General features: G+C 64.7%; 59 protein-coding genes and 1 pseudogene (1 of these 60 running past the window's edge). 37 read left to right on the forward strand and 23 right to left on the reverse strand.

Annotated features, from left to right (window positions below; translation table 11 throughout):
- Positions 1–287: 287 nt before the first annotated feature.
- The 3 genes from P9228_RS24815 (at position 288) to P9228_RS24825 (ending at position 3,651) form a co-directional block, all read left to right on the forward strand.
- The gene (locus P9228_RS24815; RefSeq protein ID WP_278056032.1) at positions 288–917 is read left to right on the forward strand and encodes a glutathione S-transferase family protein; all 630 of its coding nucleotides are present in this window, start codon (positions 288–290) and stop codon (positions 915–917) included.
- Positions 918–1,060: 143 nt separating this feature from the next.
- Entirely contained in the window at positions 1,061–2,104 is a 1,044-nt protein-coding gene (locus P9228_RS24820) for a hypothetical protein (RefSeq protein ID WP_278056033.1), read from the forward strand.
- On the forward strand, positions 2,095–3,651 hold the full coding sequence (locus P9228_RS24825) for a hypothetical protein (protein WP_278056035.1): 1,557 nt from the start codon (positions 2,095–2,097) through the stop codon (positions 3,649–3,651). Before P9228_RS24820 ends, P9228_RS24825 begins: the two co-directional genes overlap by 10 nt.
- A gap of 131 nt (positions 3,652–3,782) precedes the next feature.
- Here the strand turns inward: P9228_RS24825 and P9228_RS24830 are convergent, their stop codons facing one another.
- Positions 3,783–4,739 (reverse strand): arginine deiminase family protein, encoded by a 957-nt coding sequence (locus tag P9228_RS24830; protein ID WP_278056036.1) that lies wholly within the window; start codon positions 4,737–4,739, stop codon positions 3,783–3,785.
- Positions 4,740–4,957: 218 nt separating this feature from the next.
- Here P9228_RS24830 and P9228_RS24835 point away from each other — a divergent pair, with 218 nt between their 5' ends.
- On the forward strand, positions 4,958–5,185 hold the full coding sequence (locus tag P9228_RS24835; RefSeq protein ID WP_067322490.1) for a hypothetical protein: 228 nt from the start codon (positions 4,958–4,960) through the stop codon (positions 5,183–5,185).
- Positions 5,186–5,244: 59 nt separating this feature from the next.
- On the opposite strand, the gene P9228_RS24840 is transcribed toward P9228_RS24835, so the two are convergent.
- Both P9228_RS24840 and P9228_RS24845 read right to left on the reverse strand, forming a co-directional pair.
- Positions 5,245–6,252 carry an aldo/keto reductase gene (locus tag P9228_RS24840; protein WP_278056038.1) on the reverse strand — a complete coding sequence of 336 codons (1,008 nt, stop codon included), beginning with the start codon at positions 6,250–6,252 and terminating at the stop codon, positions 5,245–5,247.
- 71 nt (positions 6,253–6,323) lie between these two features.
- A complete protein-coding gene (locus P9228_RS24845) occupies positions 6,324–6,821 on the reverse strand; it encodes an N-acetyltransferase (RefSeq protein ID WP_278056039.1) in 498 nt (165 codons plus the stop codon).
- Positions 6,822–7,146: 325 nt separating this feature from the next.
- Between P9228_RS24845 and P9228_RS24850 the strand changes: the two genes are divergently transcribed.
- The 7 genes from P9228_RS24850 (at position 7,147) to P9228_RS24880 (ending at position 15,428) form a co-directional block, all read left to right on the forward strand.
- A complete protein-coding gene (locus P9228_RS24850; protein ID WP_067322499.1) occupies positions 7,147–7,371 on the forward strand; it encodes a hypothetical protein in 225 nt (74 codons plus the stop codon).
- 239 nt (positions 7,372–7,610) lie between these two features.
- Positions 7,611–10,094 (forward strand): DNA ligase D, encoded by a 2,484-nt coding sequence (ligD, locus tag P9228_RS24855; protein WP_278056041.1) that lies wholly within the window; start codon positions 7,611–7,613, stop codon positions 10,092–10,094.
- 291 nt (positions 10,095–10,385) lie between these two features.
- Entirely contained in the window at positions 10,386–11,297 is a 912-nt protein-coding gene (locus tag P9228_RS24860) for a Ku protein (protein WP_095778244.1), read from the forward strand.
- Between the two features lie 11 nt (positions 11,298–11,308).
- Positions 11,309–12,421: a tetratricopeptide repeat protein gene (locus tag P9228_RS24865; RefSeq protein ID WP_278056044.1), complete on the forward strand. Its 1,113-nt coding sequence runs from the start codon at positions 11,309–11,311 to the stop codon at positions 12,419–12,421.
- A 33-nt stretch (positions 12,422–12,454) separates the two neighbouring features.
- Positions 12,455–13,105, forward strand: coding sequence for an alpha/beta family hydrolase (locus P9228_RS24870; RefSeq protein WP_278056045.1), 651 nt, complete (start codon positions 12,455–12,457; stop codon positions 13,103–13,105).
- A gap of 170 nt (positions 13,106–13,275) precedes the next feature.
- Entirely contained in the window at positions 13,276–14,052 is a 777-nt protein-coding gene (locus P9228_RS24875) for an exodeoxyribonuclease III (RefSeq protein WP_278056253.1), read from the forward strand.
- 185 nt (positions 14,053–14,237) lie between these two features.
- Positions 14,238–15,428 carry a hypothetical protein gene (locus P9228_RS24880; RefSeq protein ID WP_278056046.1) on the forward strand — a complete coding sequence of 397 codons (1,191 nt, stop codon included), beginning with the start codon at positions 14,238–14,240 and terminating at the stop codon, positions 15,426–15,428.
- A 151-nt stretch (positions 15,429–15,579) separates the two neighbouring features.
- On the opposite strand, the gene P9228_RS24885 is transcribed toward P9228_RS24880, so the two are convergent.
- Both P9228_RS24885 and P9228_RS24890 read right to left on the reverse strand, forming a co-directional pair.
- Entirely contained in the window at positions 15,580–15,669 is a 90-nt protein-coding gene (locus P9228_RS24885; RefSeq protein ID WP_164746769.1) for a lasso RiPP family leader peptide-containing protein, read from the reverse strand.
- 76 nt (positions 15,670–15,745) lie between these two features.
- Entirely contained in the window at positions 15,746–15,853 is a 108-nt protein-coding gene (locus tag P9228_RS24890; protein WP_141245906.1) for a putative RiPP precursor, read from the reverse strand.
- 552 nt (positions 15,854–16,405) lie between these two features.
- Between P9228_RS24890 and P9228_RS24895 the strand changes: the two genes are divergently transcribed.
- The 8 genes from P9228_RS24895 to P9228_RS24930 all read left to right on the forward strand — a co-directional run bounded on the left by P9228_RS24895 (position 16,406) and on the right by P9228_RS24930 (position 25,037).
- Complete coding sequence (locus tag P9228_RS24895) at positions 16,406–17,971, forward strand: WD40 repeat domain-containing protein (RefSeq protein ID WP_278056049.1); 1,566 nt, start codon at positions 16,406–16,408, stop codon at positions 17,969–17,971.
- A 58-nt stretch (positions 17,972–18,029) separates the two neighbouring features.
- Entirely contained in the window at positions 18,030–18,794 is a 765-nt protein-coding gene (locus P9228_RS24900; RefSeq protein WP_278056050.1) for a hypothetical protein, read from the forward strand.
- A 249-nt stretch (positions 18,795–19,043) separates the two neighbouring features.
- Positions 19,044–21,056, forward strand: a complete 2,013-nt coding sequence (locus tag P9228_RS24905) for an amidase (RefSeq protein WP_278056051.1) — start codon at positions 19,044–19,046, stop codon at positions 21,054–21,056.
- Positions 21,057–21,217: 161 nt separating this feature from the next.
- On the forward strand, positions 21,218–21,658 hold the full coding sequence (locus P9228_RS24910; protein WP_278056053.1) for a hypothetical protein: 441 nt from the start codon (positions 21,218–21,220) through the stop codon (positions 21,656–21,658).
- Positions 21,659–21,787: 129 nt separating this feature from the next.
- Positions 21,788–22,339, forward strand: a complete 552-nt coding sequence (locus P9228_RS24915; RefSeq protein WP_127240619.1) for an isochorismatase family protein — start codon at positions 21,788–21,790, stop codon at positions 22,337–22,339.
- Between the two features lie 86 nt (positions 22,340–22,425).
- Complete coding sequence (locus P9228_RS24920; protein WP_278056056.1) at positions 22,426–22,881, forward strand: GFA family protein; 456 nt, start codon at positions 22,426–22,428, stop codon at positions 22,879–22,881.
- A gap of 355 nt (positions 22,882–23,236) precedes the next feature.
- Positions 23,237–24,484, forward strand: coding sequence for an amidohydrolase family protein (locus P9228_RS24925; RefSeq protein ID WP_278056057.1), 1,248 nt, complete (start codon positions 23,237–23,239; stop codon positions 24,482–24,484).
- A gap of 397 nt (positions 24,485–24,881) precedes the next feature.
- A complete protein-coding gene (locus P9228_RS24930; protein WP_082953795.1) occupies positions 24,882–25,037 on the forward strand; it encodes a DUF1127 domain-containing protein in 156 nt (51 codons plus the stop codon).
- Between the two features lie 128 nt (positions 25,038–25,165).
- On the opposite strand, the gene P9228_RS24935 is transcribed toward P9228_RS24930, so the two are convergent.
- The gene (locus tag P9228_RS24935) at positions 25,166–25,480 is read right to left on the reverse strand and encodes a GYD domain-containing protein (RefSeq protein ID WP_067322535.1); all 315 of its coding nucleotides are present in this window, start codon (positions 25,478–25,480) and stop codon (positions 25,166–25,168) included.
- 402 nt (positions 25,481–25,882) lie between these two features.
- Here P9228_RS24935 and P9228_RS24940 point away from each other — a divergent pair, with 402 nt between their 5' ends.
- The gene (locus tag P9228_RS24940; protein ID WP_278056255.1) at positions 25,883–27,049 is read left to right on the forward strand and encodes a PLP-dependent aminotransferase family protein; all 1,167 of its coding nucleotides are present in this window, start codon (positions 25,883–25,885) and stop codon (positions 27,047–27,049) included.
- 241 nt (positions 27,050–27,290) lie between these two features.
- Here P9228_RS24940 and P9228_RS24945 read toward each other — a convergent pair whose 3' ends face one another.
- Positions 27,291–27,644 (reverse strand): hypothetical protein, encoded by a 354-nt coding sequence (locus P9228_RS24945; protein WP_095824669.1) that lies wholly within the window; start codon positions 27,642–27,644, stop codon positions 27,291–27,293.
- 363 nt (positions 27,645–28,007) lie between these two features.
- On the opposite strand from P9228_RS24945, the gene P9228_RS24950 reads away from it, so the two are divergent.
- Positions 28,008–28,553: a YbhB/YbcL family Raf kinase inhibitor-like protein gene (locus P9228_RS24950; RefSeq protein ID WP_127240615.1), complete on the forward strand. Its 546-nt coding sequence runs from the start codon at positions 28,008–28,010 to the stop codon at positions 28,551–28,553.
- A gap of 164 nt (positions 28,554–28,717) precedes the next feature.
- Here P9228_RS24950 and yghU read toward each other — a convergent pair whose 3' ends face one another.
- A complete protein-coding gene (yghU, locus tag P9228_RS24955; RefSeq protein WP_066998468.1) occupies positions 28,718–29,587 on the reverse strand; it encodes a glutathione-dependent disulfide-bond oxidoreductase in 870 nt (289 codons plus the stop codon).
- Positions 29,588–29,798: 211 nt separating this feature from the next.
- Here yghU and P9228_RS24960 point away from each other — a divergent pair, with 211 nt between their 5' ends.
- Positions 29,799–30,701 carry a S1C family serine protease gene (locus P9228_RS24960; protein WP_095778255.1) on the forward strand — a complete coding sequence of 301 codons (903 nt, stop codon included), beginning with the start codon at positions 29,799–29,801 and terminating at the stop codon, positions 30,699–30,701.
- Position 30,702: 1 nt separating this feature from the next.
- Positions 30,703–31,644, forward strand: a complete 942-nt coding sequence (locus P9228_RS24965) for a LysR family transcriptional regulator (RefSeq protein ID WP_095801379.1) — start codon at positions 30,703–30,705, stop codon at positions 31,642–31,644.
- Here the strand turns inward: P9228_RS24965 and P9228_RS24970 are convergent.
- Positions 31,595–32,323 carry an SDR family oxidoreductase gene (locus P9228_RS24970; protein ID WP_278056063.1) on the reverse strand — a complete coding sequence of 243 codons (729 nt, stop codon included), beginning with the start codon at positions 32,321–32,323 and terminating at the stop codon, positions 31,595–31,597. The two genes, P9228_RS24965 and P9228_RS24970, sit on opposite strands and share 50 nt — an antisense overlap.
- Before the next feature lie 286 nt (positions 32,324–32,609).
- On the opposite strand from P9228_RS24970, the gene P9228_RS24975 reads away from it, so the two are divergent.
- A complete protein-coding gene (locus P9228_RS24975) occupies positions 32,610–33,206 on the forward strand; it encodes a YdeI/OmpD-associated family protein (protein ID WP_278056064.1) in 597 nt (198 codons plus the stop codon).
- 172 nt (positions 33,207–33,378) lie between these two features.
- On the opposite strand, the gene P9228_RS24980 is transcribed toward P9228_RS24975, so the two are convergent.
- Positions 33,379–33,699 carry a hypothetical protein gene (locus tag P9228_RS24980; RefSeq protein WP_095778258.1) on the reverse strand — a complete coding sequence of 107 codons (321 nt, stop codon included), beginning with the start codon at positions 33,697–33,699 and terminating at the stop codon, positions 33,379–33,381.
- A 553-nt stretch (positions 33,700–34,252) separates the two neighbouring features.
- Here P9228_RS24980 and P9228_RS24985 point away from each other — a divergent pair.
- Genes P9228_RS24985 through P9228_RS25005 form a run of 5 tightly spaced genes read left to right on the forward strand, consistent with a single transcriptional unit; the run spans position 34,253 to position 38,829 of the window.
- Positions 34,253–35,461: an ABC transporter substrate-binding protein gene (locus P9228_RS24985; protein ID WP_066998453.1), complete on the forward strand. Its 1,209-nt coding sequence runs from the start codon at positions 34,253–34,255 to the stop codon at positions 35,459–35,461.
- Positions 35,458–36,258 carry an ABC transporter ATP-binding protein gene (locus tag P9228_RS24990; protein ID WP_245418863.1) on the forward strand — a complete coding sequence of 267 codons (801 nt, stop codon included), beginning with the start codon at positions 35,458–35,460 and terminating at the stop codon, positions 36,256–36,258. The genes P9228_RS24985 and P9228_RS24990 overlap by 4 nt, the downstream gene beginning before the upstream one ends.
- Positions 36,251–36,955, forward strand: coding sequence for an ABC transporter ATP-binding protein (locus P9228_RS24995; protein ID WP_066998451.1), 705 nt, complete (start codon positions 36,251–36,253; stop codon positions 36,953–36,955). The genes P9228_RS24990 and P9228_RS24995 overlap by 8 nt, the downstream gene beginning before the upstream one ends.
- Before the next feature lie 7 nt (positions 36,956–36,962).
- The gene (locus tag P9228_RS25000; protein WP_066998448.1) at positions 36,963–37,850 is read left to right on the forward strand and encodes a branched-chain amino acid ABC transporter permease; all 888 of its coding nucleotides are present in this window, start codon (positions 36,963–36,965) and stop codon (positions 37,848–37,850) included.
- A gap of 1 nt (position 37,851) precedes the next feature.
- Positions 37,852–38,829: a branched-chain amino acid ABC transporter permease gene (locus tag P9228_RS25005; protein ID WP_278056069.1), complete on the forward strand. Its 978-nt coding sequence runs from the start codon at positions 37,852–37,854 to the stop codon at positions 38,827–38,829.
- Here the strand turns inward: P9228_RS25005 and P9228_RS25010 are convergent.
- The 3 genes and pseudogenes from P9228_RS25010 to P9228_RS25020 form a co-directional block, all read right to left on the reverse strand.
- Complete coding sequence (locus P9228_RS25010) at positions 38,826–39,125, reverse strand: HigA family addiction module antitoxin (RefSeq protein ID WP_067322571.1); 300 nt, start codon at positions 39,123–39,125, stop codon at positions 38,826–38,828. The genes P9228_RS25005 and P9228_RS25010 overlap by 4 nt on opposite strands.
- A gap of 37 nt (positions 39,126–39,162) precedes the next feature.
- Positions 39,163–39,403: pseudogene (locus P9228_RS25015) on the reverse strand (type II toxin-antitoxin system RelE/ParE family toxin).
- Between the two features lie 124 nt (positions 39,404–39,527).
- Entirely contained in the window at positions 39,528–40,016 is a 489-nt protein-coding gene (locus P9228_RS25020; protein ID WP_066998440.1) for an Lrp/AsnC family transcriptional regulator, read from the reverse strand.
- Positions 40,017–40,122: 106 nt separating this feature from the next.
- On the opposite strand from P9228_RS25020, the gene P9228_RS25025 reads away from it, so the two are divergent.
- From P9228_RS25025 to P9228_RS25045, 5 genes are all read left to right on the forward strand, one after another.
- Entirely contained in the window at positions 40,123–41,325 is a 1,203-nt protein-coding gene (locus P9228_RS25025; protein ID WP_278056072.1) for a diaminopropionate ammonia-lyase, read from the forward strand.
- Positions 41,322–42,557: a Zn-dependent hydrolase gene (locus tag P9228_RS25030; RefSeq protein ID WP_278056074.1), complete on the forward strand. Its 1,236-nt coding sequence runs from the start codon at positions 41,322–41,324 to the stop codon at positions 42,555–42,557. The genes P9228_RS25025 and P9228_RS25030 overlap by 4 nt, the downstream gene beginning before the upstream one ends.
- Positions 42,558–42,759: 202 nt before the next feature.
- Positions 42,760–43,956 (forward strand): diaminopropionate ammonia-lyase, encoded by a 1,197-nt coding sequence (locus P9228_RS25035; RefSeq protein WP_127214963.1) that lies wholly within the window; start codon positions 42,760–42,762, stop codon positions 43,954–43,956.
- Positions 43,957–44,051: 95 nt separating this feature from the next.
- Positions 44,052–45,209: a M20 aminoacylase family protein gene (locus P9228_RS25040; RefSeq protein ID WP_278056077.1), complete on the forward strand. Its 1,158-nt coding sequence runs from the start codon at positions 44,052–44,054 to the stop codon at positions 45,207–45,209.
- A 342-nt stretch (positions 45,210–45,551) separates the two neighbouring features.
- On the forward strand, positions 45,552–47,654 hold the full coding sequence (locus tag P9228_RS25045) for an EAL domain-containing protein (RefSeq protein WP_278056078.1): 2,103 nt from the start codon (positions 45,552–45,554) through the stop codon (positions 47,652–47,654).
- A gap of 269 nt (positions 47,655–47,923) precedes the next feature.
- Here P9228_RS25045 and P9228_RS25050 read toward each other — a convergent pair whose 3' ends face one another.
- Together P9228_RS25050 and P9228_RS25055 are read right to left on the reverse strand one after the other, a co-directional pair.
- Positions 47,924–48,223, reverse strand: a complete 300-nt coding sequence (locus P9228_RS25050; RefSeq protein ID WP_095801370.1) for an AzlD family protein — start codon at positions 48,221–48,223, stop codon at positions 47,924–47,926.
- Complete coding sequence (locus tag P9228_RS25055) at positions 48,220–48,960, reverse strand: AzlC family ABC transporter permease (protein WP_127240859.1); 741 nt, start codon at positions 48,958–48,960, stop codon at positions 48,220–48,222. The genes P9228_RS25050 and P9228_RS25055 overlap by 4 nt, the downstream gene beginning before the upstream one ends.
- A gap of 170 nt (positions 48,961–49,130) precedes the next feature.
- On the opposite strand from P9228_RS25055, the gene P9228_RS25060 reads away from it, so the two are divergent.
- Entirely contained in the window at positions 49,131–49,589 is a 459-nt protein-coding gene (locus tag P9228_RS25060) for an Lrp/AsnC family transcriptional regulator (protein ID WP_095778267.1), read from the forward strand.
- Positions 49,590–49,757: 168 nt separating this feature from the next.
- Here the strand turns inward: P9228_RS25060 and P9228_RS25065 are convergent, their stop codons facing one another.
- From P9228_RS25065 to P9228_RS31000, 5 genes are all read right to left on the reverse strand, one after another.
- Positions 49,758–50,078, reverse strand: coding sequence for a plasmid stabilization protein (locus P9228_RS25065; RefSeq protein ID WP_095801367.1), 321 nt, complete (start codon positions 50,076–50,078; stop codon positions 49,758–49,760).
- Between the two features lie 34 nt (positions 50,079–50,112).
- Positions 50,113–50,313 carry a hypothetical protein gene (locus tag P9228_RS25070; protein ID WP_067322603.1) on the reverse strand — a complete coding sequence of 67 codons (201 nt, stop codon included), beginning with the start codon at positions 50,311–50,313 and terminating at the stop codon, positions 50,113–50,115.
- A 25-nt stretch (positions 50,314–50,338) separates the two neighbouring features.
- A complete protein-coding gene (locus P9228_RS25075) occupies positions 50,339–50,551 on the reverse strand; it encodes a hypothetical protein (protein ID WP_066998409.1) in 213 nt (70 codons plus the stop codon).
- 116 nt (positions 50,552–50,667) lie between these two features.
- Positions 50,668–51,165 (reverse strand): hypothetical protein, encoded by a 498-nt coding sequence (locus tag P9228_RS25080; protein ID WP_095778269.1) that lies wholly within the window; start codon positions 51,163–51,165, stop codon positions 50,668–50,670.
- A 136-nt stretch (positions 51,166–51,301) separates the two neighbouring features.
- Positions 51,302–51,511 (reverse strand): KGG domain-containing protein, encoded by a 210-nt coding sequence (locus tag P9228_RS31000; RefSeq protein ID WP_347404322.1) that lies wholly within the window; start codon positions 51,509–51,511, stop codon positions 51,302–51,304.
- Between the two features lie 415 nt (positions 51,512–51,926).
- Between P9228_RS31000 and P9228_RS25090 the strand changes: the two genes are divergently transcribed.
- Positions 51,927–52,160 (forward strand): hypothetical protein, encoded by a 234-nt coding sequence (locus tag P9228_RS25090; RefSeq protein WP_067322613.1) that lies wholly within the window; start codon positions 51,927–51,929, stop codon positions 52,158–52,160.
- Here the strand turns inward: P9228_RS25090 and P9228_RS25095 are convergent.
- Complete coding sequence (locus tag P9228_RS25095) at positions 52,148–53,059, reverse strand: alpha/beta hydrolase (protein WP_278056083.1); 912 nt, start codon at positions 53,057–53,059, stop codon at positions 52,148–52,150. The two genes, P9228_RS25090 and P9228_RS25095, sit on opposite strands and share 13 nt — an antisense overlap.
- A gap of 81 nt (positions 53,060–53,140) precedes the next feature.
- Complete coding sequence (locus P9228_RS25100) at positions 53,141–53,374, reverse strand: hypothetical protein (protein WP_067322619.1); 234 nt, start codon at positions 53,372–53,374, stop codon at positions 53,141–53,143.
- A gap of 174 nt (positions 53,375–53,548) precedes the next feature.
- On the opposite strand from P9228_RS25100, the gene P9228_RS25105 reads away from it, so the two are divergent.
- Entirely contained in the window at positions 53,549–54,268 is a 720-nt protein-coding gene (locus tag P9228_RS25105; RefSeq protein WP_066998395.1) for a Crp/Fnr family transcriptional regulator, read from the forward strand.
- 7 nt (positions 54,269–54,275) lie between these two features.
- Here P9228_RS25105 and P9228_RS25110 read toward each other — a convergent pair whose 3' ends face one another.
- Positions 54,276–54,323, reverse strand: the 3' end of a protein-coding gene (locus P9228_RS25110) for a DUF982 domain-containing protein (protein ID WP_095824503.1). The gene runs 255 nt beyond the window's last position; the window shows 48 of its 303 coding nt (coding positions 256–303); the start codon falls outside the window, past its right edge; its stop codon occupies positions 54,276–54,278.

Raw genomic sequence — 54,323 nt, forward strand, 5'->3', positions numbered from 1 at the left:
TCGCCAGCAAGATGCGCAGGGCCAATTGGAGCAAAGACTTCTTCTATGAACTCTTTACTCATATGCGATAGCCCTGCCCTTGAGGGGGAGATGGTCGGAAGACCAGAGGGGGTCGCAGCGCCTTACGCGGTCCGCCACGAACACGACGCTGACGATTTACGGGAGACGACCCCCTCTGTCGCCTTCGGCGACATCTCCCCCTCAAGGGAGGAAATCAAGGCGCATAAATCGGGTGGCGCCCGCGCGCGCCCCATGCGAAGCCAGCCTGGCCAAGGAGGGACGCACCCATGCTCACGCTCTACGATTATCTGCCCTCGCAAAATGCCTGGAAGGTTCGTGTCCTGCTTGGCCTGCTCGGCATCGCTTATGAAACCCGGATCGTCTCGATCTTCGAGGGCGAGAGCCGTACGGAGGCCTTCCTGAAGCTCAATCCGGCCGGCGCCGTTCCCGTGCTCGCCGTGGAGAATGGGGCGGCGATCGCCGAATCCAACGCCATCCTCGCTTGCGTCGCGGAGGGGACGCCCTACCTGCCGGCGGACCGGCTCGCGCGCGCCAAGGCCATGCAGTGGCTGTTCTTCGAGCAGTACTATGTCGAGCCGGTCATCGGCTCGCTGCGCTTCTGGTCTCTGACCGGGCGGCTGGAGCGCAATCAGGCGATGGTGGCCGGCAAGCGTGAGGCGGGCGCCCGCGCGCTTGGCGCTCTCGAGCGCGGCCTGCAGGACACGCCGTTCCTCGTCGGCGGCTCGCTCACCATCGCCGACATCGCCGTCTATGCCTACGGCCATCGCGCCGAGGATTGCGGCTTTTCGCTTGCCGACTATCCGGCGGTCAGCGCCTGGATCGATCGGGTGAGCGGGACGATCGGCTCAGGCTATCCCGTGCATCCCTACAGCATCGACCCGCATTCGGGCGGTTGATGGGCACGAAACGGGGTGCCGCTTGTCAGGCGCTGCCCCGGAATGATGTAGGGTGTTTCAAAAGTATTCATTAGCCATTTGAACTTACCGTCTCGTATTGTTTGTTTGCTATTGCCTGGTCGAAATTGGCGGAGCGCAATAGCGTGCAGGAACACGACGCGAAGTCATCGGAACAATGGCGGAAGATTGCCCGCTATGCGGTGAGCTGCCCCAGCCCGCACAACACGCAGCCTTTCCGGCTCCGTATCCTAAACGATCGCGAGGCGGAGATCGTGTTCCTGCCGCGGCGTGGACTTTATGTGGCCGACCCGGAGGGCCGCTTCACTTGGCTCACCGCTGGCATCTTTGCCGAGATATGTTCAATCGCAGCGCATGGCCTGGGCTTCGAGCTCGACTGCGCAACCGACTTCTCTCCGATATACAAGGGTGGCGACACCCAGACGCCCCAGGTCATATCGAGGCTGACGCTGCGCCCGGCGATCGCGCCGATTGCGGATTTCGATCCCCGGCTGATCCTCGACCGCCACACCTCCCGGCTTCCCTATGACGGTCGCGCGATCCCGCAGACGCTGCTTGGCGAGATGCAGGCCGAAGCCCTTCGAACCGGCCATCGCTTCGAGGCGCGCAACGACGCCGAGGCGATCGACTGGGTGATCGAGCTCAATCGCCAGGCGCTTTTCCACGACATGGAGAACGTGCCCATCCGCAAGGAGCTGGTGCGGTGGCTGCGTTTCGGCACGCGCGAGGAAGACATCACCGGCGACGGCCTTTCGGCGCGCTGCCTCGGCTTCTCGGCGTTTCTGCTCAAAAGCTTCTTCACCAGGCCTGGCTTCTGGACCCTGCCCGGCATCAAGAGCCTCGTGGGCCTCATCTACGGCCGCAGCATGAAGGGCGTCGGCACCATCGGGTGGCTGCGCGGTCCTTACGTCACCATGGAGGACTGGTTTCGTGCCGGCACGACCATGTTCCGGCTGTGGCTCATCGTTACTCGCCATGGCTATTACTGGCAGCCTTATGGCTCGGTCATCACCTCAGACGAGGCGCGCACCAACATGATCGGCTATTTCAGGATGCCGGACGAAAAAGGAGGCGCCGACATGGTCTGGCTGCTGCTCCGGCTGGGCAAGAGCCAGCCGCCGCCGCTGAGCTACCGGCTCCCCTACGAGGACATCATCCTATGCGGCTGATCAAGCGGGCGGTACGGCCCTTCTTCCTTGCGCTTGTCGCGCTGGTCAACGTCGTCGAGCGGGCATTCGCGTCTTCGCGGCATGCTTACAAGATATTGCTCATTCCCGGCTTCGAGCGGCTGCGCTGGGGCATCGGCGCGTGGCGCGCCTGGGCGAATTTCTATCATGCCTACAGGCGGGTTCCGGCCTATCGAGACTATATCGACCGGCTCGGCGGCAAGCCCGAGATCATGCTCGATCATGTGACGAAGCCCGACCTCAGTTCGATTCCGGAGATGGACAAGGAATCCTACGTCAAGAAATATCCGCAGGAGGAACGTCTGCTGGATGGCAAGCTGCCGTCGATGGGCGTGATGGTCGACGAGTCCTCCGGCAGCAGTGGCATGCCGACCAGCTGGGTGCGCGGCAAGACCGAGCGGATGATCACCAAGCAGATGATGCAGATGACGTTCCTGCGCATCACCGGCGAGGACGAGACCCTGTTCATCCTCAATGCGTTCGCGCTCGGCGCGTGGGCGACAGGCATGAATGTGGCGATCTCGCTGACCGACACGACAATCCTGAAATCGACGGGGCCGAACCTCGATAAGATCGTCAACACCATAAACGAGTTCGGGCCGCGCTTCCGCTATGTTGTGATGGGCTATCCGCCGTTCCTGAAGACGCTGGTGGACGACCCGCGTTTGGACTGGTCGAAATATACCATCGATGCGGCCTTCGGCGGCGAAGGCGTCTCGGAGAGCCTCCGTGGCTATCTCTTGAAGAAATTCCGGCGTGTGATCGGCAGCTACGGCGCCTCCGATCTTGAGGTCAACCTGGCGCTCGAAAGCGAACTCACCATCAACCTGCGCCGCGCGCTGCTCGGCGACGAGCGGCTGCGCAAGGCCATCGTGCGGACGGAATACGGCGTCACGCCGATGATCTTCCAGTACAATCCGCTGGCCTACTACCTGGAGGAGAACGCCAGGGGCGAATTGGTGGCAACCATTTCTCGGCCTTACAACATCTCGCCCAAGATCCGCTATAACATCCACGATCGCGGCCACGTGCTGCGCTTCAGCGAGTTGAAGCGCATCCTGCGCGAAGCCGGGCATAGCAACATTTTGAAGAACAGCGGCCGTATCCTCGACCTGCCGCTTTTGTTCATCTACGGCCGCTCCGATATGTCGATCGAGTATTACGGAGCCAAGGTCACGCCGGACAGCCTGCGAGAGATCCTGTTCGGCCTCGACGTGCTGGCGCCGATACTGTCGACCTTTCGCCTCATTTCCTACGAAGACGCCGCGCACAACAAGCGCATGGAGGTGGCGGTCGAACTGGTGGAGGGCGCGACGCTGCCGTTTCCCGCCGAGATGTTGCAGGAGACGGTGTTCGAGAAGCTGGCCGCCATGAACGGCGATTTTCTCAACGCCTGGAAGCGGACGGCCACTGCCGACAACATGCCCGAGCTCAGGGTGTTCGCCTTCAACACCGGACCGTTCGAAGGCGGCCAACGCCGACTCAAGAACGAGTACGTCGCCTCGAACATCAAATACGACAAGCTTTGAGAGCCTGGCAGTCGTCGCCGGGCAGCTGTCTCGGCTGCCGGGTTCGTCGAAGCCGCACAGCGGTTTCATCGGCAAAGGACAAAACGACGTTGCGAGCCGCGCGATGATTCAAGGTCCGAGCCGCACCGGCGTCAGCAGTAAAGCGGCCTCGTCAGGCAGTGCACACCGCCGGTGGCCTTGGCGATCTCGGTCCCCTTGACTCGCTCGATGGTCACGCCTGCCGCCTGCTCCAGCGTTGCCTTGAGTTCTGCCGGCATGTCGAACGCGAGGTAGCGGCGGTTGCCCAGCGGCAGGAGGTTGCAGCGTTCATGGGCGATGGCGTCGGCCTTGTCGCAGCGCACGATTGAGCAACCGAGCGCTTCGGCATAGGCGAGCGGATTGACGGGGTTGAGCCGCCGATTCTCATCGATCAGGAAGCCGCCGCCGAACATGCCCGCGGCGGCCAGGATCACCTTGTTGGGCAGCACGGTGAAGCCGGTGTCGAGATGCAGCAACGCCGGATCGTGCGAGAGGCCGATGATGTAGTCGACATGGTCGGGGATGAGATCGAGCGCAAGTTTGATAGCTGCCGCCTTGGTCGTCCTGACGCCGAAGCCGACGAGCAGCACGCGGCGCCCGTCGAAGGTCACCGGAAGGACGTCGCCGCCTTCAAGATATTCGTCGTTCTCCAGATGCGTGAGCGGGGCCATGCCGAGCCGCTTCAGCGCATGGCTGACGATCCCGGCCTCGGCAGCCCGGCTGGGCAGAGCAGGGCGTGTGGGTATGAATTTCGTCGGCGCCCAAGGCAGGGTCACTGAACTGTCGCGCATGAAGATCAGATTGGGGTTGACGGATGACTCGGATCGGTACGGCACGTGATCGCCGAGCACGTCCTCGAGGTAGAGCGTCTCGACATGGTTTGCGACCAACGCGGCGAAGGCATCGTACTCGGCATAGAATTCCTCGACATGCGGCAGGTCGAGGAAGTTCAATTCGACCAGCCGCTCCTGCGATAGTGCCCTCAGCGATGAGCCATGCCGCGGATGGTGCATCAGGATGCGTCGCGGCGGGACATGGTACTCGGAAAAATCGTCGACGAGGGCGTGCACGTGAAACCTCTGGTTGCCTCGCGCGGAGGTTAGGGCCGATATCCTCACAAAAAGTTAGATTGGACGCCAGCATGCGGGCGTGTGACTCCCGAGATCACGGCTGAGCCGGAACAGAAGGCCCGGGGAGGGCGTTTGCCCAAGGCAGTGTGCTGGCTTCGTCGACGAACGGCGCCGGCAACTCCGGCCTGCTTTCCAGCAACTGACAATGGAGGCCAGGAATGGTTCGCACCGTCGCTATCGCCATCCTCGCTACCGGCATTGCCAGCCTGCCTGCTGTCGCGGCCGAGGAATGGTGGGTCGCCAGGGACGCCGTTTCGAAACAGTGCGAGATCGTGCCGAAGAAGCCGGACGGAACGCTGGTCGTCGATCTGGGCAAGAAGAGATACGCCAGCGAGGCCGAGGCCAAGAAGGCGATGGCGGCGCTGGCGGATTGCAATAAGCAGTAGGATTGACCGAGCTGATCTCCCCGCGTGAGGGACCGTCGAGCGGGGAGATTGGCTGACTACTACCGATCCACCATCGACATCGTCCGCTCGTTATAGCGCGGCCCCGATACCTTCTCAGGCGTCAGCGCCATGTCGAGCCCGAGCATCTCGGTGGCGTCGAGGTTGATGTCGGCGGCGGCGACATTCTCCTCCAGATAGGTCCGTCGCTTCGTGCCGGGGATCGGCACGATGTCGATGCCGAATTCCGGCCCCTTGGCCAGCAGCCAGGCGATCGCCACCTGCCCGGGCTTGACCCCCTTGGCGACGGCAATCTCGCGGACCGTGGAGGCCGCGGCGACATTGGCGTCGAAATTTTCGCCCTGATAGCGCGGGTCGCCGCGCCGGAAATCGCCTTCGGGATAGTCTTCCGCCCGCTTGACGTCGCCGGCGAGGAAACCGCGGCCGAGCGGCGCGAACGGCACCAGGCCGATGCCCAATTCCGCAAGCGCCGGGATGATCTCGGGCTCGAGATTGCGCTCCCACAGCGAATATTCGCTCTGCAGCGCCGAGACCGGGTGCACGGCATGGGCGCGGCGGATGTTGGAAATCCCCGCCTCCGACAGGCCGAAGAAGCGCACCTTGCCCTCCGCCACCAGCTCGCCGACCGCGCCCGCGACATCCTCCATCGGCACATCAGGATCGACGCGGTGCTGGTAGAGCAGGTCGATGCGGTCGGTCGCGAGCCGCATGAGCGAAGCCTCGACCACGTCGCGGATATGCTCCGGCCGGCTGTCACGCCCGGTGCCATCCTGCTTGCCGTCGACGATGCGGAAGCCGAATTTTGTCGCGATCGTCACCTCGTCGCGCCGGCCCTTCAGCGCGCGTCCAAGCAGCTCCTCGTTGATGAAAGGCCCGTAGACCTCGGCCGTGTCGAGGAAGGTGCAGCCAAGCTCGATCGCCCGGTGGATCGTCGCGATCGACTCCGCTTCGTCGGCCGGGCCGTAGGATTGGCTCATGCCCATGCAGCCGAGGCCGATGGCCGACACGACGAGCCCCTGGCTGCCGAGTTTCTGCTTGCCGAGGCTCATTCATCTGTCTCCGGTAAGAAATTAGCGCCCGCGAAATTATAATGCCGGGACGCGATGCGTCCAGCGCGGCCTCAAGCCATCGGCAGCATTCGGCGCATGATCAGCGAGGCATGGCCACCGACGGCATGTGCGGCCGGCCGGCGCTCGACCACCTCGAAGCCGTGCTTGCGGTAGAAGGCGATCGCCCGCTCATTGCCCTCGATCACCTCCAGGGCGATGCTTGGAATGCCGGCATGGGCCGCAAGCACCGCGTGCAAGAGGTCGACGGCGAGGCCGCTGCCGAACTCTTCCGGCTCGATATGCAGCCGGTCGAGCATGACATCGCCCCTCTCGTCCATCGCTGCCATCGCATAGCCGGCGATCGATCCGTCGGTCCGCTCGGCCACGAGCGACATCTTGTTGTCGTCGGCGAGCTCTTCGGCGAGCTTGTCGGGCGCATGTTTTTCGTCGGAGAGCCGGGCCACGGTTTCCTCACCCATGATCGGCGAATAGGTCCGCCGCCAGGATCCTCCCAGCAGCCGCGAGACGGCTGGCAGATCGTTCTTCGTCATCGCCCGGATGTGAGACATGTGCTTCCCTCGTTGCACTCCAAGATAGGGCGCGGCGCTGGCGACAGCCAATCTTCCCCTTGTTGTGGCGGAGATGCTGGCAGAGCAGAGGGGGCGCTGTCCCGCCGACGCATCGTAGTTTCTTGTTGGGAGATCGATAGCAACAAAGCGGCGGCCCTTATTGGCTCAAACGCCTCGGTCCTTCCGGTGCCTCTCTGGTCTGGCCTGCCGGCCGTCTCGCCCGCTTGACGGGAGCTTGGCGCTCCGTCGCCCCGCCAAATTGACTCGCCCCCCGCTCTCATTCATCCTTAGAGACTGTTCAGCGCCAGCGTCTACAGAGTGAGCCATGGCCAGTCCCGTCGCCAGAGAAAAGTCCCGCCGCGCCGCGGTGAAGAAGGCGCTCGACCGCCACAAGGTCTACGTCACCGCGCAGAGCTTTTCCGGCGGCACCTACAGCGCCCGCGTGCTGGTCGACGGCGAGGCCTATTGGGTCGACGAATTCCGGCTGAGCCAGCTGCGGCAGGGTCTGACGCCGGCCGAGCTGGAATTGACGCCGGCGACCGACGATTGAGTGGAGTGCCTTCGTCATCCCAGGGCGGAGCAGGAGAGAAGCGACGTCGCGGAGACCCTGGGATCCACGCCGTGACCTGGACGCGTCACGACGGTCCAAGTTCTGCTCGGCTGCACTCGGCGGTAAAGGTCACTGCATGGATCCTCGGGTCAACCCCGAGGATGACGATCGCGCGGGCTCGGGGGCGCGAAGGATCGCGGCCCTTGCCACTGTCGGCTACGCGCTTCGGCACTTAACCCATGCCAGCTCCCCAACTCAAAACCTACCGCGCCAAGCGCGAATTCTCCCGCACCCCTGAACCCGCGGGCGGGCCGGAGGTCGGCGGCGGCAATCGCTTCGTCATCCACAAGCACCACGCCACCGCCGATCACTACGATCTGCGCCTCGAAGTCGGCGGCGTGCTGAAGAGCTGGGCGGTGCCGCGCGGGCCCTCGCTCAATCCGGCCGACAAGCGCCTCGCGGTCGAGACCGAGGATCATCCGATCGAATATATCGACTTCGAGGGCGTCATCCCCGAGGGCGAGTATGGCGGCGGGCCGATGATCGTCTGGGACACCGGCACCTGGGCGCCGATGGAGGATGTCGAAAAGAGCCTGCGCACCGGCGCCTTCAAGTTCCGCCTCGCCGGCCAGAAGCTCAATGGCGGCTGGATGCTGACCCGGCTGAAGCCCAAGCCCGGCGAGGACGAGAACAAGAAGAACTGGCTGCTTTTCAAGGAGCGCGATCTCGCCTCCGACTCCGAGCTCGACATTCTCGAAGCGCGGCCGGAAAGCGTCAAGTCCGGCCGGCGCATCGAGGAACTGGCAGCGCCGAGAAAGCCGCAGCGCCTGCCGCCGAAACCTGGCTCGCTGAAACCCGGCGCGCTGCCCGGCGCGGTCAAGGCAGACCCGCCAAGCCGCATCGAGCCGCAGCTCGCCGCGCAGGTGAGCGAGCCGCCCGGCGGCGAGGACACCGGCACGCTCTGGCTGCACGAGATCAAATTCGACGGCTACCGCACCATGGCGCATGTCGTGGACGGGAATGTGCGGCTGATCACCCGCGGCGGCCTCGACTGGACCAAGCGCTACGGCGACCTCCCGCAAGCCTTTTCGCGCCTGCCGGTCAGCCGGGCGATCATCGACGGCGAGATCATGGTGCTGGACGACAAGGGCATCTCGCGCTTCGCGCTGCTGCAGGACGCGCTGGCCCAGGGCGCCGGCTCGAAGCTGCATTTCTACGCCTTCGATCTCCTGCATCTCGATGGCTGGGACCTGCGCAGGGCGCCGCTGCAGAAGCGTAAGGCGCTGCTTGCCGAACTGCTCGCCGGCCAGGCGGCAAACTCCGCCATCCAGTACAGCGACCACGTCGAGGGCGATGGCCGCGGGCTTTACGACCAGGCCTCGGACCTTGGGCTGGAAGGCGTCGTCTCCAAGCGCGCCGATGCCATCTACATGAGCGGCCGAACCAAGAGCTGGACCAAGGTCAAGGCGCAAAAGACGGATGATTTCGTCATCGCCGGCTACACCGTTTCCGACCGCGCGGAAGGGCTTGCGGCGCTGGGCATGGCCGAGTTCGTCGACGGCGAATTGCACTATCGCGGCAAGGTCGGCACCGGCTTCGACCGCGGCATGGCGACCGACCTGCTGACCCGGCTGGAGCGGCTGACCGTCGGCGCCACGCCGCCCGAAGGGGTGCCGCGCGAGATCATGCGCGAGATGCATTGGGTGAAGCCGCTGCTGTCGGCACGCGTGCGTTATTCGAACCGTACCGCCGACAATGCGATCCGCCACGGCGTCTTCCGCGGCCTGCGCGATGTCGGCGGCCTGACCACGCCGGTTGCGGTCAAGCGCAAGCGGCTGATCGCCGAGTCCGACCTCGCCACCATCTGGGTCACCAATCCGGAGCGGCGGTTGTTCGGCAAGACTGGGCCGACCAAGCTCGACATTGCCGTCTATTACGCGCTGGTAGGCGATTTCATGCTGCCGCACATCATCGGCCGCCCGGTGTCGCTGGTGCGCTGCCCGACGGGGCGGCCGCAGGACTGCTTCTTCCAGCGCCACGCCTTCACCGGCATGCCGCCTTCGGTGGCGGTGTTCGAGAGCATCAGTTCGGAAGGCGAGCCCAAGACCTACCTCTCGGTCGAGGACGCCAAGGGCTATCTGGCACTGGCGCAGTTTGGCGTCGTCGAGTTCCACACTTGGGGCACGCACCGCACCAAGCTCGACAAGCCCGACCAGATCGTCTTCGACCTCGACCCGGGCGAGGGGATTTCCTGGCGCGAGGTGGTCGAGGCGGCCGTCCACATCAAGGGCGGGCTGGAGAGCCTCGGCCTGGTGCCGTTTGCAAAGACCTCCGGCGGCAAGGGCATCCACATCACCGTGCCGGTGACACGCAAGCAGAACTGGAAGAAACTGCACCAGGCCTCGAGCACCATTTCCACTTTGCTCGCGGCAAGCGCGCCCGACACTTTCGTCACCGTCATGGGCAAGGAAAACCGCAAGAAGCGCATTTTCATCGACTTCCACCGCAACGCCCGCGGCCACACCTCCGCCGCTCCCTATTCGCTGCGCGCCCGCACCAACCTGCCGGCATCGACCCCGATGAGTTGGACCGATCTGGAGGCTATCGACGCGCCCGAGGATCTGAACTACGCCTCGCTGCCGGGACTGTTGGAGACCTCGGGCGATCCCTGGGCGGAGATCGACGAGGCCGCCAGGGATTTGCCGGTGGTTGAGGGAAAGTAAACCGCAGGCGTTGGCGATCCGTCACACCCCCCTCTGTCCTGCCAGCGTTCGGTTTCCATCTCCATCGACGCTTCCTACAATTTGAATTATCCTCCGCGCCAACCGGCCCAAGAACACTTCGTCAGCAATTTGCATGTACCATCAAGGGTCGGTGTAGCATTTCCGGAGCGCCAACCGTCCTTCGGACGAAGCGCCGGAGCATGATCCCGAAAAGTGGGAAACCGGTTTTCGGCAAAGATCAGGCTTCCAAAAAAGTAAAACTGTCAGTGCATGGCCGCGTAGGAGTTCATCATGGCGCCCAGGGCAAGTTGGAAAGGTTACCTCAAGCTCAGCCTCGTCAGCTGTCCGGTCCGGCTTTATCCGGCCACCAGCGCGAGCGAGCGCATCTCGTTCAACCAGCTGCATAAGAAGACCCACAACCGCATCAACATGAAGCCGGTCGACCCCGAACTCGGCCTGGTCGAACGCTCGGACCTGGTCCGGGGCTACGAATATGAGGACAAGCAGTACATCATCATCGATGATGCCGATCTCGACGCGGTCCGGATCGAATCCAACCACACGATGAACATCGAGGCCTTCGTCGACGAGAATGAGGTCGACGTCATCTACCAGGACTCGCCCTATTACCTTGCCCCGGACGGCGCCATGGCCGAGGAGACCTTCGCGGTGCTGCGCGAAGCGATGCGCAAATCCGGCAAGCTGGCGATCGCCCGCCTGGTCCTTTCCAGCCGCGAGCGCGTGGTGACGATCGGCCCGCGCGAGAATGGCATGTTCGTCTGCACCTTGAGGAACCCCAACGAAGTGCGCGGCACGGCTGAATATTTCGGCAATATCCCGGCCGGCAAGCCGGATCCGGAAATGCTCGATCTCGCCCAGGCGCTGATCAAGCAGAAGGAAACTCATTTCGATCCGAAGAATTACGAGGATCGCTACGAAGTGGCGCTGATGGGGATGATCCGCGAGAAGCTCAAAGGCCACAAGCCGATCATCGCGGCGGCGCCCGAACGCGGCAATGTCATCAACCTGATGGATGCGCTGAAAGCGAGCCTGTCGCAGTCGGCCAAGCCGCCGGCCAAGTCGAAGAGCAAGGCCGAGGAGGCGCCGGCCAAGCCCGCCAAGAAGGCGGCCGCCGGCGGCGGCGCGCCTGAGAACCCGCTGAAAGCGAACCTGTTGAAAGCCGTCGGCAAGAGCAAGAAGTGACGGGAGGGCCGGTGATCCTTCCCGGCGCCGTCTTCGGCGCCGTCGGCCCGCTGGCCGCGTTTCCGCTCAGGCTCGCCGCGCGCGAGGTCGAGCGCCGCCATGCCGAGTTGAGGCGCGGCGTCACCCGTCGCACCACCCATGTCGTGTTCGGCCGCACGCTGCTGGCCAAGGCGGCCACGGCAAGAACGGGCGATGGCGACATCGAGCGCCGCGTGCAGGCCGAGCGCGAAGCCGGGCGCGAATTGGTCAGCGAAAACGGCTTCCTGCGCTTGCTCGGCTTGTTGAAGGCGCCTCAGGCGTCGTCGCTGTCCCGGCAGTCGCTGATCGACCAGTCGCGGCTTGCCGCCAGCGATCTCGACATGCTGTCGCTGTTCGACGCCTTCGAACATGACGGCGAACCCTATTCCTTCCGCGACCTGATCCTGGCCAGAAAATATGCCGGGTTGATCGCCAGCGGCGCGACATGGGGCGCGATCGCGCGCTCGGTGCATCGCTCCGGTCCGGTCGCCTCGCTCACCGCCAAGTCGCTCAATCTCGGTTCGCAGCATGGCCGGCCGGACGCGATCTATCTCGACGAGGGCCGCAGCGAGCTCGACGGCCAGCTTCTCTTCGACCTCGGCTCACCGGAAGACGACACGCTCGAGGAGCTGTTCGCCGAGGCGGAAGCCGCGGAAGAGGAGGGGCGGCACGACGAGGCCGCAGCGCTCTACCAGCGCTGCATGGCGATCGATCCAAAAGATGCCATCGCCGCCTTCAACCGCGCCAACTGCCTGCGCGGCGTCGGCCGCGCAGCGGAAGCCGCGCATGATTATGCCCGCGCGATAAAGCTCGATCCCGGCTTCGTCGAAGCCTGGTTCAACCTCGCCGGCTTGGTGGGCGACGAAGGCAAGGTCGCGTCGGCGCGGCGGCACCTGCAGAAGGCGATGGCGCTCGACAAGGCCTATGCCGACCCGGTGTTCAACCTGGCCCGGCTTGAGTTCGACGCCGGCAATCTGGCCGAAGCCCGCCGGCTTTGGGCACGCTATCTGGAGCTCGACGCGGAGTCCGAATGGGCAAGACTGGCGCAGAAGGGGATCCAGTTCGTGGATTTGCACATGGCCGGTGAGCGAGATGCTCGCGCTTGAGACGGAGTGCGGCCTTGCCAGGAAGCCCGCCCGATGACCTACTTCCTCTTCGACGGCCCCGACTCCGCCCCCGTCACCATTCTGCTCGCGCACGGCGCGGGTGCGGCGATGGACTCTCCCTCGATGACCGCCACCGCCAAGGCTCTCGCCACCGCCGGCTTCCGCGTCGCGCGCTTCGAGTTCCACTACATGGCTGCGCGCCGTTTTGGCCATCGCAAGCCGCCGCCGCGCGCCGAGACGGTGAATCCGGAATATGTCAAGGCGATCGCCGATCTGCGCGCCAAAGGCTTGACCGGCAAGCTCATCATCGGCGGCAAGTCGATGGGCGGGCGCGTCGCCTCGATGGTCGCCGACGAGATGTTTGCCAAGGGCGAGATCGCTGGCCTGGTTTGTCTGGGCTACCCCTTCCATCCGCCCGGAAAGCCGGAGCAACTGCGGACAAAACATCTTGCCGACCTGAAGACGCCGACGCTGATCTTCCAGGGCACGCGCGACGAGTTCGGCACCAAGCACGAGGTCGCGACTTACGGCCTGCCAGCGGCAATAGAGGTGGTCTGGCTGGAGGACGGCGACCACGATCTCAAGCCCCGCAAGGCGGTGTCGGGTTTTTCGGTGGCGGATCACCTGAAGACGGTGGCGGAGACGATAGAAGCTCGGATGGCGCCTCTCGCTTCATCATCCTAGGGCGAAGCAAGGAGCGAAGCGACACGGCGCAGACCCCTAGGATCCATGCCGTGCCGTTAAGGCATTGCAACGGCTAAGAATTTTGCCCCCGCAGGGTTCCACGGCGATGGTCACGGCATGGATCCTCGGGTCAAGCCCGAGGATGACGAATGAAGAGGCGTCTTCGGCAAATGAAACTCGCCACCTTCAACATCAACAACATCAACAGCCGGCTGGAAAACCTCTTGGCTTGGCTCGTCAAAGCCAAGCCCGACGTCGTCTGTCTGCAGGAACTGAAATCCCGCGACACGCAGTTTCCGCTGACCCGGCTGGCGAAGGCCGGTTATGGCGCGGTGTGGAAGGGCGAGCCGACCTGGAACGGCGTCGCCATCCTGGCTCGCGGCGCCGAGCCGGTTCTGACACGCGACGCGCTGCCCGGCGACGATGCCGACCGCCAGGCGCGCTACCTCGAGGCGGCGGTCAACGGCATCGTGATTGCCTGCCTCTACGCGCCGAACGGCAACCCGCAGCCCGGGCCTAAGTTCACCTACAAGCTCGCCTGGCACCAGCGCTTCGCGGCGCATGCGAGCGAATTGTTCGACACCGGCCTGCCGGTGGTGCTTGCCGGCGACTTCAACGTTGTGCCCGAGCCGCGCGACATCTACGCCACCCGCTCCTATGACGACAACGCGCTGGTGCAGCCTGAAAGCCGCGCCGCCTTTGCGGCGCTGATCGATCAGGGCTGGACGGATGCGCTGCGCAAGGTCTTTCCGAAGCAGGAGAAGCTCTACACTTTCTGGGACTACCGCCGGAACCGCTGGCCGCGCGACGCCGGCCTACGGCTCGACCACATTCTGTTGTCGAAGAAGCTGGTGCGGAAGCTGAAAGGAGCGGGCATCGATCGGGAGGTGCGTGCCGAGGAAAACGCCAGCGACCATGCGCCGGTGTGGGTGGAACTGGCGACCTGAGCTTCTAGACGGGAGAAGGGAAAGGGGGCGCTGTCCCGCCGGCGTCTCTACGTTTTGATGCCAGCCTCTCGCAAATATGTCTGTGCAGCAACGTCGGCTCGCGTTAGCTTTTGCAGGACTACGAGGGGGCGCGGACCTTATGCTTTTCAGCTTGAGTATTTTTCTCCAGCCAACGCTTCCCCGCCGTGGCTGACAACGCCCTCGTTCTCTTCATCTCCGTCCTTGTCATCGCCGGCGCCACTGCCCTCATGGCGCTCGCTTTGCGCTGGCGGCGCAAGCGCCGCAGGGCGCGCGGCAATCCCAATCCGGCCGGCGATTATGCGTCGCGCACCGCCTGGGGTCCGACATCCGGCAAGCTGAACTTCTCATCCTTCGTCTTCATGGATGTCGACGGCGACGGAACCTATGGTCAGGCCGACCGCCCGATGGCCGGCATCGTGGTGCGGCTGTTCGACCAGTCCGGCCGCTTCATCGTCGCGGCGCGAAGCAACGCTGCCGGTTTTGCCAATTTCCCGATGTCGTCGACGCGGCGCAGCGCCGTGATCCGCTCGCCTGGAACGTTTCGCTTTTCGGTCTCCGTGCCGCCCGGCTGGCGCGCCAGCGGCGCCAACGAGAACCAGCCTGTGCGCGTGACGGATGCGCCCGGCTCGCTTGTCGGTTTGGCCGGAGAGGGCCTGCCAAGGCCCGTCGGCCTTACCCCTGCGCGCATGGTGAGCGGCAGGACGCCGGCCGCGGCCACCGCAACCCTATCCGTGATGGGCAAGGGCCAGCTGCTCGAAAGCCACCCGCTCGGCGCGGCCACCACCTTCGGCTTCCCGCTCGCCGCCGAGGCCGATCAGGTCGTGATCGCCGGCGGCGGGTTCGACCGGCGCCTCGCGCTGTCGGCCTATCCGGCCGACCTCGGCTTGCTTGCGTCCGGGGCGCTTCAGCCCGATGCGGCGCTCAGCACCATCGGCTTCGACGACATCACCACGCGCGGCCTGAGCAAGATTCCTTCCGGGTACGCCGGGCTCGACTGGTACAATCTCAACGCCATGTCGCGTGACCACACCAGGAACAGCGAAGGCTACGTCAACGGCAACGTCTCGGGCGCCTATATCGCCTATACCAGCAGCGGCCATCCGGCAGAGTTCGGCCGTGCGGCGCCTTTCGGCTTCCATTCGGTGATGCTGAGCGCCGCATGGCTCCGCTCGGAAGGGGAGAGCGCGCTGGTCGAAAGCTGGCTGGGGGACGAGTTGATCGCGCGCGACGAGGTCACGCTGTCGGCGCTGGCGCCGGTTCAATACGCGCCGATGCTGAAGGCGGTGACGCGCGTGCGTCTGTCGACCAAACATCACTGGCAGATGGTGTTGGATGATCTCGTGCTGGCGCTCTGATGCATGTCGCCGAAGCGCGGCGGCTTATGAATGGGATATGTCAAAGACGAACTATGTCGCCCAGAGGATGCCGCAGCTTCGGGAGAAGAAGTGCATCAAAACAAGGAATTACAGCGCGTTGCCTAAATTTTGGTGCAACGCGCTGTAATGGTCAGAAGGTGAGCGAAGTGGCGCCGTTGGCGGTGACTGCCGAAAGCCTGCCCTTCTTGACCAGCCTTGGTTTCTCATAGGTTTTCTTCATGGCCGGTTCCGCGAGTTTCCTGGATCGCAAGAAGGAGCCAGGGTCGGCAGGCATTAACAGCAGATTGTCCGGCAGATCAGCTCGCCGGGCCGCCGCCATTGATAACAGTAGAAGGACCGCCGGCGACAATTGTCGAAAGCTTGCCTTTGCGGACCAACACAGGCTTCTCGTAAGTCTTCTTCATGATTGAACCCCCGTTAACCATTCGAACTGACAAGACGATAAACAGCCGCCTTGTCACGCAACAAGCCAGGATGACCGCTGGCCTCAAACATCAATGAAGCTGATCGAGCTGCCCCCGAATCAACCCGGGACCGGTGTCGAACCCGCGACGACCATCGAAAGCTTGCCTTTGCGGACCAACACAGGCTTCTCGTAAATCTTCTTCATGCTGTGGCTCTCCTGAAAATCCCGGGCGGATAATGTCATAAGAGCGTTTGCTGTCAACCAGCGCGGGTAGTCGAGCTTGTTATTCTTGGGGAGTGTGGCTTTCTGCTCACGGGCCGCTTGTTTATGGAGCGAAAGACATCACGCTTCGGTTCTGAGCATCGGGATATTGGCCGGCCGGCTGAGTAAAGCCGAAATTCGGCCGGCGCGGGATTGAAGAAGTCACGCCGCGCCAAAGCACGTTTACCTTTCTTCGTGTGATCTCTTGCACTTAGCCCCGGCGAAAAGCTCGGCTAGAATGGCCGATGCGCCTTCCGCCAGTTGGAGTGGAGGCGCCTGGGGGATGCCGATGAAAAGATCGACCGACAGGCTGTTGGCGCTGGCGATGCTCGTCGTCGGCTTCGCTTGCTTCGCCAAGCTTTATCTGGCGCTGGGGAGCAAGCCCCCGGCCACGACGAGCGCCGGGATCTTCGGCGCGGCGGGCATGCTTTCGATTCTCGCCGGGCTTTCGTTCCTTGCCGGCCTGCTGCCGGCGGCGGCAAAGCATAATCCGGCAACGCCGCTGTTCGGCCGCGACGCTGCGACCGTGCCGGCCGGGCGCCCGCGGCTGCGCCGCATCGCGCTTGCCGTGCCGCTCATTGCCCTTGTCGTCATCCTCGCCGACCAGTTCGGCCGGTGGCGGGAAACAGGGGGCGATGCGGCCGCGCCGGCCAGGGAAGTCGCCGTCGCTCCGGCGGAGCCTGTGATCTCACGGGCTCCCGCGCCAAAGCCTGCGGCACCTGCACCCACGCCGGAATCGACCGCGAATCTGCCACCGCTGGCCGAGCCAGTGTCGGCGCCTGTCGCGCCGGCGTCGACGACCGCGCCGTCCGAGCCGGCGGCCGCTCCGCCGCAGCACGCCGCACCGGCGCAGCCTGCAACAACGCCGACCCGGCAGACCGCGCTGGCGCCGGCCACGCCGCCGCAGACGCTGGCCCCGCCTCGGCCACCGCCCCCAGCCCAGCCGACCGCGCCGGAAGGCCACCGCGATGCCGTCGTCTGGCTGGCGGTGTCGGCCGACGGCCACCAGATCATGAGCGCCAGCACCGATCGCACGATCAAGCTCTGGGATATCGACGGCAAGCGGCTGATCCGCGACCTCGGCGTCCACAAGGACATGGCGCGCAGCGCGCTCTTCATGCCCGACGGCAGAAGCGCGCTCACCGCCGGCGACGACGGCGAGATCGTGCTGCGCCAGCTTTCCGATGGCACAGTGCTGCATGTCTTCTCGTCCGGAGCGAACGGCGGCGTCCGGCAACTGAAGATCAGCCCCGACGGCAAGCTCGCCGTCAGCGGCCACGACACCGGTTCCGTCGTCGTCTGGGATTTGCAGAAAGGCACGGTGCTGCATGTCCTACCGGGCCATGATTGGTCGGTGAGTTCCGTCGCCATCTCGCCTAATGGCACCAGGGCGCTCACCGGCAGCATCGACGGCGAACTGAAGCTATGGGACATCCCTGCAGGCAAGCAGCTGCGCAGCTGGCACGGCCACGAGCGCGGCGCCTATGGCGCGCTCTTCCTGGCCGACGGCCACCATGCGGTGACCGGCAGCAGCGACTACACGATAAAACTCTGGGATCTCGACACCTTCAAGGAGGTCCGCCGCTTCGACGGCCACTCCGGCACCGTCTATGCGCTCGCCTTATCGGCCGACGGCAAACGGCTCGGCTCCGCCTCGCTCGACGGCACGGCGCGGATCTGGAATATGGATACGGGCGCCGAGATCGCCGAGTTCGACCCCGGCACCGGGCCGATCTACTCGGTCGCCTTCGCCGCCGACGGCACGCTTCTCACCGGCGGCATCGACGGCACCATCCGCAACTGGCCGGCGGCAGGAGGGGAGGGCACGGTGCTGTTCGCCGGCGCGCCGCAGTAGCAAAGTAGGAGATTGGCGACAGCTTGCGCGACATCCAATCTCCCCCCTTGCGGGGGAGATGCCCAACAGGGCAGAGAGGCAAGCGAAGGAATGTGACCTGTCTGAAGAAAGCCTGTACAAGTATTGTCCAAGCAGCCATCGTCACCATGTGAGCAACACTGCCGAATACATCTATTTTGTCCTGCAGGAGATCGATCCTGCGACCGGTTCGGCGGTCGCCGAAGCCCGAATTCGCGTCTCAGACCTGGAAGAGCTTCGCGCGGTTCTGGCGTGCGACAGTCCACAGCTATCCGGTTCATGGCATTTGGACCCGGACGACCTCGAGCGACTTGGCGCGATATGCATTCCACCTCGCGAGCTTGATCGAAGGCTCAACCGCATCGAGTCCTGGCATCCAATCCGTGAGGTCCCGTATCTCGTTCATACGAATTTCGAGCTGCCGCTGATGCTGGAAGGTCGCAAGCCGCTGGCAGTCTTCCATGACGCTTATCCGGCGGAATGGCTGTCGGAAACGTTGGCTCGCCTCGACCCGTTTGTGCGCTCGGGCCGGTTGGTGCGTCATGTCATCGATACTCCCTTTACCGAAGCCGAGCACGCCCGTTTCCCCGACTTCCAAGGGTGGCGGCGCGCCTTCTTCTCACTCCCCGGGGAGGAGTGGCGGATAGACGCGTTTCTGCTGTTATCGAAAGTGTTCGCCAAAACCGGCTGGAACGAATCTCTCGTGCGGATGGAGGGCTCGCTTCTCGGCGATGAAGATTGGCAGAACGACTGGTGGATCGAACGCAAGTCAAAACACCGAACTAGCACCTCTTCGATCGTCTGAATTGTCGGCAGGACAGCGCCCGCCTCTGGCTTGCCGGCCATCTCCCCGACCTTTGGGGAGATCAGCAGATCGGCTACGGGGCCCTCCCTGCAACGTCGGCGGTTTGGCAAAAGCTTGCGCGACATCCAAGCTCCCTCCTTGCGGGGGAGATGCCCGGCAGGGCAGAGGGGGGTGTGACGGATCGCGGCTTACGAATTTCGAGCCAACCTTCGCCGGACGCGTGATTGCTGACAAGAGGTTCGCCAAGCCATGAATATAGTCGAAGCCTCGATCGCCGACCTGCGCCGCGCGCTGGAAGACGGCACAGTCACAAGCGTCGAGCTCACCGGCGCGTACCTGCGGCGCATCGCCCATTACGACCGCCACGGCATAGCGCTGAACGCCGTGCCCATCCTCAATCCAAAGGTGTTCGAGGAGGCGGCAGCTTCCGACCGCCGACGCCGCGCGGGCAAAACGCTTGGGCCGCTCGACGGCATCCCCTACACCGCCAAGGACAGCTACAAGGTGAAAGGCCTGACGGTCGCGGCCGGCTCGCCGGCCTTCGAGCTTCTGATCGCTAGCGAGGACGCCTTCACGATCTCCCGGCTGCGCGCCGCGGGCGCGGTGCTCATCGGCCTCACCAACATGCCGCCGATGGCCAATGGCGGCATGCAGCGCGGCGCCTATGGTCGCGCCGAGAGCCCGTACAACAAGGATTATCTCACCGCCGCCTTCGCCTCCGGCTCGTCGAACGGCTCGGGGACGGCGACGACCGCGTCCTTCGCCGCCTTCGGGCTCGGCGAAGAAACCTGGTCATCCGGCCGCGCGCCCGCCTCCAACAACGCGCTGGTCGCCTACACGCCGTCGCGCGGCGTGATCTCGGTACGCGGCAACTGGCCGCTGGTGCCGACCATGGATGTGGTAGTGCCGCATACGCGGAGCGTGCCGGACATGCTGGAGCTGCTCGACGTCATCGTCGCCGACGATCATGACACGCGCGGCGACTTCTGGCGCGTGCAGCCCTGGGTTTCGATCCCGAAGGCATCAGCGCTGAGGCCGACGAGCTATAGCGGACTTCCCCTGCAAGGCGCGCTTGAGGGCAAGCGGCTCGGCGTGCCGAAAATGTATATCGGCAAGGATCTCGGCGCCGGCCGGCCGATCGAGACGCGCGCCTCGGTGCTGGAGCTCTGGCGGCAGGCCGCGCATGACCTGCAGGCACTCGGGGCCGAGGTGGTCGAGGTCGATTTCCCCGTCGTATCGAACTATGAGCGCGACCGTCCGGGCGCGCGCTCCATGGTTGATCGCGGCCTGGTGCCGGAGGAATTTGCAAACCGCGAGATCTGGGACCTGTCAATCTGGTCGTGGGACGATTTCCTGCGCGCCAATGCTGATCCGGCGATTCCCGATCTCGCCTCGGTTGATGGCCCGAAAATCTTTCCACAGCCGCCGGGCACGCTGCCCGACCGCTATGGCGACGACGGCTTCGACCTGGCGGACTATGTCGAGCGGGCGAAGGACGGGGTGAGCCCGCTCGAGGCCATTCCCACCATGGAGGACGGGCTGAAGGGGCTGGAAGAGACGCGCCGCATCGACTTCGAGAACTGGCTCGACGCCAACCGCCTCGACGCCGTGGTGCTGCCGGCCGTCGCCGATGTCGGCCCGGCCGATGCGGATGTCAACGAGGCCTCCGCCGATCTTGCCTGGCGCAACGGCACCTGGGTCGCCAACGGCAATCTGGTCTGGCGCCATCTCGGCATCCCGACGGTGACGGTGCCAATGGGCACCATGGCCGACATCGGCATGCCGGTCGGCTTGACCTTCGCCGGCAAGGCCTATGACGACGTGGCGCTGCTGACGATGGCCGGCGGCTACGAGCGCGCCACCCAGCGCCGCACCGTCCCGCCACGCACGCCGCCGCTGGCCGATGATGTGTTTGAACGGAGCGAGGGCACATTGGGCCGCCCCAGCGAAGCGCTGCTTATGCTGGCCCTCACCGCCGAGACAATCCATGCCGGCGACACGGACGAGATCGCGATCGCGCTGGAGATCGACGCGGGCGAGGCCGGGCCGGATGCAGCCGTGAAAGTCCACGTCAACGGCGAACCGGTCGCCATGCAGGGAAGCGGCAACCGCCACACCGGCCGGGCCGTCGTGCCGGCTGCGACGCATCAGGGCTTCCACAGCGTCTGGCGCCGCGCTTACGGCTCGGTCGTCACGGCGATCGTGAGGCTGCCGGATCGGCGAGTTGGCGGGGCTTATGTTGTGACCGGCGGGATTGGGTAGGGCGCTTATCTTCTCCCCTTGTGGGAGAAGGAGGATCGGCGGGTAGCGCCGAGACGGATAGGGTGCTGGAAGAAGATTGAGCGCTCCGGCAGCGGTGCCGTGCCTGTAGGAGGCGGGCGTCCTTAATCTCAAACTAACCAGCGGAACAATAGAATACATCCATGAATTGGTGGATCGGACTTTGCTGGTCGGCTGGGACCCTTTGCTTTGCGGCGCTCGACTATCGGGCCCGGAAATCGGCCGGCAGGCGACATTCAGACTGGCTCTGGCGCCTGGCCATGTACTTTGCGGTGGGCGGCGGCCTTTTCGCGGCCATGGGATATGCGCCCATCGCCCTTTACCGCTTGGGTGAGTCCATCGTCGGTTTATACAATCATCCACCTGCACCGAAGATGCTGCTGGCTTTCGCAACTACTGCGGTCTGCGTGGTTCTGGCCCTGGAAATTCTTAAGGTAGCCGTTGGAACACTGCGCGAAGCCGGCAGTTCGCTGCCGGGTCGCCGCTCATTGAATCCTGCCTGGCGGATCGCTATTGCTCTCGTGTTGTTCGCCATAGCGGTGGGCCTCCTTGCTGGCAGCGTCTATGTTCTGAGGAACCGCTAGCAGAATGCTCTAGCTCGTACGGCCTGAACCCAAGCTCTGGCAAGCGGCGCCGAACTGTCGATCTGCCACAAGGGCGGGATCACGCTCCGCGTCCTTGACCCACCCCCCACCTCCGCTATCTTCGCGCCCATGCCAGACACCGCTCCCTCGGCCGCCGCTCCGCTGATCGTCATCGACCTCCAGACCGGCATGTTCGACGGCCGTTTCGATCCGCCGATCCATGATGCCGACGTCATTGCCGAGCGCGCGCGAAAACTGATCGATTGGGCGCGGAAAACGGGCCGCAAGGTGGCCTTCGTGCGCCATGACGGGCCGGCGGGCGATCCGCTGGCACCGGGCGCTTCCGGCTGGCCGGTATGGCCGCAGCTCGGCCAGGCGGCCGGCGAACCGACCTTCGGCAAGAGCGTCGGCAATGCCTTCTCCAACGCCGAGCTCGGGCAGTGGGTCGCGGGGCAGGGCGTTCGCGACGTGGTGCTCATCGGCGCGCAGAGCGATTTCTGCGTCGCCGCCACGGTGAAAGGCGCTCTTGCCCAGGGCCTCGGCGTCACCGTCGTTTCTGATGCGCATTCGACGCTCGATTCCGAGGAGGAGAAAGCGCCCGACATCATCGTCCGGCACAACAAAGCCTTCGCCGAGCAGGGTGCGCGGCTGACGACGACCGCGGCGCTGATTGGGGGCTGAGGGCTTGGCTCCTCCTTCTTCCTTGTGGGAAGAACGTGTTGCCGAAGGCGACGGATGAGAAGGGAAAACCAACCCAAGGAGCGCTCATGCCAATCCCCTCCCTGCCTGCCGAAGGTGGCTGCCGCTGCGGCCGCGTGCGCCTCAGGATCTCCGCCAAGCCGCTGCTCACCATGGCCTGCCATTGCACCGGCTGCCAGAAGATGTCGTCGAGCGCATATTCGCTGAGCGCCGCCATTCCCGCGGATGGTTTCGAGATCACCAAGGGCGAACCGGTGATCGGCGGCCTGCACGGCGCTTCGAAACACTATTTCTGCGGCTACTGCATGAGCTGGATGTTCACCCGGCCGGAGGGGCTCGACTGGTTCGTCAACCTGCGCCCGACCATGCTGGACCACCCCGCCTGGTTCACGCCTTTCGTGGAGACCTGGACCAGCGAGAAGCTGCCATGGGCCGACACGCCCGCCCTGCACAGCTACGCGGCCTTGCCGGCCTTCGAGGAATATGACGGGCTGGTCGCGGAATACGCCAAGTCCCAGGCCTGATGGCCAAAAACAAAACGGCGACCCGGGTCAGATCGCCGTTCAGTACAAGGTCGACGCGGCCGTTGGGGGCGACATTGTTGGGGATGTGCTTGGGCGTCCGCGTCGACCAAGGCGGCCTCGTACCGCAGCCTGGACTATGGCATGTTTTTCTCGTGCCGAAACTTCCGCGATAGCGGAATAGGCAGGCGAAAGGGACTTCCCCACCGCCGCTTGGAATTAAGGTTAACGGCGGCGCAGGCGATCGGGCGCGCGATCTGCCAACCGCGGGTGACAGAGAACTTCGGCGAAACACTTTCTATCCCGATCCGCATTGACCTCTGCCTGCCGAGGGACGACGACTGATGCATCATTGCTGATGGATTGCATCTTGCCCCGCTTTCTCAACGCGAAAATCGCCGACGGCTCCCTGGCCGACCTCACCGTCGCCGGCGGCCGCTTCAGCGCCATCACGCCCGCCGCCAATGCCGCCGGCGCGCCGCCAGGCGCCATCGACTTCGCCGGCCAGCTCGTGCTGCCGGCCTTCGTCGAGGGCCACATCCATCTCGACACCTCCTTCTATGGCGATGTCTGGCGCCCGCACATTCCCTGCACCAACGGCTTCGACGTGCGCGAGCGGGTCGCCTTCCAGATGCGGAACCTCGAGCAGGCCGCGCCGATGGACGAGCGCGCGAAAAACCAGCTCGAGCTTTGCGTTGGCAATGGCAGCCTTGCGATGCGCAGCCATGTCATGGTCGACGCCGCGGTCGGGCTGAAACATGTCGAGACGATCCTTGCCGTGCGCGAAAAATATCGCGAGCTGATCGACATCCAGCTCGTCGCCTTCCCGCAAAGCGGCATCCAGTCGTCGCCCGGCACCGCCGAGCTTCTGGACGAGGCTTTGAAGCTCGGCTGTGATCTGATCGGCGGGCTCGACCCGGCAAGCTTCGACCGCGATGTGAAGGGCCATCTCGACGTCGTCTTCGGCCTTGCCGAAAAACACGGCGCCGGAATCGATATCCACCTGCATGACGGCGGCACCCTCGGCCTGTTCGAGATCGAGGAGATCGCCGCGCGGAGCACGGCACTGGGCATGCAAGGCAAAGTCGCCGTCAGCCACGCCTATGCGCTGGGCGACATTTCCGCCGACGCGCTGGCCAAAGCCGGCGAGCTGCTCGCCGCCTCCGGCGTCGCCATCATGACCAACGCGCCCGGCAACCATCCTTTCCCGCCGGTGGCGGCATTGCGCAAGGCGGGCGTCACGGTCTTTGCCGGCTCCGACAACATCCGCGATTCCTGGTGGCCCTACGGCGATGGCGACATGCTGAACCGCGCCAACATGATCGGCTACCGCTCCGGCTTCTACGAGGATCGCGAGCTGGAAGCCGCGTACGACGTGGTGAGCCATGCCGGCGCCAGGGCGCTAGGGCTCGAAGGCTATGGCATCGCCGTCGGCGCCAGGGCCGATTTCGTCGCGCTCAGGGCCGAGCATGTGCCGGAAGCGGTGGTGGCGGTGCCGAAGGAGCGAACCGTGTATCGCGCAGGCAGGGAAGTGGTCAGGGACGGGAAGGTGGTTGATCGGGCCGGCCTCACCGGGCTGCCATCCACCGGCCTGCGATCTGCTTGACAGTCCGATAGCCGTACCGCATTTTCCGGCGAGGCAGGGGAGATTTCGCCATGAAGAAAGAATATTCGAAGCCGACGTTTGTCCGCAAAGGCCGACTCTCGGCGCAGACCGCGCAGCAACTTCCTTCCGGTAGTACGGACTAACGCCTGACGCCTATCTTGGCGAGCAAGGCAGTCAGCAATTGTGCGCCCGTCATAGCCGGCAGCGCCGCCTGTTGGCGCTCGCCACTAATGCCGCGGCGTCGAAACCCAATTTAATTCGCACACAAATGTTTCAGGCCGCTCCGGCTTCGTGAAGCATTTCACCGTCTGCGCGCAATCGCCTGGTTACAGACGCACCTCAAAAGCGGCGCCCGGAGGGCGGCCGCCAATTCTGCCGCTGCTTTGTGGAGGTTGCGATGTTTAAGAGCCTTAACCGAATCCGCGCCGCGTTCGCGCAGGCGAGAAGGCGCCGCAGAACGACGCGCGAGCTGAACGAACTGCCGCCGGAGATCCGCAAGGACATCGGATGGCCCGATACGGCCCGGGACGACGAGATTCGATTGCCGTTCTAATGCATGTTGCCCAAAGTGCGGAGCGGTTTGGGGATAAGGGCATGCGTCAGCAAAGCCTCGGCTTGCGGTGACGTGATGCCGGCAGCACGGGACGACGAACGCGCCGTCCCTGCTGCCTGGCCAGGCCGTCAGCCGGCGGGCTTGTAGGCCCCGGCAGCCTTGTTGGCGACCGCGAGCACCGCCTTCATGTCGAGTTCTTCGAGGACGACCAGCTCGCTCAACGAGCCGCTCGCGCGCACGGCAAGGGCCATGCCCATCCCGGCGACCTGATCCGGCACCTCGCCATTGACGACGACGTCGTAAATGCCGCGCGTGAACATGACGCTGCTCATCCTGCCGCCGACGCTTTCAAAGAGCGCCTGGATTGCAGCTTCGCGGTTCGATCCCTGCATCAGCCCTTTGGCGGCATGGGGTTCGTAACTTGCCAGTATGGTGACCTTCATGGCTATCTCCTCCAAATATCATTGCCTCAGGCTGCTCAATGGTTTGAGCAGCCGAGGTGATTGTTGTTTCACTGACATTTGACTTGGTCACGGACCGCCCGGGCACCATGGCCAACAGGCGGTTCAGCCGGAGCACGGCTTCGGCTTGCGACAATATGCGCCTATTCTAATATTGCGACAATCCCGCGATGAGCGGACCGCCGTCGTGTCAGATATCTCCGTCAGGATATGTGCGCCAATTGTCGTCAGAGCGATGCGCCATGGCCGGTTTGTGTATTCACGCGACGGACGTGGCCTGATAATAGGTCAACGAAGCTGACCTAAATGCTAAAACCCCGAACGAAGCACTGCGGGAGGTGCGCTTTGACCCTGTTGAACCTTCTGGCCTCGCGCTCCTCGCGCATGAAGGCCTCGGAAATCCGCGAGCTCCTCAAACTGCTTGATCAGCCCGACATCATCTCGTTCGCCGGCGGTATTCCCGATGCCTCGCTGTTTCCGGCCGAGGCCATCGGCGACGCCTATCAGGCCGTGCTCGGCGGCGCGGAAGCGGGGGCCGCGCTGCAATACCAGGTCAGCGAAGGTTTTCTGCCGCTGCGCAAATGGCTGGCCAGCTATATGGGCAGGCTCGGCATCCAATGCGACGAGGGCAACATCTTCATCACCTCCGGCTCGCAGCAGGCGCTCGACTATCTCGGCAAGCTGTTTCTGTCGCCGGGCGATACCGCGCTGGTCACCTGGCCGACCTATCTCGGCGCGCTGCAGGCCTTCAACGCCTACGAGCCGCGTTACGACCGGCTGAACATTGCCGGCGGCAACATGACGCCGGAGGCCTATCGCGCGGCAGCCGCGGGCAACGGCGGCAAAGTGAAATTCGCCTATCTGGTGCCGGATTTCGCCAACCCGACCGGCAACACGCTGGATAGCAAGCAGCGCGAGGCGGTGCTCGACCTCGCCGGCGAGCTCGACATCGCCGTCATCGAGGACGCCGCCTATCGGGCACTGCGCTATGACGGCGCGGCGGTGCCGCCGATTCTGGCGCTGGATTGCGCCCGCTCGGGCGGCATCGACAATGCCCGCACGCTCTATTGCGGCTCCTTCTCCAAGATCCTGTCCCCAGGCATGCGCGTCGGCTGGGTCTGCGCCCCGCGCCATGTGGTGGAAAAGCTGGTGTTGATGAAACAGGCCTCCGACCTGCACAGCCCGTCGATCAACCAGATGGTCATGCATCGCGTTGCCGAGACCATCTTCGACGCCCAGGTGGAGAAGCTGATCGGTGCCTATCGCCGTCGCCGCGACGCGCTGCTCGGCGCGCTCGAGGAAAACATGCCGGACGGCATTTCCTGGAGCCGGCCGGAAGGCGGCATGTTCGTCTGGCTGACGCTGCCCGAAGGCACTGACGCCACCGCGTTGCTGGCGCGTTCGGTAAAAGAGGCGCGCGTCGCCTTCGTGCCGGGCAACGCCTTTTACGCCGACGGTACTGGCCGCAACACGCTGCGCATGTCCTTCACGCTGGCCGACGACCGCGCGGTGGGCGAGGGCGTGCCGCGATTGGCGAAGCTGCTGAGGTAGCCAATTCCCTCAAAGAGAGATCGACAGCCGGCTATCACCTCCTTCTCGCGCAGGCGTGATTGGTAGTGCGCAGCCGTGATTATAGCCCCGCCGATTCTTCGGCTAGGGTCGCGGCCGATCCAACACCCCCTGGATCGGCAGGCAGCGAAGTCCCACCTTCAAGGCCTCAACGAAAGGGCCCCGACGGCTTCCACCGGCGGGGCTTTTTTGTGTCGGCGATCCGGCGCGAATCGAAACCGCCCTACTTGTTGCAGTTCTGCATGTTCGAGGTCGTATTGCCGCTGGCCGTGTTGTTGTCGGTATCGTTGGCGCCCGTATCCTTGCAGCGATCCTGCATGCCGGCCGGCTGGTTCGTCGAATTCGTGGAATTCATGGAATTCGTGGAATTCGTGGTGGTCGTATCCGTGCCAGGGGTTGTCGGCGTGGTGACCGTGGCACCGCCCGTCGCACTGCCCGAGGCGCCGCCAGTCGTGCCCGAGACGCCGCCCGAAACGCTGCCGCTGGCGTCGCCGCTCGCGCCGGCTGTCTGAGCCATGGCGCCCGAGGTCGCGAGCGCCAGGGTAAGAACGGAAGCTGCGAGAATCTTCTTCATCATCAGGAAATCTCCATTGGTTTGCATCGTTGACTAAGTTTCCAACGGAGCTTTCCAGGGGATGTTCCGGCTGAAAAAATTCGTGAAGAACCGCATAGCTCTGTTTTTCTGAGCCAACAGCGAGATCGGGTGGCGGCACTTTCAGGAAGGGCCGGCAAGGACAAATCGTGTCGCCCGGGTTGGCGAGAGGGGGGATAGTATGGACTCGCCGCCGCGCGTGACACTGCTCGTCGGCAGTGCTCCGGAACTCCTCCTTGTGGGGGAAATCGGCAGCTCCGGCGCCTGCCGACCCGTCACGCAAAGTTGCTCGGCTCCGGCGCGCCTTTCGGATAGACTTTGGGCAATCCAAGTAGAAGGAGTGAAGCCATGACTTCGCGCCTCAGCCTGATTGGACTTGCCTTCGCTGCCTTCGCCACTCAGGCATCCGCCTTCGAGATCTCCAGCCCGTCGGTTTCCAACGACAAGTGGGACGCAAAATATCTCGGCGACAAGCCCGGATGCGGCGGCAAGAGCGTCTCGATCGCGCTTGCCTGGAAGGACCCGCCGGCGGGCACCAGGAGCTACGCGCTCACCATGTTCGATCCCGACGCCAACGACGGCAAGGGGTTCTGGCATTGGCTTGCCTGGAACATCCCGGCAAGCGCCAAGGGCCTCGCCGAAGGCGCCAGCTCCAAAGGCGGCAAGCGCCTGCCGAAGGGCACGGTGTCCGGCATGGGCGGCGTCGGTCGCACCGGCTATTTCGGCCCATGTCCGCCGCCCGGCAGCGGCACGCACCACTATGTCTTCACGCTCTATGCGCTGAGTGAGGCGAAGCTGCGCACGCCGGAAAATCCGTCGCCCGAAATGGTGTCGGTCGCGGCGAAGAGCCAGGCGCTGGCGGAGGCCAGTGTGACGTATACCTACGGGAGGTAGCTGATCTCCCCCCTCGAGGGGGGAGATGGCCGGCAGGCCAAAGCGGGTCGATGCGCGTAGCGCCGACGCCCGAAGAACAATAAGAGGGCAAGTTGGCGCATCATGCGCGCCGACCCTCTCTGTCGCCTTCGGCGACATCTCCCCCGCAAGGGGAGATCAGCAGCTCACTCCGCCGCTTGCAACCTGTCCTGCGTCTTCGTCTCGAAATCGCTGGCGTCGTGGCGCTCGTGCAGCTGGGAGGCCGGATCGCCGGAGATGCGGTTGACCATGCGGCCGCGCCTTACCGCCGGCCTGGCGTCGATCGCGTCGGCCCAGCGCTGCACGTGCTTGTATTCATGCACGGCGAGGAACTGCGCGGCATCGTTGTAGCTGCGGCCTTTGGCGAGCCCGCCATACCAGGGCCAGACCGCCATGTCGGCGATGGTGTAATCCGGCCCGGCGAGATACTCGCTTTCGGCCAGCCGCCGATCCAGCACGTCCATCTGCCGCTTGGTTTCCATGGCGAAGCGGTCGATGGCGTATTCGATCTTTTCCGGCGCATAGGCGTAGAAATGCCCGAAGCCGCCGCCGAGATAGGGCGCCGAGCCCATCTGCCAGAACAGCCACGAGAAGGTTTCGGCCCGCGCTGCACGCTCCGTCGGCAGAAACTCGCCGAATTTTTCCGCCAGATAGGTGAGGATCGAGCCCGACTCGAACACGCGCACCGGCTTCGGCTCGCTGCGGTCCATCAGCGCCGGGATCTTGGAGTTCGGATTGACCTCGACGAAGCCCGAGCCGAACTGGTCGCCGTCATTGATGCGAATCAGCCAGGCGTCGTATTCGGCGCCCTTGTGGCCGCGCGCCAGCAACTCCTCCAGCATGATCGTCACCTTCTGGCCGTTGGGCGTGGCCAGCGAATAGAGCTGAAGCGGATGCTTGCCGACAGGCAATTCCTTCTCGTGCGTCGGCCCGGCGACTGGCCGGTTGATGGAGGCGAAGGTGCCGCCATTCGGCTTGTTCCAGGTCCAGACTTTCGGCGGGTTGTACTGGTTCATCTCGGGAGGCCTTGTTGCTGTGAGCGGGATGCGGGGTTCGTTGGCGCAAGATTTAGGTGCGGTTGCGCGGGCGTCAAAGAAAAAAGTTCAAATTTCGTTGAACTAACGCTTGGGCCAGCAGCGCCCCGCCTTCTCCGTCAGGGACAGATGCCCTTGCACCGCGTCCCTTTGGCCATACTTATAGAAAAAGACCCGTAATTCAGGATCGACGATGACCATCGAAAAAATCTCGCGCTCCGTCGTGGCCGTGCGCGCCACGGTTCCGGACGACGCCTTCACCGCCAATGCGCTGGGCACGCGCCGTGAGGGCAGCGGCGTGGTGATCCGCGACAGCGGGCTGGTTCTCACCATCGGCTATCTCATCACCGAGGCCGAGGAGGTCTGGCTGACCGACCAGGACGGCCGCGTGGTTGCGGCGCATGCGCTGGCCTATGACCAGGAGACCGGCTTCGGCCTGGTGCAGGCGCTGGCGCCGCTCGGGCTGCCGGCAGTCAAGTTCGGCAATGCCAGGAAGGCCAATATCGGCGACGCCGTGACGCTTGCCGACGGCATCGGCCAGCAGGTCGACGCCCACATCGTCACCAAGCAGGAATTCGCCGGCTATTGGGAATATCTCATCGACGAGGCGATCTTCACCGCGCCGGCGCATCCGTCGTGGGGTGGTGCTGCGCTGTTCGACCGTGACGGCAAGCTGCTCGGCGTCGGCTCGCTGCGCCTGCAGATGAGCCGCGCCGGCGAGGTTGCCGACATCAACATGATCGTGCCGATCGACCTTCTGACGCCGATCCTCGACGATCTGGTCAAGCGCGGCCAGGTCGCCAAGCCGCCGCGCCCGTGGCTCGGCGCCTTCTCGGCGGAGTCGAACGGCATGGTGGTGGTGATGAGCGTCGCCGAAGGTGGTCCTGCGGCAAAGGCTGGCCTTCGCCAAGGCGACATCATCTCCGACGTGCGCGACGGCGAGGTTGACGGTCTCGCCGACTTCTATCGAAAACTCTGGCAGAACCCGGCCGGCGCGGAAATTCCGTTGCGCGTCGTGCGCGACGGCCGTGAGACCTGGCTTCGCGTAAAATCGGCCGACCGCAACTCCTTCCTCAAGAAGCCGCAGCTGCAGTAACGTGCATCCAAGGCTGCTGAAGACCTTTCTCGCGGTCGCGCGCACACGCAACGTCACGCGCGCGGCGGGCGAGCTCAATCTCGCACAGTCGAGCGTCAGCGACCAGATCCAGGCGCTCGAGGCCGAGCTGGGCGCGACGCTGTTCATACGGTCGCGGCAAGGGCTGGACCTGACGCCGGCCGGCGAGGCGCTGCAACCTTACGCCGAGGAATTGCTGGCGCTCGCCGACGACGCCCGGACCGCCATCGATGCCACCAAGGCCGAGACGGCCGGCAGCCTGTCGATCGGCGCGCTCGAGACGATCGCTTCGGCAAAACTTCCCGGCTGGCTCGCCGATTTCCAGGCCGTTCATCCCGACATCGACATCAGGCTGAAAATCGCAGGCAGCGGCGAGTTGCGCCGCAGGCTGGGAGAGGGTGGGATCGACGTCGCCTTCTGCTTCGACAGACCGGGCGCCAGCGAGCCCGACGAGCGCTTCGCCAGGCGCCCCGTCGCGGCCGAGCCGCTGGTGCTGATCGCGCCGCCGGGCGAGAACCGGGCGGATGTCGATCTGGCGGAGCTTGCCGAAAAGCGTTTCGTCGCCACCGAAACCGGATGCGTCTACCGCGTCATGGTCGACACGGCCTTCACCGAGGCGGGCCTCGGCGGACCGAAGCTCGCGGCCGAGGCTGGCAGCATTGACGCCATCGCCGGCTTGGTGGCGGCCGGCGCCGGCTTCGGCCTTGTGCCGCGGCTGGCGGTCGCCGCGGCGCTCGATCGCGGCGAGGTGGCCGAGATCGCATGGCCGGGCCCGATCCGCTCGGCGGAGCTGGTCATGATCTGGCGGCGCCGGCGCGTCCAGCCGCCGGCGCTGAAGCTCTTGCTCGCGGCGATGGGCGAAAACTTCGCGCTCGTCAGACCAGCCGCTGCCCGCCCTCGACATGCAGCGTCGTTCCCGTCGTAAAGCCGTTGCCCATCAGGAAGCGGATCGCGTCCGCAATGTCTTCCGGCCGTCCGACCCGTCCCGCCGGCAGGCGCTTCGCCATCGCGGCAAGCGTCTCGTCCTTCGCATCGCCGGCAACGAATTGCCAGATCGGCGTGTCGACCCAGCCGGGCGAGACGGCATTGACGCGGATCGGCGCCAGCTCGATGGCCAAGGCCCGCACCAGCCCTTCGAGCCCGGCGTTGACGGCCGCGACCACCGAGCCGCGCGCGGCCGGGCGGTAGGCGGCAATGCCGGAGACGAAGGTGAGCGAACCATTGGCCGAAAGTTTCGGCGCGCCATGCTTGGCCAACAGCAGCGGCCCGTAGAACTTGCTGTCGACAACCTTTTGCGCCGCCGAAAGCTCGATGTCGGGCAAAAGCCGGTAGGCGCCTTCGATATCGGCCGCCGTGCTGACGATATGCTCGAGCCGGCCGATGCGCGCGAACAGCGCCGCGACCTCGGCCTCGCGGCTGATGTCTGCCACCGCCGTTGCCAGCGCGGCCGGGCAGCCGAGCTCATCGCGCGCGGCGTTCAGCCTCGCTGCATTGCGCCCGGCGATGATGACGCCGGAGCCTTCGGCGAGGCAGCGCCTGGCAAGCGCCAGCCCCATGCCCGAACTGCCGCCGACGATCAGGATTTTTGTCTCGTCCATGTCCATGCCTTTCCTTTGCATGGACGGTGATGTGGCAGGCCGGCCGGCGGAGCGGAAACGGAAGAAACCGATAGTGTTATCGGAGAGTCCGATGGTTGGCTGGCGCGGCTTTGATAATTCAACCAGGCAGGGCAGGGGGGCGCCAAGAAACGCGGCCTTAAATTCCCACGACTATAAGCTAAGGCGGCGGCGTCTCGACAGGGCTGGCGGGACAGCGCGCCCTCTGGTCTGCCGGCCGTCTCCCCAACAAAGGGGAAGATCGGAGCCTCGGCTCAGGCAAGAAGGAACCCCGATGGCCCCCATCAAGGTCGACCCGAGCAAGGTCCACGAGTTCTCGGACGCTGAAAGCTTCTACGCCTGGCTCAGCCAAAACCACGCCGGCGAAAGCGAGGTCTGGATCAAGATCCACAAGGTTGGCTCTGGCCTTCCTTCGATCACGCCGAAGGAAGCGATCGACGTCGTGCTCTGCTTCGGCTGGATCGATGCGGTGCGCAAGTCGCTCGACGAGAAGAGCTTTCTGCAGCGCTACACGCCGCGCGGCAGGAAGAGCATCTGGAGCAGGATCAACGTCGACAACGTCGCGCGCTTGATCGAAGAGGGCCGCATGACGGAGCATGGCCTGCGCGAAGTCGAGGCGGCCAAAGCCGATGGCCGCTGGGACCGCGCCTATGGCGGCTCGAAAGAGATGACAATTCCGCCCGACCTGCAGGCCGCGATCGATGCCGAACCGAAGGCCAAAGCGATGCTGGCAAAGCTTTCGGCGCAGAACCGTTTCGCGCTCGCCTTCCGCGTCCACAACATGAAGACCGAGGCGGGGCGCAAGAAGAAGATCGAGACGTTCGTCGAAATGCTGAAGCGCGGCGAGACGATCTATCCGCAGAAGAGGTAGGGCACGATCCGGACCGGACGACCGCGCCAGCGACCAGGTAAGCAAAAACGCCGCCTTTGAGGGACGGCGTTTCCGGGAAGCGATGATCCCGAACCCTGTTGAAGCGGTCCGGGATCATCCGGTCATGAAGTCTTTGGCCAATCGCTGAAAAGCCAAAAGCCGGCGACGCGCCTTATGCGGCGAGCTTCTTGCCGTGCTTCTTGTGGGTACGCTTCTTGGTGTGGTGCTTCACATGATGCTTCTTGGCGTGATGCTTCGAGTGCTTCTTCACGTGATGCTTGCGGGCGTGACGGCGATGATGCTTGACATGCTTCTTGTGCGGGCCGTTGGCGTCCGGCTTGGCCGTCTCGGTGGCCGCAGCCGGAGCCGCGGTGGTCGTCGTCGTCGCAGCCGTCGTGGTCGCGGCAGCGTTGGCTTCGGTAGTGCCGAGCGCCGGCACCGCGAAAGCAAGCGCGACCGCCAGGCCGAGAACGGAGAGAAGGGTCTTTTTCATAAGTCGGCATTCCTTTTTCGAAGATCGATATCAGGTTGTCGCTGGCCGTAGTTCGGCTGCTCCGGTGCCGCTTATGACAGCCGGTCTTTTCGCGAGTTTTTCCGGGCTGTTGAATCTTGTTTCCGGATTGTGTCTGGCGGGGAGGGGGCGCTTGCTGGTCAATTCGACCTGCCCCGGCTGGGTCGCGACATGGGCGATGCCGGCGGCCGCCCCGTCGCGCAAGGCGCGGCCGGCATCGTCTGCGCCGCAACCTTGCCCGACGGTCCGACCGGCGGCTTTTTAGCGATGGCAAGCGGCTGCCCTGGTGAAGGGACACCATGCTGCCCCCAACCCATCCGCATGCTACGAAAATAGCATTCCCGGCCAGCGAAATGTGATGCTAGGCTCGCGCCCGTGCACCCAAGGCGCGCGGCGGCCCAGCCGCAAACGAGCAGGCCCGCAAGAATAGGAGTGGCAGGCGGATCGAGGCCTCAATCCACAATCCGACGGAACTGTTGAACCATTGCGAGGTCCGCCGCGTTTCCCGTGGTTGACCACAAGGGAGGAACTACCAGTGAAAGCATCCTATCTCGTCTCCGCCGCGCTCATTGCGGCATCCGCAATGCCGGCGGCGGCTGGCGAAATCTCGGACGGCAAGGTCAAGATCGGCATCTTGAACGACCAGTCCGGCGTCTATGCCGATTTCGGCGGCAAATGGTCGGTAGAGGCCGCCAAGATGGCGGTCGAGGATTTCGGCGGCAAGGTGCAGGGCGCGCCGATCGAGATCGTCAGCGCCGACCACCAGAACAAGCCGGACATCGCCTCCAACATCGCGCGCCAGTGGTACGACACCGAGCAGGTCGACGCGATCATGGAGCTCACCACGTCTTCCGTCGCGCTCGCCGTCCAGGGGCTTTCCAAGGAAAAGAAGAAGATCGACATCGTCACCGGCGCCGCCTCCACCGACCTCACCGGCAAGCAGTGCTCGCCCTATGGTTTCCACTGGGCCTACGACACCCACTCCCAAGCGGTCGGCACCGGCGGCGCACTGGTGCAGCAGGGCGGCGACAGCTGGTATTTCATCACCGTCGACTATGCATTCGGCTATTCGCTGAAGGACCAGACCGCCAAGCTCGTGGAATCCAGTGGCGGCAAGGTGCTGGGCGAGGTGCGCTATCCGCTTGGCTCCACCGACTATTCCTCCTTCCTGCTGCAGGCGCAGTCCTCCGGCGCCAAGATCATCGGCCTAGCCAATGCCGGCCTCGACACCTCGAACTCGATCAAGCAGGCGGCCGAGTTCGGCATCGTCGCCGGCGGCCAGCGGTTGGCGGCGCTGCTCTTCACGCTGGCCGAGGTGCATGGCCTTGGCCTGCAGGCGGCGCAGGGCGTTGTGCTGACGGAAGGCTATTACTGGGACCGCGACGATGTGAGCCGCGATTTCGCGCAACGCTTCTTCAAGCGCACCAACCGCATGCCAAACATGGTCCAGGCCGGCACCTATTCGGCGGTGACGCAGTATCTGAAGGCCATCGACAAGGCCGGCACCGACGAGACTGAAGCGGTGGCCAAGCAATTGCATGAGATGCCGGTCAACGACGTGTTCACGGTGAACGGCAAGGTGCAGGCCGACGGCTCGATGGTGCACGACATGTATCTCTACCAGGTCAAGAAGCCGGAGGAGAGCAAGAAGGACTGGGACTACTACACCTACCTGGCGACCATTCCCGGCGACAAGGCCTTCATGAAAGCCGAGGACAGCGGCTGCCCGCTCGTCAGCAAGTGACGCTCGACACCGCCACCGCCGTCCGCCGGGACGGCATCGACCAGACGCCGCGGGTGGTGCTTTCCGCCCGCGGCCTGCGGCGCGACTTCGCCGGATTCGTCGCCGTGAAGGATGTCGACCTCGACGTCCACCACGGCAGGATCCATGCCTTGATCGGCCCGAACGGCGCCGGCAAGACCACCATCTTCAACCTGTTGACCAAATTCCTGCAGCCGACCAGCGGCACCATCCAGCTGCTCGGCACCGACATCACCCGCACGCCGCCGGCCAAGGTGGCGCGCATGGGCCTTGTACGCTCCTTCCAGATATCGGCGATCTTTCCGCATCTCAGCGTGCTCGACAATGTGCGCGTCGCGCTGCAGCGTCCGGGCGGGCTGGGCTATCAGTTCTGGCGCCCGGTCTCGGCGCTGGACCAGCTGACGCCCCGGGCGCGCGAGCTGCTAGCCATAGTCGGGCTCGACGACGCCGCGCATCGGCTGGCGGGCGATCTCTCCTATGGCAGGAAGCGTGTGCTGGAAATCGCCACCACGCTGGCGCTCGATCCAAAAGTTCTGCTGCTCGACGAGCCGATGGCCGGCATGGGGCATGAGGATGTCGGCACGATCTCAGGCATCATCCGCTCGCTGGCGAAAGACCGCGCCGTGCTGATGGTCGAGCACAACCTCACCGTCGTTGCCGATCTCTGCGACTGGATCACCGTCATGCAGCGCGGCCAGGTGCTTGCCGCCGGCGACTACGCGACTGTGAGCCAGGACGAGCGCGTGCGCGTCGCCTATATGGGGACCGAGCATGAGTGAGCCACTGCTTGCCGTGCGCGACCTTCATGCCTGGTACGGCGAGGGCCATGCGCTGCACGGCGTCAACCTCGAAGTCCTGCGCGGCGAGACGGTTACGCTGCTTGGCCGCAACGGCGTCGGCAAGACGACGACGCTGCGCGCCATCATGGGGCTGATCCGCAAACGGACGGGCAGCGTCACTTTCAATGGCAAGGACCTGATCCGCCTGCCGCTGCACCGCGTCGCCCACCAGGGCATCGGTTTCGTGCCGGAGGAGCGCGGCATCTTCGCCACGCTCACCGTCGACGAAAATCTGATCCTCCCGCCGGTGGTGGCCAAGGGCGGCATGAGCGTGGAGGAGATCTTCGACCTCTTCCCCAACCTCAAGGAACGTCGCAACAGCCAGGGCACGAAGCTTTCCGGCGGCGAGCAGCAGATGCTGGCGATCGCCCGCATCCTGAGGACCGGCGTCGAAATGCTTTTGCTCGACGAGCCGACCGAAGGCCTTGCGCCGGTCATCGTCCAGCGCATCGGCGAATTGTTGGCGACGCTGAAGAAGCGTGGCATGACCATCCTTTTGGTCGAGCAGAATTTCCGCTTCGCTGCCCGCATCGCCGATCGCTTCTACCTGATGGATCACGGCAAGGTGGTGGAAGGTTTCCCGGTCGGCCAGCTTTCCGCGCACACCGACAAACTGCACGAGGTGCTGGGGGTATGATGGCCAAATGACCATGATCTTCGGCATCCCCATCCAAGCCTTGCTCGGCCAACTGCTTGTCGGCCTGATCAACGGCTCTTTTTACGCCATGCTCAGCCTCGGGCTGGCCGTCATCTTCGGGCTCTTGCGCATCATCAATTTCGCCCATGGCGCGCTCTATATGTTCGGCGCCTTCATCGGCTATCTGCTGCTCGTCCATCTCGGCATCGGCTACTGGCCGGCGCTGATCATCGTGCCTTTGGCCGTCGGCCTGTTCGGCATCGTGGTGGAGCGCGTAGCACTGTCGCGGCTCTACCGGCTCGACCCGCTTTATGGCCTGCTTTTCACCTTCGGCCTTGCGCTGGTCATCGAAGGCGTGTTCCGCTTCTATTATGGCGTCTCCGGCAATCCTTACGCGGTGCCGACCCTGCTTGCCGGAGGCACCAATCTCGGCTTCATGTTCCTGCCCAATTACCGCGGCTGGGTGGTGGTGGCCTCGCTCATCGTCTGCATCGGCACCTGGCTGCTGATCGAAAAGACCAGGCTCGGCTCCTATTTGCGCGCCGCCACGGAGAACCCCGAGCTGGTGCAGGCTTTCGGCGTCAACGTGCCACTGCTGCTGACGCTCACTTATGGGCTGGGCGCAGCACTTGCCGGGCTGGCCGGCATTCTTGCGGCGCCCGTCTACCAGGTCAGCCCGCTGATGGGATCGGACCTCATCATCGTCGTCTTCGCCGTCGTCGTGGTCGGCGGCATGGGCTCGATCCTCGGCGCCATCGTCACCGGCTACATGCTCGGCCTCGCCGAGGGCCTGACCAAAGTTTTCTATCCGGAGGCCTCGAACCTGGTGGTCTTCGTCATCATGGCAATCGTGCTTTTGCTCCGCCCCGCGGGCCTGTTCGGAAGGGACGCGTAAGATGAGCGAGGCGACCCTTCACGCAGAGCGCGCCGCTGCCTCCGTCCGGCTGGAACGGGCGCTTGTGGCGCTGGGGGTCGTGGCGCTCATCGCCGCCCCCTTCCTCATCTATCCGATCTTCGTCATGAAGATGCTGTGCTTCGCGCTGTTCGCCTGCGCCTTCAACCTGCTCCTCGGCTACACCGGGCTGCTCTCCTTCGGCCACGCCGCCTTCTTTGGCGGCGCCGCCTATTTCTGCGCCTATGCCGTGAAAGCCTGGGGCTGGCCGCCGGAGGCCGGCATCCTGCTCGGCGCTGCGGGCGCGGCAGGCATGGGCCTCGTCGTCGGCTTCCTCGCCATCCGCCGGCAAGGCATCTATTTCGCCATGATCACGCTGGCGATGGCGCAGATGTTCTATTTCTTCTGCGTGCAGGCGCCCTTCACCGAAGGCGAGGACGGCATCCAGGGCGTGCCGCGGGGTCATCTCTTCGGCATGCTCGACCTCAACGTGCCGATGAACATGTATTTCTTCGTGCTCGCCATCTTCCTGATAGGCCTTTTCGCCATCTGGCGCATCGTCAACTCGCCCTTCGGCATGATCCTGCGCTCGATCCGCGAGAACGAGAACCGTGCCATTTCGCTCGGCTATTCCGTCGGCCGCTACAAGCTCGCCGCCTTCGTCATGTCGGCGGCCCTTGCCGGCCTCGCCGGCGCGGTGAAGGCGATCGTCTTCCAGTTCGCGACCCTCACCGACGTCACCTGGCAGATGTCGGGCGAGGTCATCCTGATGACGCTTCTTGGCGGCATCGGCACCATGGTCGGCCCGGTGGTCGGCGCCGGCCTAGTCGTCGGCCTCGAGAACACGCTTGCCACCTCCGGCTTCCCGGTGACGATAGCGACCGGCGTGATCTTCATGGTCTGCGTGCTGATCTTCCGGCGCGGGATCGTGGGGGAGATCTATGCGCGGTTGCTGGGGAGGGAGGGCGGCAAGAGCTCTTAAGCAGCCGCCTCGAACCGTTTAATTTCCTTGAGCTCTTCCTGCAGCGACGCGCCCTCCACGGCCAGGTCGTAACTGGCTTGCATGTTCATCCAGAACTGTGGCGTGGTCCCAAAGAATTTGGCGAGACGCAGAGCGGTGTCCGGCGTAACGGGCGTGGTCTCGTTGGCGAGGCGCTCGATGCGGGTACGTGGGACGTGAAGCTTTTTCGCCAGGGTGTAGGGCTTCAGGTCGAGTGGCTCAAGGAACTCGGCCCGCAATATCTCGCCGGGATGAATAGGCTTATCGAGGTTGATCATTGGTTCCGCTCCTGTCGGACAGAGCTGGTTGGTTTAGCTAATGGTAGTCGGTGATCTCCACATTGTCCGCTCCTCCATCGGTCCACCGAAAGCAAACACGAAATTGGTCGTTGATACGGATTGAGTACTGACCGGCGCGATCGCCCTTCAGCGCTTCAAGCCGATTTCCCGGTGGGACTTTGAGGTCGGCCGGTTCGGCTGCGTTGTCCAGCATGAACAGTTTCCGCTGAGCGACACGAATGAGATCTGCCGGAAATCCTTTCGGAGCCTGTCGAAATCGCTTCAGTGGTCTTGTCTCAGAACGAACGTATCATCCACTGCCCCTCGCAACGTATCTTTGCATGATACGTCTGCGAGATCAAGCGCAGAGTATCATGCCGCGATACGAAATGCCCCGAGGGATCATGTTGAGTGAGGTGCGCCCACCGGCACCTCCAGCCCGACCTTCACCCGATCCATCGCAACGAACGTGCGAAACCGCCTGACGTTGTTGTTCTCAAAAAACAATCGCCGGGTCAGCGCCTCGTAGTCGGCCATCGTCGCCACGGTGACGACCAGGATGAAGTCGGCCTCGCCGGTCACGTAATAGCACTGCTGTACTTCGGGCACCGCGGCGAAGCCGCGCTTGGCGGCGTCGATCAGCTCGGCCCGCTCGCTCTCCACCTCGACCTCGACGAAGATGGTGATCGGATGGCCGACCTTGGCCGGATCGACCAGCGCGACATTGGCGCGGATGACGCCCATTTCCTCCATGCGCTTGATGCGCCGCTGCACGGCCGGCGCCGAGAGGTTCACCGTCTCGCCGATAATGCGCTGGGGCGTGCTGTTGTCCTTCTGCAGGATGGCGAGGATGGCGCGGTCGAAGGCGTCGAGGTCGGGCAAAATGGACATGACAGCATCTAAACGAAACAAACTTGCATTTCAGGTGCCGAAACAGAGCGCCTTTCTCACTGGACTTGCAATAAATTTCAGCCAACAAGACAGAGAAAGCCGATCCATGTTCCTGCTCAACCACCACCCGAGCCATCGCCAGCCGCTGACCGATGAAGACGCCGCGACGCTTGGGCTCGCCGGAGCCGCGGACGCCGAGCGCTTCCTGGCCGCGCGCGACAACCATGCCGAGACGCCGCTGCATGCCTTGCCGGCGCTGGGCGGCGAACTCGGCGTCGGCTCGCTGTATGTCAAGGATGAGGGTAAGCGCCTCGGCCTCGGCAGCTTCAAGGCGCTGGGCGGCGCCTACGCCGTCATCCGACTGGTGCTGGAAGAGGCCGAGGAACGGCTCGGCCGCGCCATCGATGTCGCGGAATTGCATGGGCCCGACGTGCAGGCGATTGCGGCCGGGATGACCTTCGCCTGCGCGACCGACGGCAATCATGGACGCTCGGTGGCGCAGGGCGCCGGCCTGGTCGGTGCGCGCTCCGTCATCTTCGTCCATTCGGGCGTAAGCAGCGAACGCGTGGCGGCGATCGCCCGCTTCGGCGCCGAGATCGTGCGCATCGCCGGCGATTACGACCAGTCGGTCAGGGAAGCCGCCCGTGTCGCCGCCGAGCGCGGCTGGACCGTCGTCTCCGACACATCCTGGCCGGGCTATGAGCGCATCCCGGCGCTGGTGATGCAGGGCTACACCGTTATCGTGCGCGAAGCGCTGAGGCGCTTGCCGCAGCCGCCCACCCACGTCTTCCTGCAGGCCGGCGTCGGCGGCCTCGCCGCGGCGGTGGCCGGCCATTTCGCCATCGTGCTTGGCGAAGATCGCCCGACGGCAATCGTGGTCGAGCCCGCGCGGGCGGCGTGCGTCTACGCCACCGCGAAGGCGGGGCGTCCAATCGCGATTGCGCACAGCAAGCCCACGGTGATGGCGATGCTCGAGTGTTATGAACCGTCGCTCGTAGCCTGGCGCGTGCTGTCGCGGCTTGGCGATGCTTTCATGACCGTGGACGAGGAAGACGCGGTTTCGGTGATGAACCGCCTGGCGCGGCCTTCAGGCACTGATCCGGCGATCGTTTCCGGCGAGAGCGGCGGGGCAGGGCTCGCCGGGCTGATCCGCGCTGCCGGCGACAAGAAGATGCGCGGGGCTCTCGGCCTCGATGCCCAGTCGCGCGTGCTCATCATCAACTCCGAAGGCGCGACCGACCCCGGCCGCTATGCCGAGCTGGTCGGGATGGCGCCGGACGAGGTTGCGCTTGCGAGGCAGCCGGCATGAGCAGTCTGACGATCAATGCCGACCGTCTGCTTGGCCGTATCGAGGAGCTCGGCAGCCTCGGTCGCGATGCGCAGGGCCGGCTCGTCCGCGTTGCCGCCTCCGACATGGACAAGCTTGGCCGCGACCGCCTTGTCGGTTGGCTGGAAGAGGCAGGGCTCGACGTCGCCATCGATCGCATGGGCAACATCTTCGGCATCTGGCAGGGCGACGCCGAGGCAGGCCAGGAAGCGGTGATGCTCGGCTCGCACATCGACACGGTGATCGACGCCGGCATCTATGACGGCTGCTACGGCGTGCTTGCCGGCCTCGAAGCGATCGAGAGCCTGAAGGAGGCAGGATTCGCGCCGGCGCGCCCGCTTGTGGTCGCCGCCTTCACCAATGAGGAGGGCGTGCGCTATTCGCCTGATATGATGGGCTCGCTGGTCTTTGCCGGCGGCCGGGATATCGAAGAGGCGCTGGCCTCGATCGGCACCGACGGCTCGGTGCTGGGTAAGGAGTTGGAGCGCATCGGCTATGCCGGCCGACATCAGCCCGGCTTCCTCAAGCCGCATGTCTATGTCGAGCTGCATGTCGAACAGGGGCCGGTGCTGGAGCGCGAGGGCATCGCCATCGGCGCGGTCGAGAACCTGCAGGGCATTTCCTGGCAGCGCATAACCATCGACGGCGTGGCCAACCATGCCGGCACCACGCCGATGTCGATGCGCCAGGATGCCGGCGTCGCCGCCGCGCGGGTGATCAGCTTCCTCGCTGACCGAGCCAGCGCCTCGCCGACGCCCACGGTCGCCACCGTTGGCACCATTGCTTTCGAGCCAAACGCCATCAACGTCATCCCGTCGCGGGCAATCTTCACCATCGACCTTCGCGATCCGAACGAAATGCATCTTCGCGAAGCGGAAGCGGCGCTCGCCGCCTTCCTGGACGACCTTGCTGCAAGCGCCGGCGTCACCATCCATGCCGAAAGCCTGGCGCGCTTCGAGCCGGTGACGTTCGATGCCGGCATCGTCTCGCTGATCGAGGATGGCGCCAGAGCCGTCGGCCTCTCCTGCCGGCGCATGACGTCGGGCGCGGGGCACGACGCGCAGATGATTGCCCGCATTGCGCCGTCCGCGATGATCTTCGTGCCGAGCCGGGGCGGCATCAGCCACAGCCCGGACGAGTTCACCGCCGCCGACGAACTGGTTGCGGGCGCCAATGTCCTGCTTGGCGTCGCCGCCCGGCTGGCAGCCGACTGATCGCGGAACCAAACGGTATGTTGTCGACGGCAGGTGCCGCCAAGGCGAAGCACCACCAAAAATAGTCATCTCGAAACGTTGCGTGCCACCAAGGCGGGAATCCGGCGACATCTGATCGAAACAAACTTCAATCACTAGCCAGATTAGGGAGCGCGATTCTCGCGCGCGTCAAAAAAGTTCAGTGTATCGAAGAAAGAATAGCATGCTGCTCATCAACCAGCGCCCCGAACACAACCAGCCGCTGGTGCCGGCCGACGCCGAGTCCCTCGGCCTGGCGGGCGCCGACCGGGCCGAGCATTATCTGAGGGCTCGCGACGACCATGCCGAAACGCCTCTCTATGCCTTGCCGGCGCTCGCCAATGGCCTCGGCATCGCAGCACTGCATGTCAAGGACGAGGGCCAGCGTCTTGGCCTTGGCAGCTTCAAGGCGCTGGGCGGCGCCTATGCCGTCATGCGGCTGGTGCTGGAAGAGGCCGGCAAGCGCTTCGGTCGCGAAGTCGATATCTGCGAAATTAACGATCCGAAGCTGCGCGCTATCGCCGCCCAGATGACCTTCTGCTGCGCCACCGATGGCAACCACGGCCGATCGGTCGCGCAGGGGGCGGGCCTCGTTGGCGCGCGTTCGGTCATCTACGTCCATGCCGGCGTCAGCGCCGAGCGCGTGGCGGCCATCGCCCGCTTCGGCGCCGAGATCGTGCAGGTCGAGGGCGGTTATGATCAGGCGGTCCGCGAAGTCGCCCGGGTCGGCGCCGAGCGCGGCTGGAAGATCGTCTCCAACACCTCCTGGCGTGGCTACGAGCGCATTCCGGGGCTTGTCATGCAGGGCTACACGGTGATCGTGCGCGAGGCGCTGCGGCACATGGCCGAGCCGCCCACGCACGTCTTCCTGCAGGCCGGCGTCGGCGGTTTTGCGGCGGCGCTTGCGGGCTATATGGCAATTCTGCTCGGCGAGGGGCGGCCGAAGGCCGTGGTGGTCGAGCCGAGGCGCTCGGCTTGCGTCTACGCCTCGGTGGAGGCCGGCCGTCCCGTAACGATCGCTCCTCAGCGGTCGACGGTGATGGCGATGCTGGAATGCGCCGAGCCGTCCCTGATCGCCTGGCGGGTGCTGGCCCGCGTCGGCGACGCCTTCATGACCGTCGACGAAGACGACGCGGTCGCGGTGATGAACCGGCTGGCCCGGCCCTTGGGCAACGATCCGGCCATCGTTTCCGGCGAGAGCGGCGGCGCGGGGCTTGCCGGGCTGATCCGCGCAGCCGGAGACAAGGGCATGCGCGCGGCTCTCGGGCTCGATGCGACGTCGCGTGTCCTCGTCATCAATTCGGAAGGCGCGACCGACGCCGGCCGTTACACCGAGCTGGTCGGGGCGGTGCCGCGGGAGCTGGAGCTGCAGATCGCCTGAAGGATTTTCAGGAAAGCGGGCTTCCCTCCGGAATCGATGGAAACGAAGCGCAACTTCGGGAAGACTCGCCTGGAACGAGCGCTGGGGAAGAGAAGATGGCTGAACTCGACCAGCAGCAGCTGCATCGCGAGATGACAGCCTGGCGGCGCGACCTTCACGCCCACCCGGAATTCGGTTTCGAGGAAAAACGTACCGCCGCCTTCGTGGCGGAGAAGCTTCGCGCCTTCGGGCTCGAAGTCGCGGAAGGCATCGGCGGCACGGGCATTGTCGGCACGCTGGCCAGGGGCAGCGGCAATCGCGCGATTGCGCTGCGCGCCGACATGGATGCGCTGCGCATCGCCGAGCAAGGGACCCAAGCCTGGCGCTCGCAGACGCCGGGCACCATGCATGCCTGCGGCCATGACGGTCACACCGCCATGCTGCTCGGCGCGGCGAAGCTGCTTGCGGAGGAAGGCGGCTTCGACGGCACGGTGCGGTTCATCTTCCAGCCGGCCGAGGAGTGGGGCAGGGGCGCGCTTGCGATGATCGAAGACGGGCTCATCGAACGCTTTCCCTTCGAGGAAATCTTCGGGCTGCACAACATGCCGGGCCTGCCCATCGGCCACTTCGAAACCCGGAGCGGTCCGATCATGTCGGCCGAGGACAATTTCGAGATCGTGCTGAAAGGCTTGGGCGGCCACGCCGCCAGGCCGCACGACGCTCGCGAGACGCTGGTTGCCGCCTGCGCGCTGGTCGTCAACCTGCAGACCATCGTCTCGCGACGCCTGAGCCCCGTCGATATCGGCGTCGTCTCGGTCACCGAGCTCATCACCGACGGCACCCGCAACGCGCTGCCCGGCCTCGCCCGCATCCTTGGCGACTGCCGCAGTTTCCGGCCCGAGGTGAGCGCGGCGATCGAGAAGGAGATGCGCCGCATCGCCGAAGGCACTGCGCAGGCCTATAACGTAGCGGCTGACGTTACTTACACGCGCGAGTTCGTGCCCTTGATCAACGACGCGGCGCTGGTGAATGAGGCGCTTGTTGCGGCCCGAACGGTGCTGGCCGGCGATGCCGTCGGCATCGCCGCCGAGCCGATGACCGCCTCGGAGGATTTCGCCCGCTTCCTCACCGAAGTGCCCGGCTGTTTCGTCTTCCTCGGCAACGGCAATTCCGCCCCGCTGCACAACCCGGCCTACGATTTCAACGATGAAGGCCTGCTGCATGGCGCGCGTTTCCATGCGGCGGTGGTGAGGCGAAGGCTGGCGGCGGGGTAAGGGCGTCTGCGATTGGCGAAAGCGGCGGAGCTTCTGCTTCGTCATCCTCGAGCTTGACCCGAGGATCCATTCGATGACCTTTGGCGTAGAGTTCGGCAGCGCAGAATACTGTAGCTGTTGCAACGCTTTAGCGTAACGGCATGAATCCCAGGGTCTGCGCGCGTCGCTTCGCTCCTTGCTTCGCCCTCGGATGACGAAGCAGATGGGCCGCGATCCTTCGCGCCCCCCTGTTCTGCCGGATCTTTCCTCCAAAAAGCGGGGAGATTGGCAGCTTCACCCCAGTAACCCTTTTTTGTCAGCTTTCATGCACTATGCCCGAACGGGGACGGCAAGAACGAGGGCATGGCGGACGACACCAAACGCAACGGCGAATTCTGGGCGCTGGCGCTCGATCGCGCCCAGCTCGGCCTATGGGACTGGAATCTCGCGACGGGCGATTGCTACTATTCGCCGACCTGGTGGAAGATGCTGGGTTATGCCGAGGGCGAGCTCGATACCTCCGATCTGTGGCTGAAGCTCACTCATCCCGACGACTGCGAGCGAGCACTGGCGAGCGGCGACCGCCATATCGCTGGTGACACCGAGTCGATCGAGACGGAACTACGGCTGAAGCACAAGGACGGCCGCTGGGTCTGGGTGCTTGACCGCGGCGGCATCGTCGAGCACGATGCCGAGGGCAAGCCGCTGCGCCTGATGGGCGTGCAGACCGATATCACCAGGCAGAAGGAGGCCGAGGCCGCGCTTGAGCAGGTCAATGTTCGCTTGCGGCTCGCGCTCGCCGCCAGCGGCACCGGCATCTGGCACTACGACATCGGCACCAACAAGAGCTATTGGGACCCGCGCACCAGGGAGATCTTCGGCCTGGTCAGCGATACCGACGAGGTGACGGCCGATCTCTGGCACACCTATCTCCACCCGGACGACAAGGAGGCCACCGAGCGCGCGCATCTGCCGCCGCCGGGCTCGAAAAGCGTGACCGCCACGCAATACCGTATCGTCCGGCGCGACGGCTCGGTCCGCCATGTCGAGTCGCTGGTGCGTTTGATCGCCGGCGCCGGCTCGGCCGGCCAGATCCTCGGCACGGTGCGCGACATCACCGACGAGACGAAGCGCGCCGAGGAGCTCGCTTACGCCGCCCATCACGATGCGCTGACCGGGCTGTGGAACCGCTCGGCCTTCGACCGGCTGCTCGCCGAAAACATCGGCGCGGCGGACCGGCTGCCGCTTGCCGTCTTTTATGTCGACCTCGACTACTTCAAGGCGCTGAACGACTATGCCGGCCATGCCGCGGGCGATATCGCGCTGAAGAGCGTCGCCGGCGGCATCCGCGCCAGCCTGCCGCCTTCGGCGCACGCCGCGCGCCTCGGCGGCGACGAATTCGCGCTGCTGGTTCCGAACTGCAACGACGCTTGCGCCGAGCGGCTGGCGCGTGCCGTGCTCGCCGCGGTGCGCGACGCCGATCTCGGCTCCGCCGTGTCGTCCCGCAGGCTAGCCGCCAGCATCGGCATCGCCTTCGTGCGCGATCCCCGAACGACGGTAACCGATGCGCTCGCCTGCGCCGACGATGCCTGCTACGCCGCCAAAGCCGGCGGGCGCGACCGCTTCGCCGTGTTCTCGGCCGAAACAGCTTCCGGAGCCGGCGGCCTCAACGCAGCGCGGCTTGCCGCCGATTTGGTCGATGCCATGGAGGACAGCCGGTTGAAGCTGTTCGGCCAGGAGATCCATCGCCTCGGCAGGCCCTGGCAAGACAGCCGCCATGTCGAGGTGCTGGCGCGGCTCGAGGCGCGCAACGGCAAGCTGATCTTGCCGGGCGAGTTCATGCCGGTGGCCGAACGCTTCGGGCTTGCCGCCCGGCTCGACCGCTGGATCATCCGCACGGCGCTGTCGCGCCATGGCAGGGCGATGCTCTCCGGCGCCGTCTCGCTCGGCTTCAACCTGTCGGCGCAGACGCTCTCCGATCCGCAGCTTTGGGATTTCGTCGACGCGGCGATCGCCGAGAACGGCGCGCCGCCGTCTGCAATCGGCTTCGAGATCACCGAGACCGCGGCTGTCACCAATTTCGACGCAGCGGAGGAATTCGTGCGCCGGGCAAGGCTGCGCCATTGCCGTGTCAGCCTCGACGATTTCGGCGCCGGCATGAGCTCGTTCGAATATCTGCGGCGCTTTCCTATCGATGCGATCAAGATTGACGGCTCCTTCGTCCAGCACATCGCCGACAGCCGCTTCGACCGCGAGATCGTCTCGGCAATCGCCGGCATCGCCCGCTCGATGGGCTGCGCCGTCGTGGCCGAGAAGGTCGAGGGGAAAAGCGCGCTGGAGATCCTCGTCGGCATGGGCGTCGGCTATGGCCAAGGCTATTTCCTGCACCGGCCAGAGCCGCTGGAGGCGATCGTCGCGCGGGCCGCGGCTGAGAAGCCACAAGCCCGGGTGGGTGTCGCAAAATAAGCTACGCTAAAATTGCGAGCGCCCTCCGCGATTGCCGAGGCAGCTCGGCCTGGATCAGCTCGGCATTCGCCCGATACAATGGTCCCGCGATCATCGACCCGCAAGACGCGGACCCGCTAGACTGGCGCTGGAAAAGCATCTGGGCAGGATCGACGAGACCGCTGCGATCAAGTCTGGCGAAATTGGGCTCTACGGCAATTGATGCGATGGAGAGCCAATCTCCTCCTTGGGGGAGATGCCCCGGCATGGCAGAGGGGGGCCGCCGGCGTTTACCCCATCACCCACCGCAATACCCCGGCCGAAGCCACGCCGATGACCACCGTCGGCAGCATCGACAGTCTTGTCGCCGCGAGCAATGTGATGACGAGCGCCGCCAGATCGGCCGGATTCTTCGACACGAAGTCGGGCGCGATCACCGAGATCAGCACGCAGCCGGGCGCGGCTTCCATCACGGCGGTGGCGCGTGGACTGAGCGTGCGGTTCCTGAGCACGACATAGCCGCCGATCCGCGTCAAATAGGTGACGCCGGCCATGGCGAGGATGGCGAGGACGGTCCAGGGCTCGATCATTTCTCACCTGCCAGAAGCCAGGCGGACACCAACCCGGACAGCGCGCCTGTCGCCACGTACCAGGCGCCCGGAACGACCAGATAAGTTGCCGCCGCCACCACTAGGCTGACAAGCCAGGGGCGCGCCGCGGCAAAACCCTTCCACATGCCGCGCAGCAGCACCAGGAACACTGCCGGAAAGGCCATGGCGAAGCCGTAGCGCTCGACGTTGCCAAGCACCGGCCCGAGCGCCGCTCCGCAGGTCGTGAAAATCACCCAGGCAAGATAGAAAGGAAGGGCAGTTCCCGCATAATAGGCGAGGCTGAAGGCTGGCCGCAGCCCGCCTGCCGCGCGGCGCTTCGCGTCGGCGAGCCCGAGCGCCCAGCTCTCGTCGCACATCAAGAACAGCGCGGGGAACGCCTTGCGCTTGGGCAGGTGGCGCAGGAACGGCGCAAGTGCCGCGCCCATCAGGAAATGCCGGCTGTTGACCAGCAATGTGATGGCGGCGATCAACAGCACATGCGGCGGCGAGGTCCAGAGCTGGATGGCGGCAAATTCGGAGCCGCCGGCGAAGTTGAGGCCCGTCATCAACGGCACCTCGACGATGCTCAAGCCCTTCTGCGCCGCCTGCGCGCCCAGCACGAGTGCGTAGGGGACAATGCCAAGCAGCACCGGCGTCGAGGCGGCGGCGCCCCGCCGGAATTCGGCGCCGCGTGCTTCGGCGGGAGGGTGGCCCAGGGTTATCTCGGAAACGCTCATGGCTCTTCTTCGGCCAGCCTTGCGGGGCGGCCTTCTCCGGTTGCTCGATGGGCGGTTATCGCTGGCCACCATAGCCGAAATGCTCCGCAATCGGATTGCGAAGATGCGCCGTTTCTGCCAAGGTTTGGCATTGGATAGCGAGAATTAAGCCAATATTGGAATCAGACGCCATGAAGCTGGATGAGATCGACAAGCGGATCCTGCGCGCCCTGCAGCGCGACGGGCGCATGGCCAACAACGATCTTGCGAGAGAGGTCGGCCTGTCGCCGTCACCCTGTCTCAGGCGCGTAAAATTGCTGGAGGAGGCTGGCGTCATCGACCGCTATGTCGCGGTGCTCAACCCGGCCAAGATCGGTCGCGGTCATACCTTCTTCACTCGCATCTGGCTGAAGCAGCAGGACGAGGACACGATCGAGCATTTCGCCAGGGAGGTGGCCAAGCTGCCAGAGGTGCTGGAATGCTATCTGATGCTGGGCGATTGCGACGCTATGGTGCGGGTTGTGGCGGCGGGCATCGAGGACTATCGCCGCTTCCAGTCGGAGCACTTAAGTCGCATCAAGGGGGTGCAGAACGTCAAGACCGACGTGCCCAGCCAGACGGTCAAGCAGACTTCGGAGATGCCGCTTTAGATTTCCCTTTTCCGTTGAGGGGGAAGGTGGCCGCGAAGCGTCCGGATGCTGCTGGAAGGACCGCCGCGCGGCAATGAGGCGCCAGTTTCCCAGCGCCTCGTTTCGTTCTATCGTCTCGATCCGCCGGTCTCCGGCAAGGGAGAAGGCGAACCCCCGCCAAGCTCCCGCCTAATGTTGGGCGTGGTGCTCCGCGTTGCGTTTGCGCGTCGCCGCCGCCTTCTTGGCGGAAGCAGAACGCTCGGCCGCCGAGCGCGAGCTTGACGCTTTGCCGCCGGCCTTGCCGCCCTTGTGCGCTGCCGGATGGCCGGTGTGCTTGCCGCGGCCCGAGCCGCCCGCCTTCTTGCCGCCGCCATCGTCCTTGTTGACGGTCGCCCAGGCCCGCCGCTCGGCTTCCTTCTCGGAGACGCCGCGCTTTTCGTAGCCCTCGGCGATATGGTCGGCCTTGCGCTCCTGCTTGTCGGTGTATTTCGATTTGTCTCCGCGTGGCATTTTTTCTTCTCCTGTTGGGCTGAGAGGAGCCGCCCTACGGCTCCTTCTTCGTTTTGACCGCGTCGCCGAGATCGGACCGCTCGGGGTCCTGGTTGTTCTCGCCGGCCGCGTCGCGATCCTTGTCGGGATCGTCCTTGGCTGGGAGATAGCCTCTCGGCCGATTGGCTTTCGGACCTTCCCAACGTGGCCATTGATCGGATGTGCCTGGACGTCCCGTACGGGGTGAGTTGCTCATCGTTGCCTCGCTTTCAGAGAGCCGGTCAGCCCTCGGCCTTCATGGTTCGTGCGATTTCAAGCAGCTTGTCGCGGTCATGCCCGTGCTCGCGGATCAGCTCGCGCGCCTGCTTCGGTGAAAGGTCGGTGTTCTCGGCCAGGAACCGCACGTCCGGATCGTCGCCGCCCTTGGTCGGCAGCCTTGCGTCTTGTGCCGTTCGGCCAGCGCCCGGGCGATGTGGAAGTTTGCTTTTATCCATCGTTTTCTCCTTCCGATAACCAACCCTTGGCGAAAGGACTGGTTCCTTCGCCGAGCTGGCGACCGCGATGAGGCAGGGCGCCTGAAACGGGCGGCTGCGGTCGTGCGGGGCTGAGGCTATGCCTTCTCGTTTTCGTGCCCGCGCTCGGCAGCTTCCTTCTTGCGGCGCAGCACTTCGTCGGTGCCGACGATGTCCTTCGCGCCACCGCTGATGGCGGTGGAGACGACCGCGGGCGGATCGCTCGCCGGGAAACTGTCTTCGAGACCGGACTGCAATTGTTCTTCCAGCGTGTCCGGGTTCTCCGAGCGTCCTTGCGTGCGGCGGCCGTCGATCTGTTCCACATCCTGTTTGGCGTCGGGATGCTCGCGCACATTGCGCAGCGTGGACACGACGAGTTCGATCGCGAACTCCTTCATTGCCTCGACGTCTCCCGTGACGACGTCCGCTTCTTCGATGACGCGGATGAGGGATGCCTCGACCTTGTCCATCTCGCTCTTGCCTTGGCAGCGCGCCAGCTTCTGGCTCAGGGCGGTGATGAGCAGCGGAGCGAAGGTCGAATAGGCCTGCATACGTGTCTCATCGACACGTTCGGGGTGAAGTGTGCGCACGGACATTGTTGCCTCCGTTCAAACGTCCTGCCGACGGCCGAGCCGCCGGGGTTTCGGAGGAACCAAGGGGAGGGGAAGAAGTTCCAAATTGGATGTTCTGGGCGGCGTCCCGCGAAGGGATCGCGGGACGCCTGCTTAAAGCTCAGCGCTGGCCGCCCTTGCGGCCGGCGTCGGATGCACGTTCGCGGTCTTCGGCGAAGTTGCCGCTGCCGCCCCGGTGCTGACCTGAATCCTGCTGACGCATGTTGCGGTCCTCGGCCTGCTGCTGGCCGCGACGCTGATCGTCGCGGTTCTTGTGGCTCTGCTGGCCTGCTTTGACGTGCTGTTGGTGAGTTCCGCCTTGATTAGGCATATCTGCAGCTCCGTTGTTGGGGATTGGTCTTCGGGGTTTGATTCAAGGAGGTTCGACCGCCTTGAGCAATGAGAACCGCTGCCCGCGATCGATGTTCCCCCACGAAATATTTCGTGAATCCTTTAGCCCGACCATGCCGCGACAGCCTTGTCGTGCGTCGCCGGTCCGCGCGGGCGCCAGGGCCCGGGGCCACGGTCGGTCTCTTTCCTACGACTGAAGTCGGAGTGGCTCGCGCATTGGGCCCTCGACGGCAACCAAAGCGGAGGCTTCGAGTTGGTGAGCGGTCGTCGATGAAGTCCCTTCATCGGCGCCGTTTGGGTGCCCGCCGTTTCCGCGCAAATGGCGGGTATCCAATACCATCCACAATCATCGGAACCAGAAGTCGCGCGGCCGGCTTCGAAAGCGAGACGACGTTTTGACCTTTATTTCTGCCAAGCCCAATCTGCGAGAGCCTGAAAGCCTGCCCGCGAACGACAATCGCCTCTCCGTCCTCGCCGACACCTCGATTCTTCAATTCCTCAACGACGACGACGATGTCACCGACATCGCCAGGCGCGCCGAGCGCCTGGGCAATGCCGTGGTGATCGTGATGGCGCTTTGCCTGATCGTTGCGCCGGCGATCTACCTCACCCTGGCTTACGGCCTGTAGCCGGCAAAAAAATCGCCGAGCGTTGGGGCTGTCTCGGCCGGCGCTTCTTCGGGAAAGAAATGCCCGCCGGGCATCGGCCCGCCGCTGACCCCGCCGCTGACGTCGTCGGCCCACTCCCGCCACAGGGCCAGCGGTCCGCCCTCTCGCGCGTACCATTCGGCGAGTGCGCCATGTCCGCTCCATAGCGCAAGCATCGGGCAGCCGATGCGCCGGCCGGCTTTGCGGTCGGCATGGTCGTGCTCACGGTCGAGCGTCGCTGCCGCACGGTATTCCTCGCAGATGGCGTGCGCGTGGGCTGGATCGCGCAAGGCCTCGGCATAAGCCTTCCGGACCTCGGCGGGAAAGGCGGCGGGCGAGGAACCCCAGCCAGCCAGCGCGCTGTCGACGATCGCATCCGCGGCCGCCGTCATGATCGTCTCCGGCAGCGGCTCGGCTTGCGCCAAGAGCGACCAGGGCCAATAGCCCAGCGCCAGCCGGGCGTCGGCCCTGTCCCAGACATCGGCGGTGGGTACGATGTCGAGCACGGCAAGCTTCTCGACGCGGTCCGGGTGGTCCAGCGCCAGGCGATACGCAACGCGCCCACCGCGATCGTGGCCGGCAACCATGAAGCGGGCAAAGCCGAGCTTCGTCATCAGCGCCGCGAGGTCGGCAGCCATGGCGCGCTTGGCGTAGGGCGCATGATCCGGATCGGATGGCGGACAGGAGCTTTTGCCGTAGCCGCGCAAGTCGGCGCAGACGACGCTAAAGCGGTCGATCAGCTTCGGCGCCACGTCGCGCCACATCAGATGCGTTTCGGGGAAGCCGTGCAGCAGGAGCAGCGCCGGGCCGCTGCCGGCAGTCCGGATGAATGTCCGTGCCGCGCCCGTATCGACTTCCGCGCTTTCGAAACCGCCGAACATGCTTTGTACTCCACAGGCGGAACGGCCGCGGGCGGGATGGTTGCTCGGGCCGCGGCTTCTCTCGGCTGGCGCCTTCCGTGGTCAGCTCCAGGCGGATTTGACTGTAAGGGACGCCTCGAATATCTGGCCTCTCTTGTCGGTGCGCATTTTGATGGTGATGTTGAGGTTATCACTGTTCGGCATCTCGTCGCGCGCGACATCCTGCAAGATCCTGAGCGCCTCCTTTCGCGCGTTTTCTGGTGAGGAGAAGAGCTGCCCCTCGCTGTCCATTTGCGTGTGCACGGTGTTGTACAAATCGAAGTAGAAGCGTTCCATCCGCGAAAGCATCCGCCGCAACCTGGACGTTCAATCCCTGCGCGCGATCATGGTTCCAAAGGATCGTCTTGGCCGGGGACTGCTTTGCCGGCGGCCGGCGGTGTGGTGGTCCGCTGCAACCCGGCCCGGCTCTACAACGTTAGGCCCTTGCAAAATCACAACGGGCGGCCGCGCATGCTGGAACCCCTTTATCTGAACCTGGGTCAGCACGATGCTCTCTCCGAAAGCGAGAAGGCGTTGCTGGCCAGCGCCACATCGGTGGAGAAGTATTTCGTCGCCGGCGAGGATCTCGTCGCCGAAGGATCAAGGCCGACTTTCAGCACCCTCATCGTCGACGGGATTGCCGCGCGCTACAAGGTGCTGGAGGACGGCGGCCGGCAGTTCACCGCGCTCCATGTTGCCGGCGATTTCGTCGATCTGCACGCTTTTCTCCTGAAGACCATGGACCATGGCATCGTCGCGCTGTCGCCCTGCCATATCATCGCTGCGGAGCACAGCAAGTTGCGGGAAATCACCGAAAAGGCCCCGCATTTGACGAGGCTGCTCTGGTTGGACACGCTGGTGGACGGCGCCATCCACCGGGAATGGATCGTGGCCATGGGACGCCGCTCCAAGACCGCGCATCTGGCGCATCTGATATGCGAACTCTTCGTCAGGCTGCAGGCCGTGAAGAAGACGCGGGTCATGAGCTTCAATCTGCCGCTTTCGCAGGCCGAACTCGCCGATGTGCTCGGTCTCTCCGTCGTCCATATGAATCGGGTCATCGGCACGTTGCGCCGCATGAACGTCATCAACTGGACCAACCACCTGATCGACATCCTCGACTGGAACCGCCTGGTCGCCATTGCGGAATTCGACCCGACCTATCTCAGCATGAGGAACGAGCCAAGGTGAGAACGCGTCAGCGCGGCGGCCCTTGGTCGTCGCCAGACCACAGCGAGTCGAGCAT

Source organism: Mesorhizobium sp. WSM4898 (genome assembly GCF_029625845.1).
Lineage (GTDB): Bacteria > Pseudomonadota > Alphaproteobacteria > Rhizobiales > Rhizobiaceae > Mesorhizobium.

Excerpts from the sequence above, each read along its gene's own strand:
- P9228_RS24815 (WP_278056032.1), top strand. The coding sequence starts at position 288 with ATGCTCACGCTCTACGATTATCTGCCCTCGCAAAATGCCTGGAAGGTT.
- P9228_RS24825 (WP_278056035.1), top strand. The coding sequence starts at position 2,095 with ATGCGGCTGATCAAGCGGGCGGTACGGCCCTTCTTCCTTGCGCTTGTC.
- P9228_RS24835 (WP_067322490.1), top strand. The coding sequence starts at position 4,958 with ATGGTTCGCACCGTCGCTATCGCCATCCTCGCTACCGGCATTGCCAGC.
- P9228_RS24840 (WP_278056038.1), bottom strand. The coding sequence starts at position 6,252 with ATGAGCCTCGGCAAGCAGAAACTCGGCAGCCAGGGGCTCGTCGTGTCG.
- P9228_RS24845 (WP_278056039.1), bottom strand. The coding sequence starts at position 6,821 with ATGTCTCACATCCGGGCGATGACGAAGAACGATCTGCCAGCCGTCTCG.
- P9228_RS24850 (WP_067322499.1), top strand. The coding sequence starts at position 7,147 with ATGGCCAGTCCCGTCGCCAGAGAAAAGTCCCGCCGCGCCGCGGTGAAG.
- ligD (WP_278056041.1), top strand. The coding sequence starts at position 7,611 with ATGCCAGCTCCCCAACTCAAAACCTACCGCGCCAAGCGCGAATTCTCC.
- P9228_RS24860 (WP_095778244.1), top strand. The coding sequence starts at position 10,386 with ATGGCGCCCAGGGCAAGTTGGAAAGGTTACCTCAAGCTCAGCCTCGTC.
- P9228_RS24870 (WP_278056045.1), top strand. The coding sequence starts at position 12,455 with ATGACCTACTTCCTCTTCGACGGCCCCGACTCCGCCCCCGTCACCATT.
- P9228_RS24875 (WP_278056253.1), top strand. The coding sequence starts at position 13,276 with ATGAAACTCGCCACCTTCAACATCAACAACATCAACAGCCGGCTGGAA.
- P9228_RS24885 (WP_164746769.1), bottom strand. The coding sequence starts at position 15,669 with ATGAAGAAAACCTATGAGAAACCAAGGCTGGTCAAGAAGGGCAGGCTT.
- P9228_RS24890 (WP_141245906.1), bottom strand. The coding sequence starts at position 15,853 with ATGAAGAAGACTTACGAGAAGCCTGTGTTGGTCCGCAAAGGCAAGCTT.
- P9228_RS24895 (WP_278056049.1), top strand. The coding sequence starts at position 16,406 with ATGAAAAGATCGACCGACAGGCTGTTGGCGCTGGCGATGCTCGTCGTC.
- P9228_RS24900 (WP_278056050.1), top strand. The coding sequence starts at position 18,030 with ATGCCCAACAGGGCAGAGAGGCAAGCGAAGGAATGTGACCTGTCTGAA.
- P9228_RS24905 (WP_278056051.1), top strand. The coding sequence starts at position 19,044 with ATGAATATAGTCGAAGCCTCGATCGCCGACCTGCGCCGCGCGCTGGAA.
- P9228_RS24910 (WP_278056053.1), top strand. The coding sequence starts at position 21,218 with ATGAATTGGTGGATCGGACTTTGCTGGTCGGCTGGGACCCTTTGCTTT.
- P9228_RS24915 (WP_127240619.1), top strand. The coding sequence starts at position 21,788 with ATGCCAGACACCGCTCCCTCGGCCGCCGCTCCGCTGATCGTCATCGAC.
- P9228_RS24920 (WP_278056056.1), top strand. The coding sequence starts at position 22,426 with ATGCCAATCCCCTCCCTGCCTGCCGAAGGTGGCTGCCGCTGCGGCCGC.
- P9228_RS24925 (WP_278056057.1), top strand. The coding sequence starts at position 23,237 with ATGGATTGCATCTTGCCCCGCTTTCTCAACGCGAAAATCGCCGACGGC.
- P9228_RS24930 (WP_082953795.1), top strand. The coding sequence starts at position 24,882 with ATGTTTAAGAGCCTTAACCGAATCCGCGCCGCGTTCGCGCAGGCGAGA.
- P9228_RS24935 (WP_067322535.1), bottom strand. The coding sequence starts at position 25,480 with ATGAAGGTCACCATACTGGCAAGTTACGAACCCCATGCCGCCAAAGGG.
- P9228_RS24940 (WP_278056255.1), top strand. The coding sequence starts at position 25,883 with ATGAAGGCCTCGGAAATCCGCGAGCTCCTCAAACTGCTTGATCAGCCC.
- P9228_RS24945 (WP_095824669.1), bottom strand. The coding sequence starts at position 27,644 with ATGATGAAGAAGATTCTCGCAGCTTCCGTTCTTACCCTGGCGCTCGCG.
- P9228_RS24950 (WP_127240615.1), top strand. The coding sequence starts at position 28,008 with ATGACTTCGCGCCTCAGCCTGATTGGACTTGCCTTCGCTGCCTTCGCC.
- yghU (WP_066998468.1), bottom strand. The coding sequence starts at position 29,587 with ATGAACCAGTACAACCCGCCGAAAGTCTGGACCTGGAACAAGCCGAAT.
- P9228_RS24960 (WP_095778255.1), top strand. The coding sequence starts at position 29,799 with ATGACCATCGAAAAAATCTCGCGCTCCGTCGTGGCCGTGCGCGCCACG.
- P9228_RS24970 (WP_278056063.1), bottom strand. The coding sequence starts at position 32,323 with ATGGACATGGACGAGACAAAAATCCTGATCGTCGGCGGCAGTTCGGGC.
- P9228_RS24975 (WP_278056064.1), top strand. The coding sequence starts at position 32,610 with ATGGCCCCCATCAAGGTCGACCCGAGCAAGGTCCACGAGTTCTCGGAC.
- P9228_RS24980 (WP_095778258.1), bottom strand. The coding sequence starts at position 33,699 with ATGAAAAAGACCCTTCTCTCCGTTCTCGGCCTGGCGGTCGCGCTTGCT.
- P9228_RS24995 (WP_066998451.1), top strand. The coding sequence starts at position 36,251 with ATGAGTGAGCCACTGCTTGCCGTGCGCGACCTTCATGCCTGGTACGGC.
- P9228_RS25000 (WP_066998448.1), top strand. The coding sequence starts at position 36,963 with ATGACCATGATCTTCGGCATCCCCATCCAAGCCTTGCTCGGCCAACTG.
- P9228_RS25005 (WP_278056069.1), top strand. The coding sequence starts at position 37,852 with ATGAGCGAGGCGACCCTTCACGCAGAGCGCGCCGCTGCCTCCGTCCGG.
- P9228_RS25010 (WP_067322571.1), bottom strand. The coding sequence starts at position 39,125 with ATGATCAACCTCGATAAGCCTATTCATCCCGGCGAGATATTGCGGGCC.
- P9228_RS25020 (WP_066998440.1), bottom strand. The coding sequence starts at position 40,016 with ATGTCCATTTTGCCCGACCTCGACGCCTTCGACCGCGCCATCCTCGCC.
- P9228_RS25025 (WP_278056072.1), top strand. The coding sequence starts at position 40,123 with ATGTTCCTGCTCAACCACCACCCGAGCCATCGCCAGCCGCTGACCGAT.
- P9228_RS25030 (WP_278056074.1), top strand. The coding sequence starts at position 41,322 with ATGAGCAGTCTGACGATCAATGCCGACCGTCTGCTTGGCCGTATCGAG.
- P9228_RS25035 (WP_127214963.1), top strand. The coding sequence starts at position 42,760 with ATGCTGCTCATCAACCAGCGCCCCGAACACAACCAGCCGCTGGTGCCG.
- P9228_RS25040 (WP_278056077.1), top strand. The coding sequence starts at position 44,052 with ATGGCTGAACTCGACCAGCAGCAGCTGCATCGCGAGATGACAGCCTGG.
- P9228_RS25045 (WP_278056078.1), top strand. The coding sequence starts at position 45,552 with ATGGCGGACGACACCAAACGCAACGGCGAATTCTGGGCGCTGGCGCTC.
- P9228_RS25050 (WP_095801370.1), bottom strand. The coding sequence starts at position 48,223 with ATGATCGAGCCCTGGACCGTCCTCGCCATCCTCGCCATGGCCGGCGTC.
- P9228_RS25055 (WP_127240859.1), bottom strand. The coding sequence starts at position 48,960 with ATGAGCGTTTCCGAGATAACCCTGGGCCACCCTCCCGCCGAAGCACGC.
- P9228_RS25060 (WP_095778267.1), top strand. The coding sequence starts at position 49,131 with ATGAAGCTGGATGAGATCGACAAGCGGATCCTGCGCGCCCTGCAGCGC.
- P9228_RS25065 (WP_095801367.1), bottom strand. The coding sequence starts at position 50,078 with ATGCCACGCGGAGACAAATCGAAATACACCGACAAGCAGGAGCGCAAG.
- P9228_RS25070 (WP_067322603.1), bottom strand. The coding sequence starts at position 50,313 with ATGAGCAACTCACCCCGTACGGGACGTCCAGGCACATCCGATCAATGG.
- P9228_RS25075 (WP_066998409.1), bottom strand. The coding sequence starts at position 50,551 with ATGGATAAAAGCAAACTTCCACATCGCCCGGGCGCTGGCCGAACGGCA.
- P9228_RS25080 (WP_095778269.1), bottom strand. The coding sequence starts at position 51,165 with ATGTCCGTGCGCACACTTCACCCCGAACGTGTCGATGAGACACGTATG.
- P9228_RS31000 (WP_347404322.1), bottom strand. The coding sequence starts at position 51,511 with ATGCCTAATCAAGGCGGAACTCACCAACAGCACGTCAAAGCAGGCCAG.
- P9228_RS25095 (WP_278056083.1), bottom strand. The coding sequence starts at position 53,059 with ATGTTCGGCGGTTTCGAAAGCGCGGAAGTCGATACGGGCGCGGCACGG.
- P9228_RS25100 (WP_067322619.1), bottom strand. The coding sequence starts at position 53,374 with ATGGAACGCTTCTACTTCGATTTGTACAACACCGTGCACACGCAAATG.
- P9228_RS25105 (WP_066998395.1), top strand. The coding sequence starts at position 53,549 with ATGCTGGAACCCCTTTATCTGAACCTGGGTCAGCACGATGCTCTCTCC.